Consider the following 57,671-nt stretch of genomic DNA (forward strand, 5'->3'; position numbering starts at 1 on the left):
GACATTACTGTTGCCTGAAACGCTGAAGCTCAGCTCGCCATCCACATTATCCACATCGCTGAAGGCGGTATTTAGATTGATGGTGTATGGTGTAAAGTCTTCTGCCAAGGTTTGGTCTGCGATGTTGCTTTCAACCACAGGCGCGTCGTTTACCGCATTCACAGTGACGTTAACCGTCGCTTGGTCAGTCAGTGCACCATCGGTGACGGTGTAAGTAATTTCAGCGTCACCATGGAAGTTCTCGGCCGGTGTGAACACCAGTTTGCCATCAACAATTTCAACTGTCCCTTGGTCACTCGGCACGGACGCTGATTGAATAGACAACTCATCGCCATCAATATCGGTGTCGTTTGGCAGGACATCAACCGTTACTGAGCTATCTTCCTCTGTAATTGTTGTATCATTAGAGGCAATAGGCGCATCGTTAACTGAGTTTACTGTTACCGAAACTTGAGCTTCATCCTCTAACTCACCATCTGAGATGGTGTAGCTAATCGTTGCATTACCGTTGAAATTTTCAGCCGGAGTGAAAACAAGCTTACCATCGATAATCTCAACGATACCTTGCTCTTCTGGTACAGAAGCAGAGGTAATGATTAAATCATCACCTTCAATATCACTGTCGTTAGCGAGCACATCAATTACAACCAGGGAATCCTCGTCAGTTTGAATCGCATCATTAGTTGCTATTGGCGCGTCATTAACAGGCGTAATATCTAAGTTAGCAGTGCCATTAATAACACCGCCATCGTTATCAATAATGTCATAGGAGAATGACACTTCAGTGTCATCATCAGCCTCTGGAATGTAAGTCCAAGATCCATCGCTGTTATCAATTAAGGTGCCATTCCCACTCTCAATAGTGACGTTTGTAATGACAAGAGTATCGGCATCATCAATATTGACATTAGATAGTAATTCTTCAGTAGTTATCGTGATTGGATCGCTATCTTCCTCAACAGCGCTTAATGTCACTGGAGAATTAGTAAGTGGCTTACTTGAGCCATCCCCACTTGTCTCGATACCTGTTGTGAAGAAGTCATTTAAGGTCAACGCTTGTGTTTCAGATAAGCCGAGGGATTCTAGGCCAATAGTTTCAAAGTTTGTTGAGGCTAGCACTTCAGTACCATCTCGTACAATCGTGGCACTATTTTGCAAACTGGAGCCACTATTTTCACCCGCTGCAGGTGCGAGTTCTTCATCAATAGCAGAAGGGTCTTGACCTTGCTCAATAGCACTAATAATCTGTGCTACATCGTCTGAAATATCTTTTAAACCTTGCTCTTGAGCAAGCTGAATTTTCAGGTCTTGAGGCGCAGCATCTGTCATTGCCACTATCACTTCACCTGGTAGAGGCTGCTGTCCTTCTGCAAGGACTCTCAGCTGCCCATCCAAACCTATTACGACGACTTGATTACCGAGTGGCACTAATGCTGTACGATCCATATAAACCTTAACCCTAAATAACTGTCAAGTTTTTGACTAATAATACTAATTTGCTATATATTGCCCGAATATATAGTGCAATAACAGCAATTTGATGCTCAATGAAGTAATTATGTGTCATACATCAATAAGAATCCAGACGCATAAGTGTTTTATTTTATTAAAATCTGGACACTCGTTTCTAACCATTACCTCCATCTTTAATTTGAGATCTTAATTCAAGTTTTAGGCAGATTTAGTAGGTTGATTTATCAAAATTGAAACAAATGAACAGCGAATCAACAGGTTACTTCATCGCATATTAATGTTATTGTGCGCTAAATTATTGACGCCCTTATAAGTATTCCACTTATAAGCCCTATCACCTCGAGAATTTTTACCATTATCTAGGAGAATCACAGTGAAGTGGACTCGTGCCAACGCCTTTTGTATTGGTATGTTCACCGCTAGTCATGCTTTTGGGCAAACGCTAGAGCAAGCGGTTGAAAACACATTAAAAACCAATCCTGACATCAAAAGTGCGTTCAATGAATTCGTTAGCAAGCAGTATGTGAATGAAGCATCTGGTGGTGCTTACCTCCCATCCGTAGACTTAGATGCCGGTATCGGTTACGAAGGAATCAAACCCGCAGAGTCAGGGCGAGATTCAACCGATCTGACAAGAAAAGAAGCCACCGTGACACTAACCCAGCTAATATGGGATGGCTCAGCGACACTTAATGATATGGATCGAACAGCAGCTGATGCTGAATCGGTCCGTTATCAACTTCTAGCTGATGCCCAAGACACCGCTCTAGAGGTCGCGAAAGTTTATTTAGACTCAGTAAAAGCTTATGAAATTCTTACACTTTCCGAGAATAACTTGAAAGTGCATAAGAAGATCTATGAAGACATTAAAAAGCGAGTTAACTCAGGTATCGGTTCTACAGCAGACCTAACCCAGGTAGAGGCTCGTTTAGCAAAGGCTCATGGTAACTTGGTGGCAGCTCAGAACAACTTATATGACAGCCACACCACCTTTACACGCCTTGTCGGACAGTCACCACAAGGATTGATTTTCCCAAGAGCGGACCAAAACTTTATTCCCTACACCATCGATGAAGCGATTGACTTGGCATTCGAGTCACATCCAGTAATCAAAATTTCGGTAGCTGATGTGGACTCTGCAAAGTTCCAATACAAGCAATCTAAGGGAACTTACTACCCAACGATATCGGTAGAAGCGGCTCAAACATGGCGTGATGATGCAAGCGGTATCGAAGGAAGCAGCGAAGAGACAACAGCAATGTTACGTATGCGTTACAACCTCTTTAACGGTGGTAGTGACGTAGCCAACGCTGAAAGTTTTGCCTACCAACTAAATAAAGCAAAAGACCTAAGAGAACGTGCATACCGCCAAGTAGAAGAAGGTCTTCGTCTATCTTGGAGTGCGTTAGATTTAACACTTCAACAAAAAGAGTTCCTAGCGGATCACGTAGATTCGGCCTCAGAAACTGTCATCGCCTACGAAAAGCAGTATCGCATTGGAAAACGCACTCTGCTGGACTTGTTAAATACTGAAAACGAACTTTTCGAAGCGAGAAAGAACTACTTGGATGCTCGATACTCAGAGCAGTACGCCAAGTACCGCGTTATGAACGCGACTGGCCAATTGTTAAATGCCTTGCGTGTCGATGTACCTACAGAATGGAATGAAAAGGTGGAGTACTGATCATGAAACCAGTGAAGATTCTATTTGCATTGGGTATGCTCGCCATCACTCAACACGTTGTTGCTGAAGACGAATATGAGTATCGTCCTGTACCAAATGCAGAACAAATAGCAGATTTGCAAGATGACGATAACGATGGTGTCATCAATGCTCGAGATATGTGCCCAGGTACACCTGAAGGCTCAGAGGTCGACAACGACGGTTGTGGAGAATACATTAAAGCATCAGATAACATGCAAGTGCGGATACTTTTTGCTAACGACTCTGATGAGATCAATCCAGTCTTCAGAAGACAAGTCCGAGAGCTTTCCGACTTTTTAAAAGAGTACCCTACTACTTCGATAGAGCTGCACGGCTATGCTAGTAAAGTTGGTGGTTCAAAGCATAACCAAGATCTTTCTGAAAGACGAGCACGCAATGTCCGTGAAGCCCTACTAAGCTACGACATCGAACCGAGTAGAGTCCGCATTGTTGGTTTTGGTGACACTCACTTAGCACAGCAAGGGACCGATGAAGTCAGCCATGCTTTAAATCGTCGAGTAACCGCATCAGTCGTTGGTTACAAAGGCGAGATAAAAAGAGAGTGGACAATATTCACAACTCTTCCAGAAAGGTAAAGTACCTGTTTTTGTTTGCTCTGCAAGCACAAAGCAAACAAAAACGAGTGAATACTTAACCTCAGAAAAGGAGCTTCGGCTCCTTTATTTTTACTCATTTCGACAACCGTATTATGCTTTAGGAATCGGCACTTTAGTGTTACTCTAGCCACGTCATAACAACGAGAGTTTTGAAATGAGCAAACTTACATCAGATATCCAAGCGAACCTTGACCTTTTTGTTGCAGAAACGAAAGAAAACCAATTGGTTTGGGGTTTACGCAATGAAGAAGGTTGGCTATCTTGCGATTCAACTGAATTCGAAAACAGCGAAGTCATGCCTTTCTGGTCTTCTAAAGAAGATGCAGAAGCACATAATGTTGAAGAATGGGCAGATTTTACTGTACTAGAAATCCCATTAGATATCTTTGTTGAAGATTGGCTTTTGACTCTTGCTGAAGATGGTGTTCTTGTTGGAACTAACTGGAACGATCAGTTAGAAGGCAAAGAAATGGAGCCTCAAGATCTAGCAAAGCTTTACATTGATTAAAGATTTCTGACCTCAACTTTATGTTGAGGTCTTTCTTTTTTATGCCTCTTCTTTCAATATCTCGACCAAGTGCATAGTTTTACTACTCTTTTTCTTAGTACACCCAACTTAATCACAACGCTGATGCGTTAAAAGCGCTATGATAACTCAACTTTAAAGGCACCTTAAATTAAAGGCTCGTTTAAACATGCGCGTGCTCTATCCCTTGCTTGCGTCACTTTTGCTCACTCCAGTATATGCAAGCGACACTCAAGATATTGAACCAAACCAAAATATCACACAGTGGCACTCTGTCTACCAAACCACACTACGAAGCAACCCTGAGTCGGCATTGAGCATGCTTCAAGATCGCTACCATACAGCGAAATCGGACAGCGAAAAGCTCTACGTAAGTGGATTGATTTATGAATATATGTCAAACATAAATCAGCCTTACTATGGCAGCAGTCAAGTCTTAGACAACCCTTTTTCTCAATTAGAATCAGAATATATTCTTGCGTTAAATGAACGTAAGCATGGTAGTTACGAGGCCTCAGTAGATAGCTTTTCTTCTTTGCGACAGACAATGAAGAAAATATCCGATTCCGAAGGCAAGGCTCTGATGAACTATCAACTTTGTTATACGCTGAATCAACAAGGTCGTTATCACAAAGCAAACTTTTATTGCTCATCCTTAGAGAGCCACTTAAATCATAAGCATCAAGAAAACTTCCCTGTTGATCTTGCTTTGCGCGTGGTAGCAAATAACTACAATTACCGCGGTGACTATGAAAAAGCCTTAAGTTTGTATCGACAGTTGATGGCCAACATGTCGACGCAAAGCGATCCTTCAGGGATTTACAATGACGTCGGCAATTTACTTGCAGAGCTGGGGCAATTTGAACAATCAGAGCAATATCTCATTCAAGCCTTACTGGTTCGCCAAGATGAAGGGACACCTCTTGAAGTTGCGCAAGTCGAACATAGTCTAGGAGCGATGTACAGAAAATCCAAAGAACTCGATAAGTCCATCAGCCACTACAAAAATGCATTAACGATTCTCGAACAACTTCATTACCCATACGGGCAAGGGTTGACCTATTTAGGGTTATCTGCTGCTTTGGCCGATTCTGGGCAATTGGATACCGCGGTAGATTACATTGGAAGAGCATTAAACATTGCCCAAACTTATGAGAATACGCACCTTGAAACAGAGGGTCATTTGGCTGCTGGATTGGCATATTTAAAGAACCATACACCCGAAAAATCGATTGAACACACTACAATAGCGTTAAGATTAGCGGTAAAAAACGCTAGGCCCTTATTGCAAGCGCAAGCCCAATTACTCCTCTCAAAAGCATACCAAGCTCAAAATGATTACAAAAAGGCGCTGGAGCATCACAAGGCCTACTCGACGATTGAACTAACGAACCGAGACGCGAGTAATATCAAGGCGTTAGAGGCACTAGATCTCACTAAAAAAGAGTATGAATATGATCTACAAGTCGCGCAGTTGAACAACGAAACTCTTCTAAGTCAGTACCAGTTTGAAAAACTCACAGACCAACAACGCACTTATAATTTTGTTGTTTTCTGTTTATTGATTCTCCTCGCTCTGGCATTGATGGTTCAGCGACAAACACGCTTAAAAGCCAAAATAGACAGCTTAACGTGTGCATTAAACAGAGCGGCAATTATAGAGACGATTAAAAGCCAAACCTCCAAAGCGGAAGGAGACTTCCGTTACGTTCTAGCATTAATCGATCTAGATGACTTTAAGGCGATTAATGATCAGTATGGTCATCCGACTGGCGACTTAGTACTACAACAGGTGTGCAAAGCGCTTAAAGCTAAACTTAATAAGGGAGAGTACTTGGGTCGTTTAGGTGGAGAAGAGTTTATCTTGCTATTGAAAAACGTCGATGAGATTGACGTTCCCTTTAGAATACAAAGTCTGCATAAAACAATTTCAGAAAAGAGTGTACATTCGCTTAATAACCATCAATTGAATATATCTGCGAGTCTGGCCTATCTATCAACCTCAATGCCACTCACCAACTTTGATGAGCTCTATTCGATATTAGACCAAGCGTTATACAATGCTAAGAAGCAAGGAAAAAACTCCCTTGTGGACGCATACAACGAGCCGATCAGTTTAAGTGCTGAGTATATTCTCTAATAAAACCAAACCACCAGCGTAGTGGTTTGTTATAGGTGGAAGCATCAGTAAGCCATTCAGATGCAACACCATCATCAAGGAGTCTTTGTGCCCAGGGCAAGAAAAAACATTCAGTCTCTAGAGCGAGGTTTTCTAATCCTCGAGTTGCTCTCGATGAGTGAGTCTCCCCTATCATTACAGACGATCAGTAATGCGATCCAGTTAAATAAGACGACTGTTCACGGGTTACTTGCGACTCTACACTCTCTTGGATATGTATCCAAACACAACCATAGCTACAGCCTAGGGTTTAGATGCTATGAACTGTCTAAGCCGATTGAACAAAAAAACGAAGCTATCCGACAACATTTTGTTCCATTGCTGAAAAAAATGGCCCAAGTGACTAACAACACAGCTTACCTCGCTGTACAAAGTGGCGCTAAAGAGTACTTGTATATCGATGCTATAGAGCAGGATAACCCTCTTACTATCCGTAGCCCGAGAGGGAAACGAGAAGGACTCACAACATCTGCGATCGGCAAAGTTTTTCTTAGTTTTGATGATGAGCTTCGTCGAACATTACGCCTTGAAAACCAAATATCCCCCACGTTAGAAACTGAACTTAATCAGGTTGTATTATCAGGTTACGCACTCGATTTAGAAGAGGCAGAGCCAAACCTCAATTGCTTAGCGATCCCCCTTTACTTGGATGGTAAAGTCGTTGCTGTTGCAGGTGTTAGCGGTGCTGCCTCCGAACTGACGGTCACTAGGCTAAATCACTTTGCCAGCATCTTTCTCAAATTTTAAGATTTGACAATGTCGAATCCTAGGCCATTTTTATACTGTTTTGATTACATGCTTATACGTCGCCTCTAATATGGTCGTTGTTCAACTCAACAACGTAGGAGAAGCGATGTCTACTGTATTAATCACCGGCGCTAACCGTGGCTTAGGCTTGCAATTTGTCCGCCACTACCTTGGAAAAGGTTGGCAAGTTATCGCAACTTGTCGTTCACCAGAAAATGCTAAGCAGCTCAATGAACTAGTAACCCAATCTAATCAACTTCAACTGATGGCTCTAGACGTCACTAACCAACAAGATATCGATCAGTTAGCCACTCAATTAGCGGATCGTCCGCTCGATCATTTAATTCTTAATGCAGGTGTATTAGGCGAAGAGTGTGCAAAGCTTGGCGAAATGACCCAGAAAAAATGGCTAGAAGTACTAAACATAAATACCGTCGCACCTGCCCTGCTAATTCAAGCCCTACAAGACAACGTTGCGAAAAGTCAGCACAAAACCATCGTGGGAATCTCAACCCGAGTTGCGAGTTTAAGCGATAACAGTTCAGGTAACATGTACAGTTATCGAGCATCTAAAGCAGCGCTTAATCAGGTTCTAGTATCAGCAGCACGCAATCTCGAATCGCGAGGAGTAAAAACTGTCGCAGTTCATCCCGGCTGGGTAAAAACCGATATGGGCGGTGAGGACGCAACCTTTTCTGCCGAGGAAAGTGTTGCAGGCATTGTTTCGGTCGCAGAACAGCTAACACTTGAGCAATCCGGAAGCTTCCGCGTATTTGATGGCTCTACAATTGACTGGTAACTGATCTCTAAATGACGTCTCCCGGCCAAATTGAAGGCCGGGAGAATACAGTAAACTAATAGGCCAAAAAGATAAAAGCTCGCACTATCGTCAGACAAGCGAGCCGTTATCGTCTATGGTGTTGTACTACTGTCAAACGCTGAGGAAGTCAGCGATTGCAGAGGTGTCATTTAGGCAATGATTTCCCGTGAAACTCACTCAATCATCCCACTCAGGCGCTAGCCCTTCAGGGTTTACTTCGCGGCCATTTCTTTCCAACGCATCTATCTTAGCAATCGCCTCTTCACCCAGATTAAGTTCAAGTGCTTTCAGGTTACTTGCTAAATTCTCTCGTTTAGTTGAAGACGGGATCACCGCGTAACCTTTTGACAAAGCCCAAGCAAGCGCGACTTGAGCTGGCGTGGCCTGATAGTCCTCAGCAATACCAGCAATAGTTGGGTCCCCAAGTACTTTCCCATATGCCAAGGTCATGTAAGACGTTACCTGAATATCGTTTTCCTGCATGAAGCTGACCAACTTACGATTTTGCAAATAAGGGCTAAGCTCGATTTGGTTGGTAACAATATTCTCTTTACCGACCACTTCTATCGCTTGTTGCAACAAGTCAATATTAAAGTTGGAGACGCCAATATTACGGGTTAACCCTTGCGATTTAGCTTCAAGTAATGAAGCCATGTATTCGCTCAAGTTATTGTTATTGCCAGGCCAGTGGATCAAGGTCAAATCCACATAATCTGTATTTAGCTTTTCTAAGCTCTCTTTTAGACTTGGAATGAGTTGTTCCGTGTTCATGTTATCAACCCAGACCTTGGTCGTAATGAATAGCTCATCACGTGCAATACCGGACTGTGTCAATACTTCACCGATTTCTGCCTCATTACCGTAAATCTGTGCAGTATCAATTACGCGGTAACCCACTTCTAACGCATTACGGACTGAATCCTTAACTACTTCACCCTCTAAACGAAACGTGCCGACGCCAAATGATGGTACTTTCATCTAAATCTCCTGAATTATCGATTTTATAGTTGATTCGAAGCAAAACTTTACGCCGCAAGAAACTTTCCGTAAAGTTAACAATACTCAAATCTAATTTGAAATATATTCAACAATGAAAGCTACTCTAGATGAAATGCGCACCTTTATGGCCGTGGTCGATACGGGTTCAATCAGCTCTGCGGCTGAACTGTTATCGATGACCGTCTCGGCGGTGAGTCGATCGGTATCTCGGCTAGAAGCCAAACTCGAAACGACCTTGTTAAATCGCACAACCCGTAAGTTAGATGTTACTAATGAAGGAACGATATACCTCGATAAAGTCAGACATATTGTAGAAGCAGTAGAGAATGCCGAAGCACAACTGAAAAGCCAGAAATATAAGCCTTCTGGCCTCCTACGAATAAACGCAGCTACCCCCTTCTTACTGCACGTACTAACGCCGCACATTGCTAAATATCAGAGCTTGTATCCAGAAGTCGAAATCGATCTCAATTCCAATGAGGAAAATATTAGCCTTTTGGGAACAAAAACCGATGTTGCTTTTCGTATCGGTGAGCTACAAAACTCAACCATGCGCGCGATATTTCTTGGTAAAAGTCGGATTCGAATCGTCGCGAGTCCAGAGTATTTAAGACAACATGGTACTCCAACCTCAATAGATCAGTTACTCAATCACAAGCTACTTGGATTCAACAAGCCGGAGTATCTTAAGGAATGGCCGATCATGGATGATAAGAACAAACTTCTGCGTATTATGAGTAGCCTAAGCTCTGATAATGGCGAGACGCTAAGATGTTTAGCCTTACATGGTGCGGGGATAGCTTGCCTGTCTGACTTTATGACCTACTCTGACCGACAAGCTGGTCGCTTAGTGGGCGTGCTTAGTGAACACACGCATAATGTCGAACAGCCAGTTCATGCGGTGTATTACAAAAATGCCAGTACCTCACGCCGGATCAGCTCTTTTATTGACTTCATCAAGCAAGAAATCAAGGTAGAGAACCACCAGTTCCTCTAAAGACCACCGCTGTTTGTGGCAAAACACTTTTGTCTTTTTGCCGCTTTTTCTCACAACAAAAATCTCATAGTGTCCTGAATATCAGGGAGGCACCTTGCCTCCTAGTACTCACAGTAATAGTCAGGCTTCATAATGCATAAAGATTTAAGTAACAGATTCACCATCGGGGTTGAGCTCCCCCTAGATAATGACTGGACCCAAGAAGGCCAGAAAAAACGGCTGCTCCAACGAAAACCGTTCGGCGTACCAGACATGAGTGCACATAAACAGCGTATTATGTTAGCCGATAAGTTAGGCTTTAACGTAGCGTGGGTGAGAGATGTCCCGTTGTACGACCCTAACTTTGGAGACGCGGCACAAATTTATGAACCGTTCAGTTATCTTGGCTATCTCTCTGCGTGCACCGACAACATTCTACTAGGGACAGCAGCGATAGTATTACCGTTAAGACAACCTTGGCTAGTGAAAAAAGCCGCTGCGACCATCAACGAGTTAAGTGGTGACCGCCTGATACTCGGTGTGGCTAGTGGAGACCGCCCTAGTGAATATCCCGTTTTTAATGCCAACTTTGACAGCCGTGGCTCAGCTTTTCGAGAAAGTGTAGAGATTTTGAAAGATACGCAAAATGATAAGCTGGGTAACGATCTACAGTTATTACCCGAGTTTGCTGATATTCCTATCTATGTCGCAGGGTTAGCGCAGCAAAGTCCACAATGGATAGGAGAAAACCTAGACGGCTGGCTCGCCTACCCAGGCACACCTGATGATCATGAACACCGCGTTGCACTTTGGCGCTCCGTAGCGGGAAACAAACCCTACGCCAGCTTTATTCATCTTGATTTAGTCGATAACCCAAATGCACCAGTCGTTCGGCATCATTTTGGTATCCAGGCCGGAGTCAATGGCTTGATCGATGAGCTAGAAAAAATGCAAGAAGCAGGAGTCAATCACATCGGGTTGCATTTCCGTCGTAATAGCCAACCAATTGAGAAATCAATGGAACAGATCGCTCAGTACGTGTTGCCACGCTTTAACTAAGATCAAATGAAAATATGTGCCACCTTACTAAGGGGTGGCACGCTAGGCTTGGCAGTTGGAAAAACAAAAGCTGCAATAACGACAAAATTCTTTTGTTAAAAAAACAATAATAGTGTTATTTTAAAGTAAGTCTTGGTTGAATAAAGTCGATGAACGCGGAAATACGCTTAGAGACTGAAGAAGATTTGTAGAACACAGCATTGACCTGTTCTCGTCCAGTATTTGTGATTTTTTCCGATTCAAACAATGCCACTAACCGTCCAGAATCAAGATCATCTTTCACCATAAAGCCAGATAAACATGCAATGCCGTTCCCTGCCAGCACTAACTGTCTAACCGTTTCACCACTGCTGGATAGGATATCAGGCTCTATCATCTCAAACCCTCGTAATGGCCACTGATTTAACACTTTAGCGCCAGAAAAACCGATCAAGTTATGACTGCGCAAATCGCCCACCGCTTCAGGGAAACCTCGTTTAGATAAATAACCAGGCGTGGCAACGATAAATAGTGGGCTTGTTCCTAAAGGTTTAGCATGCAGTGTTGAATCCGATAATCGTCCAATACGTATCGCCACATCGGTTCTTTTTTCCAATAGATCCACAAAACCCTCATTAGAGGTAAGATCGAGTTGAATATCAGGATAAGCCTCTTTAAATGGCTGAATTAACGGCACGAGTTGATGTAAAACAAATGGGCTAGCGGCATCAACTCTTAAGCGCCCCTTGGGTAATTCACCTCGTGTGATGATCTCTTCTTCAGCTTGCTGTATTTGTAGTAAACCTAAGCGAACCGCTTCAACAAACTGATGCCCTTCCTCAGTAACTTCCACTCTGCGTGTCGTGCGATTCAGCAAGGTTACCCCCAACTGTGATTCAACTTTACTAACCGCACGAGATACCCTAGCGACTTGAATACCTAGTGCATCAGCAGCGGAAGAAAATCCACCACTATCCACAACTGCCATAAGAATCTCTAATTCATCTGATCGGGTTAACATTTCATCCCCTTTCCTAACTGCGCATTTCATTCATTTATAACAAAAGTATTTTGTAATAAACACCATTTTTCGCAACGAACAACTCTTTAATAATACACGACATGGAGACGGGCTATTCGTTTATCCATTCATATTCAATGATTATAAGAGAGAGTTGTTATGCCTTTAGCTTTACTTGCATTGACGCTTAGCGCCTTTGCTATTGGAACCACGGAGTTTGTAATTGTCGGTCTGATACCGACTATGGCCTCCGACCTCAACGTATCATTACCTTCAGCGGGTCTTTTAGTTAGCCTGTACGCACTTGGTGTCGCGGTTGGTGCTCCCGTTTTAACAGCGCTGACTGGTAACTGGAAAAGAAAGTACGTTCTGCTTTCTGTGATGGCACTGTTTGTTCTTGGCAATCTGTTAGCCTGGCAAGCACCTGGATACAACACTCTAGTTACAGCAAGGATACTGACCGGGCTTGCACACGGTGTGTTCTTTTCGATCGGCTCGACTATCGCCACTGGCCTAGTGTCAAAAGAAAAAGCCGCTAGCGCAATTGCTATTATGTTTACCGGTCTGACCGTAGCTCTAGTGACGGGCGTGCCACTTGGCACCTGGATTGGCCAGACATTTGGTTGGCAGGCAACCTTCCTAATCGTCGCGATCCTTGGAATCATCGCACTGATAGGAAGCGCTCTGCTAGTGCCGAGTAATCTGAAACAACCACCAGCAACCAAGCTGTCATCGCAAGTAAAAGTCTTGACTCAACCTCGTCTACTTTTGGTGTACGCAATCACCGCGCTCGGTTACGGTGGTACGTTCACAGCCTTCACTTACTTGGCTCCTATTTTGGAAGAAGTTTCGGGGTTTGGCTCTAGCGCTATCAGCCTAATTATGTTGGTTTATGGTGTATCAGTCGCATTCGGCAACATCTGGGGCGGAAAGATGGCCGACTCTATGGGGCCAATCAAAGCTCTTACAGCGATTTTCTCGGGCCTAATTGTGGTATTGCTCGTGTTTAGTGTCACAGCATTTAATCCAATTTCTGCAGTAGTGACCATTCTTGTCTGGGGTGCCTTTGCCTTTGGTAACGTTCCAGGACTTCAAGTTTATGTTGTCAAACTAGCAGAGAAATATTCACCTGATGCAGTCGACGTCGCTTCTGGTCTCAACATTGCTGCATTTAACGTAGGTATTGCACTGGGTTCTTGGGGCGGTGGCCTTATCGTGGCCAATGCTGGGCTGATGCACACACCTTGGATTGGCGCGATCGTAGTATTAGGTGCTCTACTACTAACCCGTTTCAGCGGAATGCTAGACAAGCGTGGAGAACAGCACGCAACGGCACACTGATTCACGTTCCGAATCTATAAAAATCACTTAAATTAGCCCGGCATTACGTCGGGCTTTCAATACAGAGTTTAAATACACCATTGACTGAGGTAGAAAGTTTATTCTACCCTTAGGTAAAACAAACGTTCTACCTAGTGTATCAAATAGTGAAAGAAAAAATCGCAGCAAGCCTAGAAAAAGCATTCAGTCAGTATGGCTTCGCCGAGCCTAGCGTACCCCAACTCAAAAACGCCTGCGAAGTCAGCCTGAGAACCCTGTACAAATACTACCCCTCCAAGGAAGCGATGATTGTTGCAGCTCTCGAGCATCGCCATCAAAGGTATTTGAGTTTTTTGCTCGAAGATGCCCCTGCCAATGGAACACCGGCTGTAATACACCTATTCACTCGCCTAGAGGATTGGATGAAGGAGTTTGCACCGAATGGCTGCATGTCCATCAATGCATTAGCAGCCTATCCAGAAAATCTATCGATTAATCAAGCAGTAAAACAACACAAATTGGCGGTTCGTCAGCTTATGCTCCAACTAAGTCAGCGAGAAGACCTAGCAACCACACTCTTCTTGTTACATGAAGGTCTATCCAACGCATGGCCGGTTCTCGGTCACGCTGCCTTTGCATCCGCTGAACACACTCTGCTAGAACTAATGAAGGAGAACAATCAATGACCACAATCCCGAAAGTCATGAAAGGCGTCCAACTTATCGGTCATGGTGGGCCAGATATGCTTCGTTACCGCGATGATCTACCTGTGCCAGTCCCCTCGCCTGATGATGTATTGATCCAAGTTGCCGCCGCCGGGGTCAATAACACCGACATCAATACCCGAACAGCATGGTATTCTAAAAACGACGCCAATAGCATGGATGCAAGTTGGTCAGGAGACGCGCTATCTCTCCCTCGAATCCAAGGTGCCGATGTATGCGGTACCATCGTCGCTGTTGGTGAGAATATCTGCCCATCACGAATCGGTCAGCGTGTGCTCATCGAACCATGTATTACGCGCTTCAACAGTCAAGCACTTAGCTCGCCTTGGTACTTCGGTTCAGAATGTGATGGTGGCTTTGCTCAGTTCACTGTTGTTGACAGTAAACATGCATTTGCTGTGAATAGTAGTTTATCGGATATCGATTTGGCCTCCTTCCCTTGTTCTTATTCAACTGCCGAGAACATGCTTGTCCGCTCTAATGTCACAGCGAGCGATACCGTACTGATTTCAGGGGCATCCGGTGGTGTTGGCTCTGCCGCAATCCAACTGGCGAAGGCGCGTGGAGCATACGTCATTGCTATCGCCAGCCCAGAAAAGAAAGAACAGATCACGGCATTAGGAGCAAACCAAGTTATCCCTCGCGATGCAAATTTAACGGCGACTCTCGGAGAAAACAGCGTTGACGTAGTGATTGATTTGGTCGCAGGAGAGCAGTGGCCACAATTTCTTCAGGTACTAAAGCCAGGATCAAGATACGCTGTTTCCGGCGCCATAGGCGGCCCAATTGTCGAGCTGGATGTAAGAACTCTTTACCTTAAAGACCTAGCGTTATTTGGTTGTACCGTTTTGGCACCAGAAGTATTCGGTAACTTGGTTCGCTATATCGAACAGAACGCAATTCGTCCCTTAGTCGCGGAGTCATTTCCCTTGAACCAGATAGGTCAAGCGCAAGAAGTATTTTCACGCAAGCAACATATTGGGAAACTGGTTTTGGAAATCACATAGCTTTTGTGATTAACAACCGCCTATACAAGTCATTGTAATTTGAGAACCCTTTAAGCATTCTACAAAATGTTCAGTAAATAGGAGAACGCTACGGTTGGCTTAGCTTGTTATCCCTTTTCATCACGCTAAGCCAGCTTGTAAAAATATGTGTGTTTGCTTCTGAGTTATAAATGTTTAATACCAACATTATCTTACTTCTGGCGTTCATGAACAGAACCGAGATCTGAACGACTTCGGTGTTAAACCTACGATCCTATTAAATATTTTCCTGAACGCGCTCACATCTTGGTAACCCACTCTAAATGATATTGCGTCAAATGTTAGGGTTGTCGACTCAAGTAAATCACAAGCTTTTTGTACTCTTAAGCTTTGTATGTATTGGTTAACATTGAAACCTGTCGCCTTTTTAAAGCGTCGCTGCAATGTCCTTTCTGTTAAACAACTCAACTCTGCAAGCTCTTTATTGCTCAGTTTTCCTTGATAATGATCGTTTATATAGTGCTGTATTTGAACAATTACCTCATCACCATGTTGGAAGTTTGGAGTAAACTGTTGATAAAAGCGTTGCTCTCTCGGACCAGTATCAATAACCAACATTTTTCCTAACAGGCGCATTACTGCCGGTGACGCAAATAAGGAAACCAACTCCAAACCTAAATCCACCCATGACATCATACCCCCAGCCGTAATGATCGATCCTTCGTTAATAAGGATGGCTTCTTGTCTTACGTGGATATCGGGAAACTGACTCGCTAATGAAGGAGCCAAGCCCCAGTGTGTCGTACAAGACTTATTGGTCAACAACTGGGTTTGAGCAAGAATAAAAGTACCGGCGCAGGCGGAGGCTAAAATCGCACCTTTACTATATTGGACATTTAACCAGTCGAGTAGCTCTGGCTCTGGTTCTAAGTAATATTGACCAGTGCCGCTAGGCGGAATCATTACCGCTGTTTTCACATCGAAGTGCGTGTTTGACCAGTGATCCAATATCTCTACTTCAAAGTGCACATCAACGCCCAATTTAGCCGCCGCACGGTTTGCCATCTCGAAGAGTTCGCTTAAACCATATACGGAGGCTTGCGAGCTATCTGGGTAATTAACGAGTGCTATTTTCATTTATCTTCAAGTGTCGCTTTTTGACTCTTTTGTGTCATTTTAGACTCTAAAGAAGGTGGCTAAAAGTCTTTATATTATTCGTACCGCAATGATCCTCAATAAAAGGAAAAGAAAATGACTCAAAAAGCCCTACTTGTAATTGATTTGCAAAACGACTATTTCCCAGAAGGAAAGTTTCCTTTATGGAATACAGAATCAACTTTAGACAATGTTAAGAGAGCAATAACTAAAGCCAATGAGCAAAACATTCCTGTGATTCATATTCAGCATATTGCCGATCCTGCCATGGGCATTGCCCCATTCTTCAATGAAGGCAGCGACGGTGCCAATATTCACCCAGAAGTTCTTGCTTTAGCGCCGAATTCCGAAATCGTGGTAAAGCACTTCGCAGATAGCTTTGAAGGAACACGTTTAGAAGAAGTATTGGCAAGCAAAAATGTAACGGAGTTACTTGTATGCGGAATGATGACACAAAACTGCGTCACACATACTGCTATCTCAAAATCTGCGGACAAGTATGATGTTTCGATCTTAATGGATAGCTGTACCACGGTCGATGAAATGATTCACAACATTGCACTTCACGCTGTCTCAACGAGAGTTCCCCTCGTAACTATTGAAGATAAGCTGTAATACACGTAAAACCTTTCGCTCACACAATGCGGGCGAAAGGTCACACATATATGCATTTTCATTGATATTTGCTTACTTTGTGTTAAACATTGGTTTCCAAATAGTTACAAGGAAACATTTATGAAATGGATAATCGCATTGTTTATTAGCTTATTTTCAGTTTTCAGCCATGCGAAAGAGTGGAAACAAATTCGCTTCACTGTTGAAGGGGCTTACCCTCCATTTAGCTGGACGACAAAAGAGGGAAAGCTAGAAGGGTTTGAAGTCGACCTCGCTAACGCGTTATGCAAAGAGTTAGAAGTAAAGTGCGTTATCTCAAAAATGGATTGGGATGGCATCATCCCTTCTCTTCTTAGTCGCAAGAACGATGCGATTATTGCTGCAATGACAATCACAGAAGAACGAGAAAAGAAAGTCGATTTCACCGTCCCTTATGCAAAAGTACCGACTCGTTTTGTAATGAAAAATGATAGAGAAATCAACATGGAGGACGGCAGCCTAAATCGTTTATCTATTGGAGTTCAAAGAGCCACAATTGGTGATAAGTACCTTTCTGCCTTGTATCCAGATATTGATATTCGTCGTTATGGTACGTTCGATGAGGCATTTACCGATCTACTCAATGGACGGTTAGATGCTGTATTTGGCGGCTCAATCGGTTTAAGTGCTGGTTTTCTTGAAACTGCACAAGGTGAAGGCTATCACTTTACTGGACCAGCGTTTACAGAGGAAAAGTGGTTCGGCCGTGGCATTGGCGTAGCAGTGAGAAAACAAGACAAAGAATTAAAAGCATTACTCGATAGCGGAATACAAAAATTGATCCAGAGCGGTAAGCATAAAACCATCGCCAGCAAATATTTCTCCTATAGTATTTACGAGTAACCTCTTTATCTTTTTATAGCCTGCGCGGTATAGGAAACTTCCCTTTCCCTATAAGGCGACAAAAACGGAGCCCTCGAGCAGTCGCCCGAGGGTTATTTTTATAAAAAAGCCCACGTATATAAGTAACCCGCTCCCATGGCCATCGTTAAGATAACGATTAGGAAGGCAGCGATCATTTGGTTCTTAAAAATTGATTTCAACAAAATCACTTCTGTAAGACTTGCGCCAGCACTACCAATAATAAGCGCCATAACAGATCCAAGAGCCATACCTTTTTGTACTAGTGCCGCGCTAAGTGGAATGACCGCCTCTGCACGTATGTACAATGGAATACCAATGATTGCTGCGACCGGAATCGCGTACCACTTCGCTTCACCAGCGAACTCCGCAATGAACTCCGTCGGGATGAAGCCATAGATAAATGAACCAATCGCAATGCCCATCATGAGATAAGGGAACACTTGCTTAAAGTCTTTCCAAGTTGATTGCCAAATACGTACCCAGCGGCTAGGTTCTTTCTCTTCCACGACTGTCGCTGTTGCACTACCGTCTGATGAGCAGCAAGACACTTCCACTTTAGGTTCAGGTTTTGGTGCATCACCACAGCAAGATGTTTTCGCCGCAACTGGCGTAGGTTCATTGCAGGCGCTGGTACCACAGATTGATGCTGGTCTCGCTTCTTCTTTTTTCTTGCTTGAATCGCCACAAGAAGTACCGCACGAAGAAGAACCTACCGCTTGATATGCTTCTGGTTTGACGTAACGTTCAAACCCTAGTTTTTCAAGTACATAGCCTGCTACCACTGATACTGACATCGCGATAGCAAAGTAAAATACCGCAACTTTCCAACCAAAAGTCACCACAAACAAGCCAATAATCACTGGGTTAAGCAACGGGCTTGCAAATAGGAACACCATCATAGGTCCAAAACCTGCTCTTGCACGCAACAAGCCTTTTAAGAAAGGAATGGTCGAACACGAACAGAAAGGCGTAATCGAACCTAGCAACGCAGCAATGAAGTAACCTTTACCCTTTTTCGAGCTGAGAATAGATTGAATTTTTTCTGGCGTTAGAAAATCTTGCAACACACCGACAATGTAGCTAATTGCCAGAAATAAGATGATAAGTTCGGTTGCTAGAAACGCAAACATATCCAGCGCTTCTTTAGCCATAGTTATAATTTCTGTATTCACATTTACTCTCCTAGTCATTTTTCGCTAACGAGCTTACCTGATAGATCAGCCTTTATTTCGATATTTCTGGAATTATAGAATCACAAAACAAAAAATCAACAGAATATTTCCATAAAAATGGAATAATAAAACTAGTCATTACTTATCATAAAGTTACATGTCGTTAGCTATGCAGAGTGGTTGTCGATGATAATTTCAGAGCATCTCGATTCCTTTTTATCAAACATAACCTAAAATTATCAAAATAAGAAAAAACCATAATTATTGCAGCAGCACCCTCTGAGTTAGTATGACTTTCGACCATTCTTAATAATAAGGAAAACCTATGAGAGCGATAACTTACCAACGAGATAACGATACTTTCTCTTTATCCGAATTACCTACACCAAAACTAGAAACCCAATTTGATGTATTGGTTAAAGTTAACGCTGTTGGTTTGAACCCTGTCGATGCAAAAATTCATTATTGGTCAGACATGGTCACTAACATGGATAACAATTTTGTTGGCGGGTTAGACGTATCAGGAGAAATAGTCTCTGTAGGCGATGCGGTCGTTGATTGGAAGGTTGGCGATAAAGTGTTGTATCACGGAAACATGAGACGCCATCACGGTGGATTCGCTGAATTTGCTATCCATGATTCAAGAACGCTTATAAAACACCCTCAGGTTCCGGTTGAAGTAGCAGCATCTACACCTTGCGCAGCCTGGACCGCATATCGCGCTTTGGTAGACAAGCTCGATATTTCAAATCGAAGCAGCATTTTTATCGCCGGAGGTGCTGGCGGCGTTGGAAGCTTTGCTATTCAGTTAGCAAAGACATTTGGTGTTGAACAGATCATTGCTACTAGTTCAGAAGCTAATCACGCATATTTGTCCTCGTTAGGAGCAACCCATACGATTGATTATCATCATGAAGATGTAGTTCAGCGAGTAATGGACATTACCGGAAATCATGGCGTTGAGGTTGCACTCGATTGTGTAGGCGGTGATAACGACCGAATTGCAGCCTCGGTGTTAACCTTTGAGGGCGAAATGGTGGAGCTCGTCAAGACTGTCGACCCTTCTCAATATCCAGATGCCTTCTTAAAAGGCTTGGGCTTCCACCAAATAAGTTTGGGCTCTGGTCATGTCTTTGGCGAGAGAGGGTTTGCAAGTATCGTTAATGCCGGAAAGGAAGTGTCTGAGCTATTAGAAAATGGAGAATTGGAAGTACCGAAACTGAAGATCATCGGCTTAGAGGATGTAGGTAACGCACTCTTGGACATGCGAAATCAGAGAACAGTTGGAAAGATTGTCGTTAATCTGAACCAAAAATAATTAATAAAGATCTCGAGGCAAACTGGCAAAGTAATGAGCAAGTTAAAGCATCTTGTTACTTTGCCAGATATGAAAGACCTTTATTTTGTCTATAACGATGAATGAAAAACAAAACCTCTTGCCATACTTCCCTGCGCTTCACCAAAATTAGGCGTTTTCGAGAGTGTCTCTCCAAGTCGCTAGCAATTTAATATGACGTGGTTCAATCCCACAGCAACCACCAATAATGCTTGCTCCCTGCGCATGCCACTTTTTAGCATACTCAAGATATTCAGTCGGAGAGAAATGACGAACTTCCTGAATGGTCTCGTTGGCTTGGTGCGCTTGCTTTATCGGAGCAAAGCTATTTGCGAAAACACCTATCGTCAATTCTCTACCTGACTCACTCAATACTGCTTGTGTATCTATGATCGCTTGCTCGACAACTTCAGGAATAGAGCAATTGAAAAAGATACCTGAAACATTTGTTTTCAACAGCGTATTAACCGCGACTTTAAGAGATTCCCCTGAGCGAAGGCGAGGCAAAGAGTTAGGCTCATCCATTAAGGTGAAAGCAATATAATTGGGCTTATCTGTTTTGGCTAAAATTATTGATAGAACTTCAACTTCAGCGAGGCTAGACACGGTCTCAGCTAACCAAATATCAACATATTGATCTTGAGCTTCAAATAACTCAGAAGCCACTTCCAGTGCCCTTTTCGGCTCGAATAATTCAGGCCTGTAAGACCCCATTACAGGAGGAAGAGAGCCCGCAACGAGCACTCTATCGTTAGAGCTGGTGACTACATCTCTGGCAATTTTAGCTGCAGATTTTGCTAACTCAGTCCCCCGTTTTGCATAGAGTTCCTCGCCTAAGTGAAATGGGACACATGCATAACTGTTAACAGTGATAATCTCTGCGCCAGCGTCTATGAAATTCTCATGGGCCATTTTTACATGTTGTGGTGATTCAATTAGCGCTTGTGCACTCCAAAGCGGCTGAGAAAAAGGGGCGCCAATACGTTTCAACTCTCGCCCCATGCCACCATCTAAAATTGTTACTTTCTTCATTTAGACATCCATACCGCCAAACATCCATAAGCTCTATTCAAACACAATTTTTATCAATTCAAAATGAAATTGTTATGTTTAAAGTGAACAAAGACTTAATGGCTGATTAAACACTTTAGTATTTACCAGACCTTTCATTCGGACCAAGCTAATGTTATCGCCATTAACTTCGAGTAAAAAGCCCATTATCTATGTCTCTCGGCGAGGCGAACGTTACGAGCCACAATAGTGCATGAAGTGATTGAGGGACTCGCCCTCAATCAAATTTTCTTTTTATTATAAGACTTTAGATAAAAACTTCTGCAATCTAGGGTTGGTGGGGTTATCAAAAAATCGCTCAGGAGAGTCAGAAACCAAAAGCTCACCATCTTCCATAAACAACACCCTATCAGCGACCTCTTTTGCGAAACCCATTTCATGAGTAACCACGACCATCGTCATTCCGTCCTTGGCCAAATCTTTCATCACATCAAGAACTTCTCCAACCATTTCAGGATCTAGTGCTGATGTGGGTTCATCAAACAACATAATGTTGGGCTTCATTGCTAACGCACGAGCGATTGCGACGCGCTGCTGCTGCCCACCTGATAAATGATTAGGATAATTATCCATTCTCTCCGATAGACCGACTTTATAAAGCAAATCTTTTGCTTCTTTCTTCACCGATTCAGGGTCACGTTTAGAAACCTTTAAAGGTGCCAACATGACGTTCTCTATCGCCGTTTTATGTGGAAAAAGGTTGAAGCCTTGAAATACCATGCCCACATCAGCGCGTAGTTTATTGATATCCGTAGATTTGTGGTACATATCGATACCATCTACGATAATAGACCCACTATTTATTGTCTCTAATTGATTGATCGTCCGTAAGAATGTTGACTTACCAGAACCTGACGGTCCTACGATGACAATCACTTCCCCTTTTTCTACATTTACCGATACGTCCTTGAGCGCATGGCAGCCATTAGGGTAAATTTTATTAATTGTTTTTGCTGAAATAATGTATTCCATTAATGACTCCACCATTAATCACTTGCTGCCAATTTCTTTTCTAACGTTTGTATTGCCCAAGATAAGGTACTAGTCAGAAGCAAATAAAGGGCCGCTACGGTAAACCAAACTTCAAATGGGGCAAAACTACCACTTACGACTTCCCTGCCCGCTTTTGTCAGATCAGTAATCGAAATCACGGAGACAAGTGAGGAATCTTTTATCAGGTTGATAAACTGCCCGGCTAAGGGAGGTAATGTCTGCTTAAACGCTTGAGGTAAAATGACATAAATCATCGCTTTGGGATAATTCATTCCTAGTGAACGCGCCGCTTCCATTTGTCCTCTTGGGATTGACTGGATTCCTGACCGCACAATTTCTGCGACATAAGCAGCGGTAAACACGGAGAGCGCTATCACTCCCGCAGTAAAACGCTCAAGGTCAAGCACAGTACCAATAAAGAAGTAAACGATAAAAATCTGTACTAAAAGAGGCGTTCCACGAATAACCTCGACATACACAAGCGCCAGCTTTTTTAATGCCGGATTGCTGGATATACGCATTAGTCCGACAACTAAGCCCAACGCTAGAGCAATGATAAGTGACCAGAGTGAGATTTTAATGGTCGTCACAACACCATCTAAAATTGGGCCAGAGCGCCACTCTTTTATAGTTGCTAAGGTATCTCCTTCAAAAATAAGATCACCTTCATAGACGTCCACAGACTTATATTGGCTTAGTTCAAGAACAATATCACCATGAATACTCTCCAGAGCCAGTTGGTTATTCTCGTCGAGAATGATGTTCCCATCGACAGGCGCGGTAATGGATGAAGCAGCGTTAGTGGCAATATAAGGAAGGACACGCTCCCAATTCCAGCTGTAATCGATTCGCTTACCTGACAGATAGACAAGACCGCAAATTGATAGCAAAACAAGAACAAAAACAGCGTTCCACAATAGGGATTTAAAGTTATTTTGCATGTGATTCCGAGAATGACTTTGATTAAAGTTGGTTGGGTATTTGAATAAAGAAAAGCGTTAGCTTCACAGCGCGAACCGTTTGGTTGGCGATGAACCGAGCCAGAAGCTAGCCGCTCCTCTACAATAACAAAATGATTACTTAACTTGCTTTAACCATTTATCGTCGTTAAACCACTTATCGTAAATGCGATCGTAAGTTCCATCGCCCTTAATTTGACGTAAATAGTTGTTTAAGAAGTTAAGCGTATCTGGATTTCCTTGCGGCACAGCCCAACCCAAAGGCTCGTAAGTAAACGGTTTAGCCAAGTGCATTAACTGCCCTTTGTTTTCCGCCACATAAATAGAGTTGTAAGGAAAGTCATAAACAAACGCATCTACCTTTCCGTTGGCAACCTCAAGTACCGCTTCAGACTGAGTTTCGTATAGATTTATCTTAGCTTTCGGAAGGTATCGTTTTACCGCTTGCTCACCCGTTGTCCCAAGCTTAGTTGCAACAACATATTCTGGACTATTGAGATCTCGGTAACTAGACACTTTACCTTCATGTTTGAGATCTACGAGAATGGATTGACCAATAACCACATAGGGATCAGCGAAATTCACCTGAGTATTTCGCATAGGTGTGATAGTCATCCCGCCCATAATCATGTGACACTTACCAGTCAACAGTGTTGGGATAATGCCATCCCATGAAGTGTTTACCGGAACAAACTTAACATCCATGGCACGCGCCATTTGCTTACCCAAATCGATATCAAACCCGATGTACTGCCCATTTTTTGCTGTCATTTCAAAAGGCATATACCCAGAATCAAAGCAGACTTTTAGCTCCCCTGTACTTTTGATGTCGTCTAAAATTGGGTCTGCATTAACCGTCGTCGAAACAGCTAACCCCAGTGCAGCAAAACACAATAACTTTTTCATGGATATTCCTTTATCATTTGTTGTAAAGTTTTTTTATACACGACAATAGAATAAAAAACCACAAACAATGACTTTTTAATCACTAGAATTTTTAGGATCGTTACTAAGCCGGAAGATCTGAATGAAAATCTATACCAAGCCATTGCAATTGAATTGCATGCATTAAGTGATTAAGTTGTAGGCAGGTCACTATAACGACAAGAAACATACGCTTTGACTGAATAGTCAGCGTTTCCGAGAGTGGTTTAATTATTAACGAAACCATACAGATATTCGCTTTTTCACATTGACCGTAATGTCAAAAGTGCTTGAGTTTTATTGTTGACAATTCTTCCATAGTCAATGGTCACAAATGTGATGTACAGCACATTTCTATAGTGGCACTATCACCTTTGTCGAGAGATATTAACAAGGATTCGTTGGACATCTTGACTTTGTAATACAAATAAAAAGGTGACTATATGAAAAAACTAATGACGCTCTCATCACTATTATTATTCAGTTTATCTGCTACTGCTGGTATTCATGTCGAACACTCTACAAACAAAGTTGTTCTCAATGACTTTACGACAAAAGATGCCGCTTATAGCTCTGCGTTTGATCTTGTCGATGAATACCAAACGCTATCAAAACATGAACTTAGAAATCGTCTAAACATCATTGGAAGCGGTTTCCCTCGTGATATTGCAATCGATGATAGTAAGGTGAGAGTTGAAGAATACGCACTTAACCGTGATGAAGTTAAATATCGTGCAATCATAAACTTCAATTATCACTTCAGAACAAGTGACGGCGGTAAAAACTAAAAATCATCTGCACCTTTACTTTCTTAGAGCCCTTCCTATTTTAAGAAAGTAAAGGTGTCTAATCATATTGAAACGACGGCTTTTCATAAATCGCTCTCTCCTTACATAAGCAGTATCAATCCCTACCTCTATCGTTTACATAAAAATCATTTTTCCAATCTTCATTGAGATACATTTCGTCGTTTGGGGCTTTGTCATTCGCTTGGTTCGCCATATGGATTCCACATCACTTAAATGAAAAAGACCCTTGAAATTGAGTTCACTTTTTTATGAAGATTAACTCAACCTAAGATTGACAATTGTCGTTATATTTTTCTCGTTTATAGCAATATATAAAGAACTCTTTTTGTTTTAATTAACCATAAAGCGTGAAAATAAAAAAAGGCAACAAGACACTTCTTGTTGCCAAAGAAAAAATACATCATTCAAAAAATATTAAAATGAAAACTAGCAGTGGACTAGCTAACAAAACAATTATATTCAAAACACTTAAACAAGTAACGATCAATATAATCCATTATATATGGATGAAAATCAGCACTTATGAAATTACACCGACAAATAAAAAAGCCTGAAAATAGTTTCAGGCTTTTTAGCTTTATTAATTTTTTAGAATGAATATCTCGCAGCTATTGCAAGAATATCGTCTTCATTGTCTACATCTGTAATTCTGTATTCTGCTAGTGCTTTAAAATTAGAAGTCAAATCGTACTCTGCACCTAGTGAGTAGTAATCGACGACATCTTCATCATCACGCTCTAGATTGTTATAGCCAACTAGTGCCCAAAGCTTATCTGTTACTTCATAAGTGGCAACTGCTTCAATACCGGTGTAATCAATATTACTTTCAGAACCATCTTTAGCCCAGTTTTCACCATCACTGTATAAAACAGAGGCATAAAACTTGTCGTATTCAAATGCAATAGCACCCGTTAGCAGCTCTGCATCTTCTGCACCCGATTGCCCTTCACCTTCGTTGTAACCAAGCGCAACTTTGAAGCCATATGGCAACTTGTAGTCAGCCGCCGCACCATAAGAGGCTGCATCTGTTGACACTTCATCGTTTTCAGCCTGATAGCTAACATGAATATTCAAACCTTCATAGCTTGTCGTTAGCTTAAATACTGAATCGGAGCGACCGGTACCATATAGATCCGCACTTACGCCAGCAGCTTCATTACCAAACTCCGGGAAAATATCCGTGTAATCAGATACTAAAGTGACCGCACCGTATTGACGTCCATAACTTACTGTTCCGTAATCTGCACCAACTCCTACATAGCCTTTTCGGATATCAAATTCATCATCTTCAATCCCATCAGCATCTCTGCGATTAGACTTAAATTCCAACTCATATAAGCCGAAGGCATAAAGATCTTCATTTATTTTAGACTCACCTGCAAGTCCTACACGAATGTAGCTATTATCTCCGTCTGCATTTTTATCATCAGAGAAATAATACATCCCTTGCGCTCGGCCATGAATATTTAACACTGATTCTTGATCTTCATAAACTACGGCTGAATTTGCAGCACTTGCAGAAAAAAGTGCTGCGATTGCGATCGACGTTCTTGTCATTTTCATTTAATTACCACTACTTGTGTTGTTTGAATCGAGTGAGATTATGAACAGTGGCAATTATTTTTAAAGTGCAAATTCAACCATATTCTATGGATAAATATAAACAAGCTCTCAATCTAAAACATTATGTCCTAGTACTCATATTAGTCGAGATAATCCATCCAAACAGGAGGCGTTCCTATTATTTTTTGAACAGTATCAATGAACAGTTTGGCTAATGGTTGTTGATTTCGGTGAGTATACATTGCATATATTTCCCCTATTGCGGGAAGATTATAATCAGGAAGCAACTGTACAAGATCTTGTTTACTCAAACTCTCCTGAAGAAAGAACTGCCCAATCAAAGCATACCCTAGATCAGATTTTACGGCATCGAGCATTAACTCAGTTTCATTCACGAAGTACTGCCCATTGATATTATACGTTCTAACGTCGCTTGATGACTGGCTTGGCGCTATACGTAGCTTATCCGCCTTAAAGTTAGCATTCGAGTATATTACTGCTGGCATTTTTATAAGCTCTTCTGGAGAGCTCGGGGTTCCATACTTGTCAATAAAACTCTTCGATGCAACCAGTGCCATATTATTACTTGCCAACTTACGTACTATCATGTTGGACTCTCGGATTGGTCCGATACGAAACACAACATCAAAACCTTCGTGGATAACATCGACTCGATTATCATCGAGCAGCAGCTCTACAGTAATGTTTGGGTACTGTTTTATAAACTCTTTAACTGCCTGATTTAAGTATGCTCTGCCAAAGAAAGTGGAGCTTGATATTTTCAGATTACCTTTCGGTTCATCCTGAAATGTAGCAGCAATACTACGAGTTTCAGTTAGAACCTCTCTTACTTTCTTAGCTTGCGCCACCATCTCAACACCTGCATTGGTCAGGGATAGCGAACGTGTGGAACGGTTTAACAGCCGTAAGCCTAATTCATCCTCTAGCTTTTTGATCTGTTTTGACAAAGCTGAACGATCTATATGATTTCTGTCAGCAGCTTTAGCAAAAGTTCCGTATTCAGAGACATCCAGTAGTAATTCAAGTTGGCTTGCGAGATCCACTGCACAATTCCTTATTTAGTTTTTATTCTTTATGTGATGGGAAATGGATTTTACAAAATTAATTTCAATTTTTTATGGTTCAAATTGCATCAGTGAATTGCAAATAATGCACGAATTAAAAACGCTTTAATTTTCGTCGCTATCTTTAGCTTCTGTTTAGTTATTCCTATCTATTATGGCTTATTACATTTAACAATACTCCACGTCTTTAAAACCCTAAACTGACCTTTTTCAAACCAAAAAATGAGCATTTTGACCAATATTTAATCGTGCATTTTTATCACTACTCTATGTTCGCTGAGGGCCTATTTACCCATAGGTACAATGAATACAATGCCGTTCCTTTTAGTATGAACAGAATCATTTAGGGCGAGACAAATGTTAAAGAAAGTTTTCGGCATTGGCCTTTTATCCGTTTTAGCTGCTTGTGCAGACGAAGAGATAACCAAGCAACCTAATACTCCCTTACCTACGATAGACGTCTCCAAAGTCATCTATGAGCCCGTTCAATCGTGGTTCACCTTTACAACAAGGCTTCAAGCCCCAGAGAAAGTTTCTTTAATGCCACGCGTTTCCGGAGTTATTGAAACGGTAGAGTTCAAAGACGGACAGAGTGTCAACAAAGGCGACTTACTCGTCACTCTTGATGATCGAACCTTCAAAGCTCAGGTCTCACGACTTGAAGCGCAAGTTAAGAGTGCTCGAGCTGCGCTAGAGCAAGCAGCAAACGAACAAAAGAGAGCCGCCCAACTGGTTAAGCGAAAAGCCATCTCAGCGGAACAAGCAGAGGCCCGAGATACCGCAGTAAAGCAACGCTCTGCAGAACTAATGGCCTTGCGTGCTCAGTTAGAATCCGCAAAGTTAGATCTTGAGTTTACGAAGATATATGCCCCTATTAGCGGCACTATTTCAAGAGCATTCATTACTAAAGGAAACAATGTAAACGCAAATCAAAGCGTTATATCAAACATTGTCTCTAACGATCAGGTATATGCATACTTTGATGTCGATGAGCGAACTTGGAACCGTTACTTCTCGACAATCAATGCCGACTCTAACTTACCTACTCGTCTTGAACTATCTGGACAAAATGGGCAGGTGTTTTTTGGACGCGTTGACTTTGTCGACAACTCCATCAACGAAAACACCGGTACTTTGCAGGTTCGAGCGGTATTCGATGCAACAAAATCAAACTTAAAAGTGGGATCGTTTGGCCGAGTTCAGATATCAACAACCAAACCAGTTGAACGAGTTCTCGTTCCAGAGCGTTCTATTGGCACAGATCTAGAAAACCGCTTTGTATTAACACTCAATGAAGAGAATACGTTGCAATACAGCATCGTAACCTTAGGCGAACGTTACGGAACATTTCGTGCTATCGAGAATGGCTTGAACGCCGACTCAATTATTGCGGTAAATGGCCCAGCAAAAGTTGGCCCAAATAGCAAAGTCACACCAAAAAATGTCACGCTAGATATTAGCAATACTTCATTGATTATGGCTTCAAACTCAACATCGTTGCCAAACAAACGTTTAGCTCAAGACTAAGAAGACAACCGAATGAAATTTGCACACTTTTTTATTCAAAGACCCATATTTGCCTCTATGTTATCGCTATTGATATTAATAGTAGGCGCAATTTCACTTTTGCAGTTGCCTGTGAGTGAATATCCAGAGGTTGTCCCTCCTACAGTAGTAGTTACAGCAAACTATCCTGGTGCGAACCCAAAAGTAATCGCAGAAACAGTTGCTACGCCTCTGGAGCAAGAAATTAATGGTACAGAAAACATGTTATATATGTTTTCACAGGCAACCAGTGACGGCAGAATGACATTGACCGTAACCTTTGCTTTAGGTACGGACTTGGACAAAGCTCAGGTTCAAATTCAAAATCGCGTCACTACAGCTTTGCCCCGGTTACCAGAAGCCGTCCAACGGTTAGGAGTTGTTGCCGAAAAAGCCTCTCCTGATCTCACCATGGTTGTGCATATATATTCTCCAGATTCTAGCCGTGAAGTCAGTTATTTAGCTAACTACGCTAATTTAAACTTGAAAGATGAGATAGCTCGGCTCGGAGGCGTTGGTGATGTGCGCCTTTTCGGTGGTGACGAGTACTCAATGCGCTTGTGGTTAAATCCAGATGAGCTCGCTTCTAGAAATCTAACCGTAATGGACGTTGTCTCCGCCGTCCGATCTCAAAACCAACAGGTGGCAGCAGGCTCATTAGGTGCGCAACCAGCCGCTAATGAAAACCAATTCCAAGTTTTGTTGAACGTAAAAGGCCGCTTGGAGAATATTGATGAATTCAACGACATTGTAGTAAAAGTTGACGAAACAGGGGCTTTGACACGTCTTAAAGACGTTGCACGCGTAGAGCTAGGTCAAAACTCTTATGCACTGCGCGCCTTGTTAAATGGTAAACCAGCGGTGGCGATGCCCGTATTCCAGCGCCCTGGTGCTAATGCTATTGAGCTATCTAATCAGGTTCGTTCAACCATGGACCGTTTACAAACAGCCTTTCCAGCTGGAGTTTCATATGAAATAGCCTACGACCCGACCGTCTTTGTTCGTGGTTCGATAGACGCGGTGGTTCATACTCTGCTAGAGGCAATTGTACTTGTTGTTGTCGTAGTCATTTTGTTTTTGCAAACATGGCGCGCGTCTATCATCCCTATCATTGCGGTGCCTGTTTCATTAATCGGTACGTTCGCTGTAATGCAAATGCTCGGAGTATCGATTAACACACTTTCGTTGTTTGGACTTGTTCTCGCCATAGGCATCGTCGTCGATGACGCCATTGTCGTCGTCGAAAACGTGGAACGGAACATCCATAATGGCCTTGCACCACTAGAAGCAACGAAACAAGCAATGACCGAAGTTACCGGGCCAATTATTGCAATTGCTTTAGTGTTATGTGCGGTGTTCATCCCGACGACCTTTATTACAGGGTTATCCGGTCAGTTTTATAAGCAGTTCGCACTAACAATTACGATCTCGACGATTATTTCAGCAATTAACTCGTTGACGTTATCGCCTGCTTTATCAGCACTGCTATTACAAGATAAGAACGCAAAACCCGATCGGCTAACCAAGCTATTGGATGCGGTTTTTGGTAAGTATGTTTTTGCGCCATTCAATAGAATTTTTGAGTACAGCTCGAACCAATATCAAGCTCTGGTCAAGAAGCTGATTCGCTTTAGCCTTGTTGTTGTGGTGGTATACATTGCGTTACTCGGGGGAACGGCTTCTCTATTCAAAGCAGTTCCTGGAGGATTCATTCCTCAACAAGATAAGCAGTATTTAGTTGCGATCGCCCAACTTCCAGATGCAGCAAGTTTAGATCGAACAGAGTCCGTTATTAAAGAAATGGAAAACCTCGCGCTGGCAACACCTGGCGTAGCACAAACCATTTCTTTCCCAGGCTTATCGGTCAATGGTTTTACTAACAGTCCGAATAGTGGCATCGTTTTTGTTACGCTTGAGGACTTCGATAAACGAAATGATCCAACTCTCGGAGCAAATGCGATTGTTGCATCTTTGAATAAGAGCTTTTCAATCATTGATGAAGCCTTCGTTGCGATTTTTCCACCACCACCAATCCAAGGACTTGGCTCTACTGGCGGCTTTAAACTTCAAATCGAAGACCGAGCGAACAAGGGGTTTGATGAGCTCTTCAAGCAATTGAACTTGGTAATAAGTGAGGCATCAACAAGACCCGAGCTGATGGGATTATATTCCACATTTCGTATACAAGTGCCGCAGATGGACATCCAAATAGATCGTGAACAAGCGATGCTGCAAGGTGTTCCTCTAGAGCAGGTTTTTGATGCGCTTCAAGTTTATTTAGGATCATTATACGTCAATGACTTCAATATGTTTGGTAGAACATACAAAGTGAATGCCCAGGCAGACATGAACTATCGTCTCGAACCTGACCAAATACTTAACTACAAAGTAAGAAATGCTGCCGGACAAATGGTTCCTCTCGGCGCTGTACTGGAGATCATACCCACGATTGGGCCTGACCGCGTGATGCACTATAACGGCTACCCTAGTGCAGAACTAAACGGCAGTCCTGCTTTTGGTTACAGTTCTGACCAAGCCCAAACGGCTATTGAGGAAGTACTGGATCAAAACCTAGCAGAGGGAATGGTTTATGAATGGACTGATGTAACCTACCAGCAGATTTTGGCTGGTAACACGATGGTGTATATATTCCCACTTGTTGTTTTGTTAGTTTTCATGGTGCTAGCTTCGCAGTACGAGAGTTTAAAACTACCATTCGCTATCATTTTGATCGTTCCTATGACCATTTTTTCTGCACTAGCAGGTGTTTGGTTCATTGGTGGTGACAACAATATATTCACACAAATTGCTTTGATTGTCCTTGTGGCTCTAGCGTGTAAAAATGCCATCTTGATGGTGGAGTTCGCTAAAGAACTTAAAGACAATGGCCAAGATACCTTATCAGCGATTTTGGAAGCATGTCGTTTACGTCTTCGACCGATTCTAATGACATCAATTGCATTTACCGCTGGTGTTATTCCATTAATGATTGGTACAGGGGCCGGAGCGGAAATGCGACAAGCAATGGGTATTGCCGTATTCTCGGGTATGGTAGGCGTAACGGTATTTGGATTACTACTCACACCTGTTTTTTACATGTTAGTGAGTCGAAACAAAAAACGTCAAACACTATAACCATAATATAAATACTCATTTAAATTCATACTAAAGGGAGCTATTGCTCCCTTTTCTTTTGGTTATTAAGTATATTAATAATTTCTAGACAGAGCAGTAGTTATACATGAAACTAATACGCTAATATCTAACTTGGATAAACATTGTGGATTTAGCAAATAAACTACACCTGCTTTTAGAAGTCTCTAAAGCTGGATCTTTTGCAAAAGCAGCAGATGGGATGAATATCGACCGCTCTGTTTTATCTAAACACATCAAGCAGTTAGAAGAGCACTTAGGCGTTAGGCTATTAAACAGAACAACTCGCTCTCTTTCATTAACACAAGTCGGCCAGCAAATAGTTGAAAAAGCAGACCAAATATCTCAACTCCTTGATGATACTCAACAAATAGCGGAGAACTTTCAGACTGAGCCTTCAGGGAAAGTACGAATTTCAAGCTCAACATTATTTGGAAAACTCTATCTACAACCTTCGATAGAGAAGTTTTTACATAAGTACCCAAAAGCAAGTGTTGAACTAATGTTAGATGATCTTCATGTAGACGTGATTAGAAGTAATTTTGATATTGCTTTTCGAATCGGACCTATGAGGGACTCATCAATGGTAGCAAGAAAATTAGCAAAAAATACGACTGCAATCATTGCTTCTCGAAACTTAATTGAAAAACATGGTAACCCAGAAACGCCTGATGAGTTAGTTAAGCTACCTTTTATTATTTATTCAAATGGTAATTTTATTGTCGACAAACTTAAATTCTACGACAAAGAAAAATCAGATGGTTTAGATACATACCCAATATCAGGGTCATATATGGTAAATGAAGCTGAGCTAATAATTGAAAGCGTAAAGTCAGGTCTGGGCGCAGCACTTATAGGTCAATTTATGCTTCCTAACAACCTAGAGTCTTCTAATTTAGTTCAACTTTTACCAGAATATGAAACTCAAGATTTTGGTGATATTTATGCTATGTACTCACACCGTCAGCAATCACCATTGGTTAGGGCATTCATTGATATCGTTCAAGAAGAAATTGGCATACCACCAATATGGGAAAAGCATTTCAATAAAAGCTAGGTGATTCTATTTAACCAAAATTAACATAAAATAAAAAATCAAATAAAAACAATAAATTAAACCAGTAACGTTTAATATTCATCGAAGTTTAATGTTAGGTGAATTAAGTTCCATTCTAAATGGCGCTTAATTCACTAAATATAAAAAATTCTTGATTTATAATACTAACAAATCCATCACCTATACAAGTTACGATGTATATTGAAGAAAAACACACCTCGGTCACTAGTTTGTTAGTATATAAAATATCTTATCTTATTTTTTTGGTTATTTATACGTTAGCAACGATTTACTTTAGCGTAAAAATGGACAAAAGCACATCGGAGAACTCTCTTATAGAAATGACTCAAATAGCATTTGTGCTTTTTTCATCGTTAATGTGTTTGTATAAATCTAAGGAATATCTTGAACTCAAACACATATTAGTAATAATGTCTTCATTTTTTATGGTTATATTCGTTAGAGAAATGGACTACCACATAGAGCAGTATTTCCCTCACGGTTCATAGAAGTATCCTGCTTGGATTATAATAGTCTCGGTCTGTTATTTTTGTTTTAATAATATAGTTAACATAAAAAATGAGGTAAAACTTTTCATTTCTCATTCTAGCTTCACGACATTAACGATTGGATTTTTTATTGTTTTCTTATTCTCACGATTTGCAGGGTATGGTGATTTTTGGGTCGAGTTCATGGGGAACTCATACAATAGAGACGTGAAAAACTTGGTTGAAGAAAGCTTAGAGTTACTAGGTTACGCGATACTTTTAAACGGTGTTTTACTTATTAAAGTAGAAAATCACTAAGTATAAATAAGAGTTCAGAGCTTGTAGTTCAAGCTTTGAACTTTTTTGGCTAAAAAAAAGCAGCAAATTATATTTGCTGCAAATGATGAAAAAAACAATATGCGTAAGTTAACTTCCTAGCAATGGATGCGTTAACGAGTTAATAATAACGAACCGTAACAATTAAGTCTCGTTGAAAATAATCCATAAAGAATGGCATTTATTACACTGTTAATTATGTAACCTTATCTAATCTAGTTATCACACGCCGTCGTTTTTATATCTTATCTCTTTCCGTCAATAAATAGCTCTTCACATCAGATCCCATTTATCATCCCACAACAGTCGGATTCACAACAAAGCAATAAAAATCAATAAATTAGAAGTAGCCACTTAAAAAGTAAAAAGGAGTAAAAACGAAACTATGTCAGATAGAACATATTAAAGATCACCGGCTCTGAGTAGAAAACCGTTCATACTCGTTACGCATACAATCAATAAAGACTTCCATCGCCGGCGTCACACACTTCCCAGCATGATAAGCACAAAGTGGCTTGATCATCTGTGAAAATTCGGTGAACTCAAGCTCTTGTAAACTGCCCTCTTGCAACTCTTTTTCAACCGTAAAACGAGGTAAATAAGAGATACCAATATTACTCTCAACGCAGTTTTTGATCGTATTAATACTGCTAAGTTCGATCATGTTGTCGATGCTAATATCACGCTCCTGAATAATGCTCTCAAACATCTGTCGAAAAAGGCACTTAGGGCCATTGCTTATAAACCCTAAATCAATATGTTGCTCTCTCTTCTTTAAATCTAGCCCTTTTAAAAGCGGTGAAGCAACCAATACCAGTGGCTCGTGCTCAAACTCGTGGACCTTGAGCGTATCGTCATTACCAACTCGATAAAACACACCTAAATCAGCTTTATCCGCTATCAACTCATCTCGAATCTGATAGCAATTTTGTGATTGCAGAGAGAGTCGAACATTGGGCGCTCTGATCCTGAACTCTTTTAAAACATTAGCCATCTTATAAGCAAGTTGAGTCTCAGCAACCAGCACTTTCAATTCACCGGTCGGCTCCGAGTTTTCTTGCTGTGCTGTTCCCTCAATATTTTCCATCACTCGCGCCAGTTCATAGACGTAAGGCAGTATCTTTTCTCCTGCTTGAGTCAAAACCATCTTACGCCCTATTTTTTCGAACAGCTGCAGAGACAGATCTTGTTCCAACTGCTTGATTTGAAAGGTGACGGTTGATTGCGTGCAATAAAGCTTCTGTGACGCTTTTAGAAACGATCCTTCTTCAACAATAGCTTTAAAAGTAAGAAAGCGTTTTAGATTCATGACTAGACTCCACAACCAACAGTTCAATAAATTAAAAGTCTAAGTTTTAATTTATTCAATTTTTTAATCAATTGTAGCGAAGTATAGTGCAGTAAAAACAGGAGAGATAGAGATGACCGCCATCTACACCGCATTTTTTACTTACGTAATCATTACTTCAATTACACCAGGGCCAAACAACATTTTATCGCTCAGCATCGCGACGCAATATGGACTAAAACGCTCAACAAAAGTGATTTCGGGGATGTTTTGTGGCTATGTTGTTTTGATGCTACTTTGTGGCGCTTTCACGTATAACATGATCAGCCTCTTGCCGGTGATTACACCTTGGCTAACATGGATTGGAGCAGCTTATATTGTTTGGTTGGCTTGGGGGCTTGCTACGAGTGAGATCAAAACTTCATCGGATAATTCTAAAGGTATCAGTTTCTTAACAGGTTTCGGTTTGCAGTTCGTTAATGTGAAAATCATTCTTTATGGAATTACCTCTATTTCTACGTTCGTACTGCCCCACACTCAGAATATCTACTGGATCTTAGCGACTAGCCTCATTCTTGCTTTGATCGCACTCCTTAGCAACGTAGTTTGGGCCGTTGCAGGAAAGCTACTTCAATCGCAATTCCAGAGATATGGCAAAGTCATAAATATGAGCTTAGCAGCAGCTCTGATCTATTGTGCGACACAGTTATTTACTTAAGTATATAGTTGATCATCAAGAACAATATTGCTCTTCAACTTAGACGACTACGTTTATGTGAAGAGCAAATTCTGCTCTACAAATCGCTGCGGTTTCTCGTGCCCTTACTCGCTCCTCCCACTCCTTCATACGGCAGTTTTTGAAGAAGTAGATTCAACGTCACTTAATCAACCTAAAGATACGAAATCTTTTTTAGTTTTACAGACACGGCCTTGGCGACCTCGGCAATAACTAAGCATTACTTAGTATACACAAATCAGAAAAACTAAGATAATCTTAGTCATCCAAGTCCTTCGTATGAACTTTAAGTGTTGTTTAATAACCCACTCCCAGCCCGCCTTAAGCATGCGCGTAAACAAGCGAATCTGTCCCAAAAAGCACTGGGCATCCGTATCGGCATGGATGATAGTTCTGCAAGTGCAAGGATGAATCAATACGAAAGGGAGCGCCATACTCCCGACGTAAAAACGCTCAAACTTATCGCAGATGAGCTAAACGTGCCTCTAAACTATTTTTTTTGTGAAGATGAAATCACCGCTGAACTTGCTGTGAATCTCCACAAGCTGTCAAATGATGACAAGCAAAGAGTGCTTGAGAGCACAGCCCAGCTGATTGCAGACGCAATCGCCACGAAGTCGAGTACGTAATTGGGATTAAACGCCTAAGAATACGTATCAATACCAAAGAATCAAAGAGCATAACTAAGGGTTCAACATGGCTACAACAAAAGCACTTGTGGTTTTTTCCGGTGGGCAGGACTCTACGACCTGCTTAATCGATGCATTAAATACATATGATGAAGTTCATGCTATAACGTTTGATTATGGCCAGCGTCATTCAGATGAAATAGATATCGCTATCGAACTAGGTAAGCAACTTAACATCAAAAGCCACAAAGTCCTGGATGTAAAATCAATTAATGAGTTAGCGATAAGCTCTCTGACAAGAGACAACATTCCGGTATCTAATGACTTAAGCGACGCTAACGTACCCAATACATTCGTTCCAGGGAGAAACATTCTCTTTCTTACTTACGCATGTATCCATGCTTACCAGCTTGGCATTCAAGACATCATTACGGGAGTTTGCGAAACAGACTTTAGTGGTTACCCTGACTGCCGAGACAACTTTATTCGCTCTCTAAATCTCTCTTGCAATTTAGGTATGGATAAAGCCTTCAATATTAAGACTCCTTTAATGTGGCTTACTAAAGCCGAGACCTGGGCTCTAGCTGATAAGCATAATATGTTGGAGTTTGTCCAAAACAATACTTTAACATGTTACAACGGAATCGTTGGTAAAGGCTGTGGTGAATGCCCAGCGTGCCTACTGCGACAAAGCGGCTTAGAAGAATACTTAGCGAGCAAATAGTCTTTGTTAGCGGTAATAGCGGTGGATAAAACCTTTTGCGTTAGCTTCTAAACGTTTTATCTCAGCGTGAAACTCCAGCCAACAGAGCTTCATTTTGATGCCGCCAGATTGGTGGCATCAATTAAATGCGAAACGATTGTCGAACCAAAGATAGCACCACACCACAACAGCCAACACTGCTTAGCTTTTACAACGCTATAAATTGTTTAGATATATCGACAATGTTTCGATAGCAAAGCTACCAACGGCATTACTCGCGAAACCGGGATTAGATAGAAAAGCTACCTCGAATGATGACGAGTCTCTCGTCTAAGCAATACTCAAATATTTATGAGTTTGAACAGACAAACGCCAATTGCGGGCAATACACGTATCAATACACAATTGCGTAGCACGAGGCTTCTGGCTAATTGGTTGTAGTGCAATGATAGTCTCAGCCGCCACGTTCGCATTTGCTAAAAGATCATCAAGGTGGTCGATGTCTTTCTGGGTACCGACTGGATGCTTAATCTCATTTGCCCGCTCTAACGCGCTATTAAGCACTGGTAATTTACCTTTCATTGCTACTTTTGGTGACACTGTCACCCACGTATTTTCTGAAGTAATCACTTCTGATGTGCCACTGGTTTCAATTTGGCATTGGCACCCCATATCTTCAAACGCCTTTGTTAAAGGGCGCAGATCATAAATACAAGGCTCTCCACCAGTAATCACGATATGCTTAGCATTAAAGCCTTGCTGTTGATATTGCTCTACGATGTTCTCGGCAGATGCAACACACCACGTCGGAGAATCTTCCGTTTTCACCAGAATATCGCCTATTTGACGTTGATCATTCTCATCTGCATACCACGTTTGTTTGGTATCGCACCATGAGCAACCAACCGGACACTCTTGAAGCCGAACAAAAACAGCAGGGACTCCAGTGAAAACCCCTTCCCCTTGGATGGTTTCAAACATCTCATTTAGCTTATACAACGCAGAACTCACTCAACTCATAACATTTCGAGGCGAAGACCATAATGGACACGCGTGTCTAGGTCAATTTAAACCAAAAATTAATTGTTAAAATAGACCATTTTGTAGTTTCATAGCGTAATGAATATAGGTTTCTGGTTAACGTTAAACCAAGCCTTATTCACTGACAGCTCCCAAAAAACTTTAAGGTAAGAAATGATGTATAAACTGATCGCACTAGATATGGATGGCACGCTACTCAATAGTGATAAAGCCATTTCTGAAGAAAACAAACAAGCGATCGCAAAAGCTCGAGAAGCAGGCGTTACTGTCGTTCTCGCTTCTGGTCGCCCATTAGAAGGAATGCAAGACAAGCTCGACGAACTGAATATCCATTCCGATCGAGATTTTGTTCTTTACTACAACGGTTCGATGGTCAAGAACGTAGGCACAAACGACATCATCCACCAGCAAATCATAGATGGTAAAGCTGCAAAATTGGTGGCGCGAAAAGCCGAAGAGCTAGGTGCGTACGTCCATGCTTTTAGTCAAGTTCATGGTTTAATCACCAACGAACACAACCCTTACACCGATATTGAAGCAAAGATAAATGGCTTAAATGTCACCGAGATGAACTTCGAATCACTAGAAGACGATCATCCAATCATCAAAGCTATGATGGTTGCAGAGCCAAGCAAACTAACAGAAGTTATAGCAGCACTGCCAGCTGAAATGCGCGAAGCGTTTACGGTTGTTCAAAGCGCTCCGTTTTTCCTTGAGTTTCTTAACCCTGCGAGCAACAAAGGTATTGGTGTTGCCGCAATTGCCGAGTATCTGGGAATTAAACCGGAAGAAGTTATCTGTATGGGTGACGCAGAAAATGACCACCACATGCTGAAATACGCTGGCCTTGGTATCGCGATGGCAAATGCAATGGAAGAAACCAAGCAAATCGCTGACTACATTACGGCAAGTAATGATGAGCAAGGTGTCGCTAAAGCTATAGAAAAGTTCGTGCTCAATGCATAGCCCTTTCCGCCATGTCTGTTGCGTTAAGCTTCTTACGTTTAACATCCCTAGCCGTCCAAGATAGGCAAGCGGCGTTGTTCGTGGACTAAACGTGTAAAAGCCTTGCTGTAATGCAAGGCTTTGTTTTTACTCAAATACTAATAGATAACAAATACAGCCATCAATCTAGCAACGTTTTGCTCGGTTGGTTTTCACAAGTCAGCTTCCTTGCAAGCAGCATAAATAACAACATTAATAATGGATAATGTAACGTCGACAAGACTAATGACCACAAACCGCTAAACGATACGATATTAGCCGAGTACAAATAGAGTTGATCAACAAGCAACAATGCCAGCGTCACAAAGATCATCTGCCGAGTATCTAAATGTGCTTTCGACTCTTTAAATGTCATGACCAACGCTGATGCAGTGATTAAAATTGCTAGCCAGCGACCAAACACAGGTAATGGCCAGATGACGGAGATGACCGATGTTGCCGCAGTCATAATGAACCAGACGCCTTTTGAGCTTAGAACTTGATCAACGTTCACATCTTGATTTGTCTCCAGTCGAAGAACATGCCAAGCCACCAAGCTGCCTAACAGCGCGCCAAATAACATATCTAAAATAAAGGCACTGCCGAGGAAAAACTTACCTAACACCACTGTAAGAGTGATGAACACGAAGACTGCCGTTGTTCCATTCAAACCAAAATACTGGGTTCTATGAAACAAGAACGTCAGAACACAAAACCACACAGCGATAGGCAAGCTAGGAAAACTAAAGCCAAAGCTGTGCGTTAACTCCATCATTGGTATATAGACATGTGGGCGCGGTAACGAAAAGCCTTGTTGAGCGACAAGCACCATAAGCGAAGTTGCACTAATTGCGAAAAAGAGTCGGTACACAAACTGGCTACCAAAGCGCATCATGGCAAAAGGAAATAGAAAGAGTAGTACCGTCGGTTCTGTCAGATCTATAACGAGTTTCGAGATCTGACTAGCTACCTCGTAACTCGTTTCTGACAACGCCCCTACCCAACTCTGTAAATCTATCAGCCACGCCAATTCAACCTGACGAAATGAAGGCGCGGATTCGATCAACTGAGTCACATAAGATACTGATTGCTTGGTAGCTTGATCAAAAAACTGAGTGGCTTGTGGCCATTGCTCAGGATAACGATATAAAGATGATGGTAATTCAGATGGGCTAAGCAACATCGCTGACGCAACTTCTACTCCATAATGAGGGGCAAACCAAATAGGCAGTTCATTTCCACCTAAAGAATTATTCATAGAAAAAGCGATAATGTCAGAGTCTGATATACAGTCGTAAAAAACCGCAGTGTCCGTTCTGCCAAGCTCCTCTCCAACCGTAACCACTATACCGGTTTCTTCCCACGTTTCTCGTTGAGCAGCAACTTGTGGAGACTCACCATCAATAATGGTTCCGCCAGGTAGAGAAATCTTATCCGTTAATACTTCATGAACTAGCACTAACTTGTCATCAGCGCGAACAATACAGAGCGCTCCTTTAACTTCGCTCGCAGTGGCTTTAGCCGTAGAAATCGGTGAAACAGGTAACAAAATAAAACAAAGGATGAGTAATAACAGCTGTCTCAACACAAAATATGACCTTAAATAAACATAATGATAACCAATGAATCATGGCAGTTAATCTTATCTTTTTCGACAAAAATTAAGTAACGAGTTATGCCAAACTGAGTTGATCGCGTAAAACCTGATCTCAACGCTCACTGGAGAATAATTTAATGCAAACCTGACAAAAATCAGACAAAACATAAAATGTTGATCGCAATTCTGCCAGTTATATAAAGATAACGTCAGGACAAAGTCATACACATTTTGTGGGTTCTCATAGTTGACACAATAAAAAAGGGCTTATTATTCGCAAACAATAAACCCCAGTTATAATAACTATGTACTGATCGTTGAAACCAAGAATGAATCTTATCTCATGGTCAACGAATCAAATTCACTGGCCCGATCGTTAGTTAGACTTGCAATTCGCATCGCCTACTTTTTGCCAAACACCCCAAGGCCCTGAGTCTGCTGGATTATCACCTTGAGTCCACCACTGCGCTTGCCAAACTTTACCATTCCAAGTAACCGTATCTCCTTTGAGATACACTAAGCTGGCTTGCCATACAGTTGTACAGCTATCTGTGGGAGGCGTTGTCACCGTTTTCGCTTGAGCGGATACTAACGCTTGGTATTGTGTGCTGGTCTTATCAACGTTGAAGTTCAAAGCCACTCTTGCTTCTCCACTCTGAGTAGCACCAAATTCAACATCAACACGACAACTTGCATTCATTGCTAACGTCGCCTGAGAGCACTGATCATTGGCAATAACAGCTGCATCAGTAACACCCGAAGCAAACGCGCGAACATTTTCCACAGTGAACGTGGTGCTCCCTGAATTCTGGATAACAAAGCTATGTTGCTGTAACTCCCCAACATTAAATGATGCCAGTGTCTGTTCGGTGGTGTATCCAACAGAAACATTCTCTTTTGGTAGTGTTGCTGTTCCGATAACACCATCGACAAAATTGCGCATAGCAGCGATATCGCTATAAACCCCATACATACCAGGACGAGCACAACCTATTCCCCAACTGACCACACCAAGTTGAGTAATTACACCACTGCGATTAATGACGATTGGACCACCACTATCTCCCTGACAAGAATCTATCCCACCTTGAGGAATACCCGCACAGAATGACACTTCTCCAACCGTTGCGTAGTTGCCACCGGCTTGACGGCAAGTCATATCCGACACAAGTGGGACGTCAACCTCTTGCAATCGAGACGGAGAGCTTCCTCCTTCAGAAGTTCGCCCTAAGCCAGCAACACTAAGCCAATCTCCGATGCTCGCGTATTGCGTTAGACTGCCATTCGCAATCTCAACTGAAGAAACACCTTGAGGCACAGAGTCGAGCTTCAATACCGCGAGGTCATGAGAAAGCGTCGCGCGGCGATATGCCGGGTGCATATGGATCTCACTGACGTTTGCACGAACACCGTCACTACCGTTATAAACAACGCCACCGATTTTAACCGCAATCTGACTCGGAGAATCACCCTCAACACAATGTGCAGCAGTCAGGACGTAACCATTCCCGATATAACTGGCCCCACAATACGATCGGTTACCATAACGACTAACAATTTGGGTGTAGAATTTCCAGTCACGTGGGTCGGCAGTTACTCCGCCTACGATCTGGGGTTGGATAGTGTGATTTTGCGTCTGAGACAAATCATCAGCACTTGCGAACATTGGCAAAACGGCTAAAGCAAGTAACGATTTTGTTAGTTTCAAAATATTGTCCTCTTGTTTTTGTAAGCACGATCCTCGTGCTACTAATAAACAAGCAGACAAAAACGCCGATACCAATGTGGGTGCATATCAATTTGTTAACATTGCGAGCAACTTATAGAGAAAAGTCTATTGACGAACTGAATGATTTCAATTCGATAGAACCTAAATCACAATATTAAAGTTAAATACGATTATTCGTTCAGCGGTTTTCTTAAATAGTGGATATGATGTGCAAATCCTTGTTTTTCATACAAAGATATTGCGCCCTGGTTAAAATGCCATACTTCAACAAACATCTGTTTTGCACCGTAATCAGAGAACGTTGACTCAATTTTATTAATCAATGCCTGCGCCGTACCTTGTTTTCGATATTCAGGCAGCACATAGAGCTCATCCACACTTCCCATCATAACTGGCTGGCTGACGGTAGAAATAAGTTCACAGAAGTGACCAGAGATAAAGCCAATAATTTCATCTCCTTGTTTTGCTACGTAAACAAGGCACTCAGGGTCGTCAATATATCGAGCAATGCTTTTTTCTTGTTCTATCTCCTCTGCCGTTTTGAAAAGCTCAGGAGATTGAAGATGATGCTCATCATGAAGCTCGAACATAAGATCGTTGAGCAACTCTAGGTCGCTAAAACACGCAGGTTTAATCGCAAACGTGGTCATACAAAGGGTCACTAAAAATGGAATGGCTGTAGTTTGTGAGGAAAACGTCGTATTGGCAAGTCACAAATGCTTTCACGATACGTTTGTACTGTTTGAACAACAAAAAGGCCCCTGCACTTAATAAACGTACAGAGGCAGAACCAACCAACAGAGTTCGAGGATCAGGGGTTAGTTAGAATTGAGTTTTTCTCAGCGTCGTAGCACTCGCTCAATTTCGTTCAAGCTACTTGGGTCATCAATCGTTGACGGAACGGTGTATTTTTCACCATCAGCTATTTGACGTATAGTTCGACGCAAAATTTTACCTGAACGTGTTTTCGGTAAACGGTCTACAACCAACGCATGCTTGAAGCAAGCAACTGCACCTATCTCACTACGCACTTTGCCCACAAGCTCACCTTCAAGGTCTAGCTCATCCACTTTGACGCCGTCTTTTAGTACCACAAAGCCAAGTGGAAGCTGACCTTTTAGATCATCGTGGATACCAACCACCGCACATTCTGCAATCGCTGGGTGGCCTCCTACTATTTCTTCCATTTCACCTGTCGACAATCGATGTCCCGCGACATTAATCACGTCATCAATACGTCCCATAATAAACAGGTAACCGTCTTCATCCAGATAGCCACCATCACCTGACACGTAGTAGCCTGGGAACTGGCTAAGATAACCAGTTTCAAAACGGTCATGATTACGCCAAACCGTTGGCAGACAACTTGGTGGTAGCGGACGTTTTAATGCGACAAAGCCTTGTTGGTTAGGCCCGACAGCCTCTCCAAGTTCATTCAGAATTTCGACCTGATAACCCGGGATGGGCTTCGTCGAAGAACCAGCTTTAACTGGCATCATTTCGACACCTGTCGGGTTGCCCGCGATGGCCCAGCCCGTCTCGGTTTGCCACCAGTGGTCAATAACGGGCTTGTCCGCTTTGCTCTGAACCCACTCCAGTGTCGGAGGGTCGAGGCGTTCTCCCGCCATAAAGATGGTTTTCAGATTCGACAAGTCGTACTGTTTTAAGTGCTCACCTTCCGGGTCCTCTTTCTTAATCGCACGAAACGCCGTTGGTGCAGAGAACAACGCATCTACTTTATATTCATCACACACTCGCCAAAATGCGCCAGGATCCGGTGTTCGAACAGGCTTGCCTTCGAATAGGATAGTAGTGCAACCGTGAATCAGTGGAGCGTAAACAATGTAAGAGTGCCCTACTACCCAGCCCACATCAGATGCCGCCCAAAAGACGCCATCTTGAGGAATGTTATAGATTGCGCTCATGGAGTACTTCATCGCGACAGCATGACCACCGTTATCACGCACAACGCCTTTCGGCTTACCTGTCGTACCCGATGTATAAAGTATGTAGAGCGGCTCGGTTGCTAACACCGGAACACAACCATGTGGCAGCGCTTGGTTGTACTCTCGCTGCCAATCTAAGTCTCTATCTTGGTTTAGCTCAGCGTCGCACTCTGGACGTTGGAAAACAAACACTTTCTCAGGCTTCCAACGGCTGTCCATAATGGCTTTGTCTACCATTGGTTTGTATGGAATGACTTTGTTGATCTCAATCCCGCACGACGCCGTCATGATCACTTTCGGCTCTGCATCTTCAATTCGTACAGCAAGCTCATTAGGTGCAAAACCACCGAATACTACGGAATGAATCGCCCCCAAACGCGCGCAGGCAAGCATCGCCATTGCGGCTTCTGGGATCATCGGCATATAAATAACGACTCGGTCGCCTTTTTCAACACCTTGAGCAGACAGCATGCCAGCAATTTTTGCTACTTGGTCACGTAGATCGCTATAGGTGTACGTGGCTTTACGACCTGTCACTGGCGAGTCATAAATGAGTGCAGTATTATCACCGCGTCCTTGCTCGCAATGGTAATCTAATGCTAACCAGCACGTATTCATTACACCATCTGGAAACCAACGTTCTATGCCGTTTTCATCAGATTTCAAGATAGTTTTAGGAGATTCGAACCAATCGATATTCTCCGCTTGAGCGCGCCAAAAACTCTCCGGTTCATTCTTCGCCCATAAGTATTCTTTTTCGTATGAAGACATATTGCTTCCTCCAGTATGTCCTGACATTGCTCTCGTTCTACTCAAAGATCGCTCTTTTAATCCAAAGATCGTCTCTTTTAATCGAAGACATAGAAGGGTACACGCACAAATCCCTCCATCAGTATTCTCGCACTTCGGCTCATAATGGCTTTTTGCACCACCCAGCCCTGCTCAGTTTGCTTCGCTTGTGCCCCAACTTTTAACGTTCCTGACGGGTGACCAAAAGTCACGGACTCTTTTTCACCGCCACCAGCGGCTAAATTCACTAACGTTCCGGGCACACACGCAGCAGAAGCGATAGCAACGGCTGCTGTTCCCATCATTGCATGATGTAGCTTGCCCATCGACAGCGCGCGAACGAGCACATCAATATCCGACTCATTAACGGCTTTACCACTTGAAGACAGGTAACTTTTCGGTTTAGAAACAAACGCTATTTTCGGCGTATGTTGGCGTGTTTGAGCTTCTTCTAAATCAGAAATCAGGCCCATTTTTAACGCGCCATATGCGCGGATGGATTCGAACATCGCTAATGCTGTGTCATCGTTGTTGATATCGTCTTGCAGCTCGGTGCCCTGATATCCTATCGATTCAGCATCAATAAAAATGGTTGGTATGCCCGCGTTAATAAAGGTCGCGTTGAACGTACCCACATCCGGCACCACCAAATCATCAACTAAGTTACCCGTTGGGAACATACTTCCTTCGCCATCGGAAGGATCAACAAAATCCACTTGAATTTCTGCCGCTGGAAACGTGACACCATCGAGTTCAAACTCTCCGGTTTCTTGGACGAAACCATTGACGATTGGCACGTGAATCAAAATCGTTTTGCTTATGTTCACTTGCCAAACACGCACCGTCACAATTCCATTTTCTGGAATGCGGTCTTGTGGAATCAGCCCAGCATGAATGGCGAAGGGACCAACTGCCGCAGACAAGTTGCCGCAGTTACCACTCCAATCGACGAATGGTTTGTCGATCGACACTTGACCAAATAAGTAGTCAACATCGTGATCGGCTCTGCTGCTGCGCGAAACAATCACTGTTTTACTGGTGCTTGACGTCGCGCCCCCCATGCCATCAATTTGCTTCGCGTAAGGATCAGGGCTGCCAATAACGCGTAGCAACAGTTTGTCACGTGCGGCTCCAGCCACTTGCGCTTCTTGAGGTAAATCCTCTAGGTTGAAAAAGACACCTTTACTCGTGCCGCCACGCATGTACGTCGCGGGCAATTTTATTTGGCTTGTTTGATTCGGAGTATTATTTGACATACGCACTCCTTATTGTGCCAAGAAATCTTGCGCGAAACGCTGCAGAACACCGCCCGCGTTATACACATGCACTTCGTCAGCGGTATCTAAGCGACAGGTGACCGGAACATCGACTTTATCGCCGTTGCTGCGTGTGATAACCAGCGCTAAATCAGCGCCCGGCTTGATTTCTCCAACCACGTCGTAAAGTTCCGTACCATCCAGCTCTAGCGTATTGCGGTTAACGCCCGACTTAAATTGCAGTGGTAGTACGCCCATGCCAACCAAGTTAGTACGGTGAATACGCTCAAAGCCTTCAGCAACAATGGCTTCTACGCCCGCCAGTCGAACGCCTTTTGCTGCCCAGTCACGGGATGACCCCTGACCGTAATCCGCGCCAGCCACCACGATCAATGGTTGTTTACGATTCATGTAGGTTTCAATCGCTTCCCACATACGAACCACCTGTCCTTCTGGCTCTACACGCGCCAGAGAACCCTGAACCACTTCACCGTTCTCTTTCACCATTTCGTTAAATAGTTTCGGGTTAGCAAAGGTCGCTCGTTGCGCCGTTAAGTGATCGCCACGGTGAGTCGCGTAAGAGTTGAAATCTTCTTCTGGCACACCCATTTTCGCTAAGTATTCACCTGCTGCGCTGCTTGCGAGAATCGCGTTGGATGGTGATAAGTGATCAGTGGTGATGTTGTCGCCCAGAATCGTCAATGGACGCATACCAGACAATGTTCTTTCTCCCGCTAGCGCACCTTCCCAGTACGGTGGTCGGCGGATGTAGGTACTCATCGGACGCCAGTCGTACAGCGGGTTGGGATTTTGCTCTTGATCATTCAGCTTAAACATCTGAATGTAAACTTGCTTAAACTGCTCAGGTTTAACATGAGTACCGACAACTGCATCGATCTCTTCATCGCTTGGCCACAAATCATTGAGATAAATTGGTTTGCCGTTTTGGTCCGTGCCAAGCGCATCGCGCTCGATATCAAAACGAATCGTACCCGCTAGCGCATAAGCGACAACCAATGGTGGTGAAGCCAAGAAAGCTTGTTTGGCGTACGGATGGATTCGACCATCAAAGTTACGGTTACCAGAAAGCACCGCTGTCGCATATAAATCACGGTCGATGATCTCTTGTTGGATTTTTGGATCCAGCGCACCACTCATACCGTTACAAGTTGTACATGCGTAACCAACAATGCCAAAGCCAAGCTTCTCTAGCTCTGGTAATAAGCCCGCTTCTTCCAGATACAAGCGTGCAACTTTAGAACCCGGAGCAAAAGACGATTTCACCCAAGGCTTACGTACAAGACCAAGTTCGTTGGCTTTCTTCGCGACAAGGCCAGCAGCAACCACGTTTCTTGGGTTACTAGTATTCGTACATGAGGTAATAGCAGCGATGATCACTGCACCATCTGGCAACTCGCCTTCTTTCTCTTCCCACGCTCCAGAAATGCCGCGCTGTGCCAACTCAGAAGTTGGTAAACGACGATGAGGGTTTGACGGACCAGCCAAGTTACGGCTAACTGATGATAAATCGAACTCAAGTACGCGCTCGTAAACTGCGCTATCAAGATCGTCTGCCCAAAGACCGGTTTGTTTTGCGTAATTTTCTACTAAAGCAACTTGTTCTTCATCTCGACCAGTTAGTTTCAAGTAATTGATGGTCTGCTCATCAATATAAAACATGCCAGCTGTTGCGCCGTATTCTGGTGTCATGTTTGAAATCGTTGCGCGGTCTCCGATCGTTAGATCACGTGCGCCTTCTCCAAAGAATTCAAGATACGAAGATACCACACGCTCATTACGCAGAAACTCAGTAATCGCGAGGACAATATCCGTTGCGGTAATGCCCGGTTGACGTTTACCCGTCAGTTTGACACCGACAATATCTGGTAGACGCATCATTGATGGTCGGCCAAGCATGACGGTTTCTGCTTCCAGACCACCGACACCTATCGCAATAACACCAAGAGCGTCTACGTGAGGCGTGTGACTGTCCGTACCCACACAGGTGTCAGGGTAGGCAATGCCCTGCTTTGCTTGTACCACAGGAGACATTTTTTCCAAGTTGATTTGGTGCATGATGCCATTCCCAGCTGGAATCACGCTGACGTTTTCAAACGCTGTTTTACACCACTCAATAAAGTGGAATCGGTCTTCATTACGGCGCTCTTCAATCGCGCGGTTTTTGTCGAAGGCATCAGGGTCAAAGCCCGCATGTTCAACCGCTAAAGAGTGGTCAACGATCAATTGTGTCTCAACCACTGGGTTCACTTTTGCAGGGTCGCCGCCCTGATCTGAAATGGCATCGCGTAGACCCGCTAAATCGACTAGAGCGGTCTGACCAAGAATGTCATGACAAACAACGCGTGCTGGATACCAAGGAAAATCAAGATCGCGTTTGCGTTCAATTAACTGTTTCAGGCTATCTGTCAATGTGTTCGGGTCACAGCGACGGACCAGTTGCTCAGCTAGCACGCGAGAGGTATAAGGGAGTGTTTCATAGGCTCCAGGAGAAATGGCATTGACGGCTTCGCGTGCATCAAAATAATCCAGTTGAGTTCCCGGAAGCGGCTTACGATATTGGGTATTAATATTTGTGTTCATGGTTTGCTTCCATTCAGTCTTTACATCTTGCCTTCATCAAGGTTTTCCATTGCTCCAGAAACACAGTGATGAGAGGTTCTCCTTCCTCTGTTAGAGAGAATGACAAAGGAAGGAGGTGGTCAACCAAAGCATATAATGCCCTCGTTGACCTTCGCGCTAGCGATTCTCGATAGGCACCCATTCTTGATGATCTGGGCCCGTATAATCGGCACTTGGGCGAATAATACGGTTATTGGCACGCTGTTCATAAACGTGTGCAGCCCAGCCCGTTAAACGACTCATCACAAAGATTGGGGTAAATAGTTTGGTTGGAATGTCCATGAAGTGGTAAGCCGATGCATGGAAGAAGTCCGCATTACAGAACAGACCTTTCTCTCGCTTCATCACTGATTCAACACGCTCAGAAACCGCATATAGATGAGTATCACCAACTTGTTTCGATAGCTCTTTGGACCATCGTTTTATTAAGGCGTTGCGAGGGTCACTTTCACGATAAATCGCGTGACCGAAGCCCATGATCTTGTCTTTATTGGCTAGCATTTTCATGATGTTCGCTTCCGCCTCATCGGGCGTTTGCCAATCTTCAATCATTTCCATCGCCGCTTCGTTTGCGCCGCCGTGAAGTGGTCCACGAAGCGTACCGATTGCTGCCGTGATACAAGAATGGATGTCTGACAACGTTGATGCACAAACGCGTGCTGCGAATGTAGAAGCATTAAACTCATGTTCAGCATAAAGAATGAGCGAGCAATGCATCACTTGTTTGTGCAGCGCAGATGGCGCTTTGTCTGTAAGTAATCGCAAGAAGTAACCACCGATGCAATCTTCAGTCTGATCCTCTGTGTTGATACGCACGCCATCATGACTAAAGCGGTACCAGTAACAGATGATGGCAGGGAACAAGGCAAGCATACGTTCGGTTGCTTTCAGTTGCTCCTCGAAGCTCATTTCCTGCTCTAGGTTACCCAATACAGAACAACCCGTGCGCATTACGTCCATTGGGTGTGCGCTTGCAGGAATCAACTCTAAAGCTTGTTTTAGCTCGGCTGGCAAACCTCTAAGGCTGAGTAGGTGTGTCTTGTACGCATCAAGTTCTTGTTGATTCGGCAAGTGACCGCGTAACAGAAGGTGAGCCACTTCTTCAAACTGTGCGTTGTTCGCAAGATCAGTAATATCGTATCCACGATAAGTTAAACCAGTTCCCGTTTTTCCGACAGTACATAAAGCTGTGCTTCCTGCGCTTTGACCACGAAGGCCTGCGCCACCTAATTCTGCTTTCTTTTCTGCAGTTTGAGACATTGTTTGAACTCCTTTTCTATCTGACTTTTCCCTCTCTGGGGTGTTTTTAGCCAAACGAATTTCACGTTATTAGATGAGATAAATTCCGATTATCTTTTTCTTGGGCTTCCGTTTATTTTTGCTTTTCCCCCGCTATTTCCCTTCAGAGAATAACTGGTCAAGTTTGTCTTCGTAGTCGTGGTAATTCAGGTGCTGATACAACTCTTTACGTGTTTGCATCGAATCAACCAGTGCTTCCTGATTACCCACTTCTAGCAAATGTTTGTAGACCGTTTCAGCAGCTTTGTTCATGGCACGGAACGCACTTAATGGATAAAGCACCATGTCCACTTTTGCTTTCGCTAGCTCATCGCAGCCATACAGCGGTGTCGCGCCAAATTCTGTAATATTCGCCAGAATAGGAACGTGCTTTCCGGTCGCTTGCTCAAGCGCATTTGAGAACTGAAGGTACTGGTCCAGCTTGTTCATCGCTTCTGGGAAGATCATGTCTGCGCCAGCTTCCACACACGCAATCGCGCGCTCGATTGCGCTGTCCATGCCTTCAACAGCTAACGCGTCAGTACGAGCCATAATCACGAAACTTTCATCATTGCGTGCATCAACCGCGGCTTTTACACGATCAACCATCTCTTGCTGGCTGACTATTGCTTTGTTCGGACGATGACCACAACGTTTCTGTGCGACTTGGTCTTCCATGTGCACCGCTGCCGCGCCCGCTTTTTCCATCGCTTTGATCGTGCGAGCAATGTTAAATGCACCGCCAAAGCCCGTGTCGATATCAACCAAAAGAGGCAAATCACATGCGTTAGTAATACGGTCAACATCAACCAAAACGTCGTTTAATGTTGTGATACCGAGATCCGGCAATCCGTATGAAGCATTTGCGATACCGCCACCAGACAAGTAAATCGCTTGGTGACCCAAGTTTTTTGCCATCATGGCGCAATACGGGTTTATAGTGCCGACAATTTGTAGTGGATTATTTTGTTCAATGGCGAGTCTGAATTTCGCTCCCGGTGTTAAGCTCATGACGAATTCCTTCTAGTCTTTGTCTAAACTTTCTGTATGTATAATTTGAGATTGGATGAGCTTTCGACTTCCTGATATGTGTCTTCTCATCAACATTTCTGCAAGCTCTTCATCGCGATTGCGAATGGCTTCCAAAATGAATTTGTGTTCGGTGAGCGCCTCATTCGGGCGAGATTGCGCACGTGGCGACTGGTAACGATACATCCGTAATAAGTGATAGAGTTCATCACACAGCAGAGATATTAACTTACTGTTTCTGCTCGCTTGGATGATGCGATAGTGAAAATCAAAGTCACCATGTTGATGGAAGTAAGACGCGCCTTCCATTTGGTCTATATGCTTGGAATGTGTCGACAATAGCATTTCCAAGCTCAAGAGCTCTTCTTGCGTAATGTGTCGCGCAGCTAACCTTGCCGCCATGCCTTCCAATGCTTCTCGAACGGCATAAAGTTCTATCAGCTTTTCCGGAGAAAAAGTGGTCACTCTAGCCCCAACATGAGGAATTCGCTCGATGAGCCCTAGCCCCTCTAAGCGCATCAATGCTTCACGCAAAGGCCCACGACTGACTTGATATTTCTTTGCTAGCTCAGGCTCTGATATCTTATGGCCAGGCTTCACGTCGCCATTAACAATGACTTCAATGAGTGTTTCGGTCAGCGTTTCGGATTTGGTGTGTTCTTTCTCAGAACCCAGCACTTTATAACGAGCTTTCAACTCAGAGTTCATATTCAGATACTCTTGTTACCGACATCGAAATGTCTACAATTTCTTAACCTGAATATAAAGTAGTCGATCAAAGTGTCGACAATCAAGTAAATTGTCGACAATTTAGACTAAGGTCGTAATTTAAATTGGCCTAAAATGCCCATTAAGTGCCGTTTTTAGCAGAAATAAAGAATGGGGAACTCATATTGTCGACAACTTGTAAACCTTTAAGCTTATGATCTAAAAACTAAAAGCTCAGCTGTCGAACAATAATCGGATAAAAAACTATTCTTTAGGTACAAATTGATCAAAGACTTGTTGCGAAGTCATCTTTTGTGAAGCGGAATTGAGGTCATAATAAGCTGGCTTTTCATCGGTAAAAATCTCTAAAGTGAGTTTGAAATCTGGGTTATCGAACAAACCAGCGGAAAGAATGTACTCACCTGTCGGCAACAAATGATAGAAAAGGTTTGTGCCACACTCACCGCAAAACCCCCTCACTCCCCAGTCTGACGACTGATAACGTTTAGGTTCGCCACCTTTAAACGTCACGTTAGGCCCACAATGCACCGCATGAAGTGCGCCACTCGACCATTTTCGACACATAGAGCAATGGCACAGGCTAACCTCATTTTTAACCTCAGCGATGACTTCAATTGCGCCGCACAAACACGTCCCTTTCATTCTCTTTTCCTCGTTCATTTTCCGTCATTTTATTATGGCCTACCAAAGCGTAAAGCCGCGTGACCTAACACCAACTTCTCGCCGTGAACTTTATGAACAAAATAACCGAAATGCTCAATATTCTCTTTATATCTCTTTTACAGACAGATATTTAACACTTAATTAACCTTTACACCAAGTTCAGCTTTAACGCTTACAAGGCATGACAACTGAGCAAAAACAATAAGGCTCAACTAAATAGAGTCGCTAACATAAGGAACGTGAACATGTTAAAGGTACTCAAACCAACGCTCGCCGCTTCAATCATCGCAGCTTCATTTTCATTCAACGCTCTTGCTGCAGATATTGAAAAAATGCACTTTCTTATCCCTGGAGGTGCCGGTGGCGGTTGGGACATGACCGCCCGAGGTACTGGTGATGTATTAATAAAGTCGGACATCGTCGAAACCGTATCATTTCAAAACCTATCTGGTGGTGGCGGTGGCAAAGCAATCGCACATTTGATTGAAACGGCTGATCGTCAAGAAGATACACTCATGGTGAACTCAACACCGATCGTCGTTCGCTCGCTCAGTGGGATCTTCCCACAATCTTTCCGCGACTTGACTCCTGTTGCCGCAACGGTTGCCGATTATGGCGCCATTGTTACATCAGCCGATTCTCCTTACAGCTCTTGGGAAGATGTCGTTAAAGCTTTTAAAGAAAACCCACGTAAGGTGAAGGTTGCTGGTGGCTCTGCTCGCGGTTCTATGGATCATTTGGTTATAGCAGCAGCTTTCAAAGGTGAAGGTTTTGATGCGCGTAAAGTTCGTTACATTGCCTATGATGCAGGTGGAAAAGCCATGGCAGCCCTACTTTCAGGCGAAACACAACTGCTCTCTACAGGGCTAGGTGAAGTACTCGAAATGTCTAAGTCTGGGCAAGTGAAAGTGTTAGCGATTACAGCACCAAAACGTTTAGAAGCTGCGCCTAACATTCCAACTCTCACCGAATATGGTAATGAAACTGTCTTTGCTAACTGGCGTGGATTCTTTGCAGCACCAGGCACAAGCCAAGAAAAGCTAGATGAATGGAATGCCGCATTTACTAAAATGTATAACACCGACGAATGGCAAGTCGTTCGAGACCGCAATGGTTGGATCGACAACTATAAAGCGGATAAAGCATTCTTCGCGTTTCTTGAAGATCAAGAGCAACAGATGGGTGACTTAATGCGCGAGTTAGGCTTCCTGAAGTAACAGTCGAATTGGGGTCCCTCAGATACCAACCTCAATGAATAACGTAGGTTGGTATTTCCCCATTGTATTTGCACTCTAAGTTTCACCGCATATGGACATTGTCGACAATCGGCATGCACACTCCTTTGTTTATATACCCAAAGCGGCTCGACTAGCAGCGAAATGCTTAATTGTTAATGGTTTAGTTTATTCATTGACGTCCATATGCGGTCTTTTTTACTTTTGTTAGGAGTTGAATATGCCTCGTTCAACCAACTTTTTCACCAAAGAGTATTTGCTCTGTCGTGACCGCGTCGGCGCAATGATCTTTCTACTCTTCTGTCTTTGCTACGGTTATCAAACCTCACAAATTCCATTGTTTCCAGGTGATGAGTATGAACCATTCACCGCACGTACTCTGCCAACCATCCTGACTTACGTTGGTGTCGGCCTTTCTTTGCTATTGCTGGTGACAGGACAACCAGACAAACAAAGTGGCGCAGTGCTGACCTTCAATTGGAAGTTACTGATTGCCTTTTTAATTTTAATGGCGCTCTACGGAGTGGGCCTGACTTATCTAGGTTTTGTGATAGCTACTGGCTTCTTTTTATTGGCTGGCTTTTATCTGCTCGGGGAAAGACGTAAACCCGTTCTGTTTGGCGCGTCGTTTCCATTCGTGATCGCGTTCTACTTATTACTCACCCAAGGTTTGGACATCTATCTCGAACCGGGTTTGATTTTCACCATCTGGTAGTCAAAGAAAGGACTGAATTATGTTAGATGGAATTCTACAAGGTTTATCCACCGCAGTTATGCCAATGAACATTATGATGGTGATCGTTGGTTGCTTCGTCGGTACATTTATCGGCATGTTACCTGGACTTGGGCCGATCTCAGCCATTGCTTTGATGATCCCAATTACTTATGGCCTAGAGCCCTCCTCTGGCCTTATTTTAATGGCGGGTGTTTATTACGGTGCGGTATTTGGTGGTTCTACATCGTCGATTTTAATTAACGCGCCGGGTTGTTCTTCAACCGTGGTCACAGCATTCGACGGCTACCCAATGGCTCAAAAAGGCCAGGCAGGTAAAGCATTAGCTTTGGCAGCTTATTCGTCTTTCACTGGCGGTACGCTATCTGCCATTATGTTGCTTGTTGCCGCACCAGCATTGGCTAGCGTCTCCCTTAGCTTCCAATCGTCGGACTATTTTGCGTTGATGCTACTTGGGTTATCAGCAGTCGCGGCTTTTGCGGGGAAAGGTCAGGTAATCAAAGCGTGGATGATGACCATTCTTGGTTTGATGCTATCTACAGTTGGAATCGATAAAGGCGTAGGCGTTGAACGCTTTACCTTCGGTTTAACGGATTTAATGGATGGCTTTAGCTTCTTGTTGCTTGCAATGGCGACATTCGCACTGGGTGAGACACTGATGGGCATCCTTAAACCATCAAAAGACACCAGCGATGAAGAACAAGAAAAGCTGAGCAACATTGGCTCAATGAAAGTGACCAAGGAAGAAATCAAAGATGTTGCGCCTGTTTCAATTCGCTCTTCAATATTAGGTTTCTTCACTGGCGTTCTTCCTGGCGCAGGGGCAACCATTGCTGCTTTTTTAAGCTATGGTATGGAGCGCAACCTCGCACCTAAAGAGAAAAAGGATGAGTTCGGTAAAGGCAGTATCCGTGGTTTGGTTGCGCCAGAGTCTGCGAACAATGCAGCATCTAGTGGTTCATTTGTACCGCTATTAACGCTTGGTATTCCGGGCTCTGGTACAACAGCAATAATGCTCGGTGCGCTGATCGCTTATGGTATTCAACCTGGCCCTCGCCTATTTGTTGAACACCCAGATGTGTTCTGGTCAGTGATCATTTCCATGTACTTCGGCAACATCGTACTTGTGATCCTGAACTTACCATTAATTCCGTACATTTCAAAGCTTTTGGCGGTTCCGAGAACGGTGCTTCTACCGATGATTTTATTCTTCTCAATCACCGGGGTTTATTTGGTCTCTTTTAACACTATGGATGTGTTCGTGATGCTGATTGTGGCTATGGCTGCCATTGCACTTCGGCTCGCTAACTTCCCGCTCGCACCTTTATTGCTGGGCTTCATCCTTGGAGGATTAATGGAAGAGAACTTACGCCGCGCATTAATGATTTCAGATGGAGAACTGAGTTTCCTATGGGAGCGTCCTATTACCCTTACCTTTACTGTTTTAGCTGTATTGGTATTGGCAAGTCCACTAATCGTAAAGCTGATTCAAAAGTTTAAAGCACAGCCAGTCAGCGTTGAGCAGTAATCGCTGTCTCTTTCAACCTAGATAAAGCCATCCATCGTGATGGCTTTATCTTCCGCCCTCCAAATCGTTCGCTTATTGTGCAGATGGTATTGACAAATCACTGTCGTTATATGAAGGTGATTGTATGAACACACACTTAGCGCAACTTAACCAACGAATTATCATCATTCCATAGGAATGGTGGGATTTTTTGATGCGCTCAGTATTTATCGAACCCACCCATAGCGGTGGGTTTTCTGTCTCTACCGTATGGGAAAAGCTCTCTTGGAGGCGGTCACAATGCAAAAAATAGCAGTTTTTGGTAAACCCGGCAGTGGAAAATCGACGGTAAGTAAAGCAATCGCGTCTGCTACCGGTCTTCCTCTTCATCAATTAGATTCAATAGTCTATAAACCAAACGGTGATCCCGTCGAGCGTAACGTTTTTGATGAAGCCCATAGCAATATACTAAGCTCAGATCGTTGGATTATAGATGGCCTTGGACCGATCAGCTCTTTCAACGCTCGTTTAGATGCAGCCGATACTCTCATTTATATTGATCTACCATACTCCGTAAGCTATTGGTTTGTGACGAAACGTCTCCTTAAAGGACTATTCATAAAACCTGAAGGTTGGCCTGATGGTAGTTCGGTACTGAAAGGAACGTTACAAAGCTACAAAGTTCTTCAGCAATGCCCCGCATTCTGGAATGATGACTTTATGTATCGCCTCGAAGGGTACTCTCAAAGTAAAGCCGTTCATGTCATCAAAAACGTTACAGAACTGAACAATTTTGTTTTAGAGCGGGTAAAGTAAACCTCATATCAGAACATTAGAGCATGTAGGTTAGATCATCTGAAGCT

Annotated in this window: 49 protein-coding genes; 26 read left to right on the top strand and 23 right to left on the bottom strand. The window is 43.0% G+C overall.

Going from position 1 to position 57,671, the window contains the following annotated elements:
• The coding region (locus R7P64_RS19325) for a cadherin-like domain-containing protein (protein WP_318123846.1) at positions 1–1,446 on the bottom strand (1,446 nt) is incomplete at its 3' end.
• Positions 1,447–1,846: 400 nt separating this feature from the next.
• Between R7P64_RS19325 and R7P64_RS19330 the strand changes: the two genes are divergently transcribed.
• The 6 genes from R7P64_RS19330 to R7P64_RS19355 all read left to right on the top strand — a co-directional run bounded on the left by R7P64_RS19330 (position 1,847) and on the right by R7P64_RS19355 (position 8,046).
• On the top strand, positions 1,847–3,157 hold the full coding sequence (locus tag R7P64_RS19330; RefSeq protein ID WP_017635971.1) for a TolC family outer membrane protein: 1,311 nt from the start codon (positions 1,847–1,849) through the stop codon (positions 3,155–3,157).
• A gap of 2 nt (positions 3,158–3,159) precedes the next feature.
• Positions 3,160–3,774: an OmpA family protein gene (locus tag R7P64_RS19335; protein WP_005377354.1), complete on the top strand. Its 615-nt coding sequence runs from the start codon at positions 3,160–3,162 to the stop codon at positions 3,772–3,774.
• Positions 3,775–3,949: 175 nt separating this feature from the next.
• Complete coding sequence (locus R7P64_RS19340; protein ID WP_005377352.1) at positions 3,950–4,303, top strand: DUF2750 domain-containing protein; 354 nt, start codon at positions 3,950–3,952, stop codon at positions 4,301–4,303.
• A gap of 187 nt (positions 4,304–4,490) precedes the next feature.
• A complete protein-coding gene (locus tag R7P64_RS19345; RefSeq protein WP_318119283.1) occupies positions 4,491–6,461 on the top strand; it encodes a tetratricopeptide repeat-containing diguanylate cyclase in 1,971 nt (656 codons plus the stop codon).
• Between the two features lie 87 nt (positions 6,462–6,548).
• Complete coding sequence (locus R7P64_RS19350) at positions 6,549–7,247, top strand: IclR family transcriptional regulator (protein ID WP_318119282.1); 699 nt, start codon at positions 6,549–6,551, stop codon at positions 7,245–7,247.
• A 106-nt stretch (positions 7,248–7,353) separates the two neighbouring features.
• Positions 7,354–8,046, top strand: a complete 693-nt coding sequence (locus tag R7P64_RS19355; RefSeq protein ID WP_054575005.1) for an SDR family oxidoreductase — start codon at positions 7,354–7,356, stop codon at positions 8,044–8,046.
• Positions 8,047–8,244: 198 nt separating this feature from the next.
• Here the strand turns inward: R7P64_RS19355 and dkgB are convergent, their stop codons facing one another.
• The gene (gene dkgB, locus R7P64_RS19360) at positions 8,245–9,045 is read right to left on the bottom strand and encodes a 2,5-didehydrogluconate reductase DkgB (protein WP_318119281.1); all 801 of its coding nucleotides are present in this window, start codon (positions 9,043–9,045) and stop codon (positions 8,245–8,247) included.
• Positions 9,046–9,157: 112 nt separating this feature from the next.
• Between dkgB and R7P64_RS19365 the strand changes: the two genes are divergently transcribed.
• Positions 9,158–10,063, top strand: coding sequence for a LysR family transcriptional regulator (locus R7P64_RS19365; protein ID WP_318119280.1), 906 nt, complete (start codon positions 9,158–9,160; stop codon positions 10,061–10,063).
• A 132-nt stretch (positions 10,064–10,195) separates the two neighbouring features.
• A complete protein-coding gene (locus tag R7P64_RS19370) occupies positions 10,196–11,101 on the top strand; it encodes a TIGR03571 family LLM class oxidoreductase (RefSeq protein ID WP_318119279.1) in 906 nt (301 codons plus the stop codon).
• Positions 11,102–11,216: 115 nt separating this feature from the next.
• Here the strand turns inward: R7P64_RS19370 and R7P64_RS19375 are convergent, their stop codons facing one another.
• On the bottom strand, positions 11,217–12,101 hold the full coding sequence (locus R7P64_RS19375) for a LysR family transcriptional regulator (protein ID WP_042523726.1): 885 nt from the start codon (positions 12,099–12,101) through the stop codon (positions 11,217–11,219).
• A gap of 159 nt (positions 12,102–12,260) precedes the next feature.
• Here R7P64_RS19375 and R7P64_RS19380 point away from each other — a divergent pair, with 159 nt between their 5' ends.
• From R7P64_RS19380 to R7P64_RS19390, 3 genes are all read left to right on the top strand, one after another.
• Complete coding sequence (locus R7P64_RS19380) at positions 12,261–13,442, top strand: MFS transporter (RefSeq protein WP_017635963.1); 1,182 nt, start codon at positions 12,261–12,263, stop codon at positions 13,440–13,442.
• Positions 13,443–13,585: 143 nt separating this feature from the next.
• The gene (locus R7P64_RS19385) at positions 13,586–14,107 is read left to right on the top strand and encodes a TetR/AcrR family transcriptional regulator (protein WP_154205194.1); all 522 of its coding nucleotides are present in this window, start codon (positions 13,586–13,588) and stop codon (positions 14,105–14,107) included.
• Positions 14,104–15,153 carry an alcohol dehydrogenase family protein gene (locus tag R7P64_RS19390; protein WP_005388897.1) on the top strand — a complete coding sequence of 350 codons (1,050 nt, stop codon included), beginning with the start codon at positions 14,104–14,106 and terminating at the stop codon, positions 15,151–15,153. The genes R7P64_RS19385 and R7P64_RS19390 overlap by 4 nt, the downstream gene beginning before the upstream one ends.
• A gap of 204 nt (positions 15,154–15,357) precedes the next feature.
• On the opposite strand, the gene R7P64_RS19395 is transcribed toward R7P64_RS19390, so the two are convergent.
• Positions 15,358–16,269 (bottom strand): GlxA family transcriptional regulator, encoded by a 912-nt coding sequence (locus tag R7P64_RS19395; protein WP_262638871.1) that lies wholly within the window; start codon positions 16,267–16,269, stop codon positions 15,358–15,360.
• Positions 16,270–16,383: 114 nt separating this feature from the next.
• Between R7P64_RS19395 and R7P64_RS19400 the strand changes: the two genes are divergently transcribed.
• Both R7P64_RS19400 and R7P64_RS19405 read left to right on the top strand, forming a co-directional pair.
• Complete coding sequence (locus R7P64_RS19400) at positions 16,384–16,902, top strand: cysteine hydrolase family protein (RefSeq protein WP_005377333.1); 519 nt, start codon at positions 16,384–16,386, stop codon at positions 16,900–16,902.
• A 120-nt stretch (positions 16,903–17,022) separates the two neighbouring features.
• Positions 17,023–17,784, top strand: coding sequence for a transporter substrate-binding domain-containing protein (locus tag R7P64_RS19405; protein ID WP_318123849.1), 762 nt, complete (start codon positions 17,023–17,025; stop codon positions 17,782–17,784).
• Between the two features lie 98 nt (positions 17,785–17,882).
• Here R7P64_RS19405 and R7P64_RS19410 read toward each other — a convergent pair whose 3' ends face one another.
• Complete coding sequence (locus R7P64_RS19410; RefSeq protein WP_005377329.1) at positions 17,883–18,956, bottom strand: permease; 1,074 nt, start codon at positions 18,954–18,956, stop codon at positions 17,883–17,885.
• A gap of 346 nt (positions 18,957–19,302) precedes the next feature.
• On the opposite strand from R7P64_RS19410, the gene R7P64_RS19415 reads away from it, so the two are divergent.
• Positions 19,303–20,295, top strand: coding sequence for a zinc-binding dehydrogenase (locus R7P64_RS19415; protein ID WP_005377328.1), 993 nt, complete (start codon positions 19,303–19,305; stop codon positions 20,293–20,295).
• Between the two features lie 147 nt (positions 20,296–20,442).
• Here the strand turns inward: R7P64_RS19415 and R7P64_RS19420 are convergent, their stop codons facing one another.
• The 4 genes from R7P64_RS19420 to R7P64_RS19435 all read right to left on the bottom strand — a co-directional run bounded on the left by R7P64_RS19420 (position 20,443) and on the right by R7P64_RS19435 (position 24,242).
• Positions 20,443–21,345 carry a homocysteine S-methyltransferase family protein gene (locus R7P64_RS19420; protein WP_053304412.1) on the bottom strand — a complete coding sequence of 301 codons (903 nt, stop codon included), beginning with the start codon at positions 21,343–21,345 and terminating at the stop codon, positions 20,443–20,445.
• A gap of 276 nt (positions 21,346–21,621) precedes the next feature.
• Positions 21,622–22,356 (bottom strand): amino acid ABC transporter ATP-binding protein, encoded by a 735-nt coding sequence (locus tag R7P64_RS19425; protein ID WP_170893395.1) that lies wholly within the window; start codon positions 22,354–22,356, stop codon positions 21,622–21,624.
• Positions 22,357–22,370: 14 nt separating this feature from the next.
• Complete coding sequence (locus R7P64_RS19430) at positions 22,371–23,318, bottom strand: amino acid ABC transporter permease (RefSeq protein ID WP_005377325.1); 948 nt, start codon at positions 23,316–23,318, stop codon at positions 22,371–22,373.
• Positions 23,319–23,453: 135 nt separating this feature from the next.
• Complete coding sequence (locus R7P64_RS19435; protein WP_005377324.1) at positions 23,454–24,242, bottom strand: transporter substrate-binding domain-containing protein; 789 nt, start codon at positions 24,240–24,242, stop codon at positions 23,454–23,456.
• Positions 24,243–24,703: 461 nt separating this feature from the next.
• Here R7P64_RS19435 and R7P64_RS19440 point away from each other — a divergent pair, with 461 nt between their 5' ends.
• A complete protein-coding gene (locus R7P64_RS19440) occupies positions 24,704–25,048 on the top strand; it encodes a DUF3316 domain-containing protein (protein ID WP_104979228.1) in 345 nt (114 codons plus the stop codon).
• Between the two features lie 609 nt (positions 25,049–25,657).
• On the opposite strand, the gene R7P64_RS19445 is transcribed toward R7P64_RS19440, so the two are convergent.
• The gene (locus R7P64_RS19445; protein ID WP_033906143.1) at positions 25,658–26,632 is read right to left on the bottom strand and encodes a porin; all 975 of its coding nucleotides are present in this window, start codon (positions 26,630–26,632) and stop codon (positions 25,658–25,660) included.
• Positions 26,633–26,772: 140 nt separating this feature from the next.
• Positions 26,773–27,696 (bottom strand): LysR family transcriptional regulator, encoded by a 924-nt coding sequence (locus R7P64_RS19450; protein WP_017821684.1) that lies wholly within the window; start codon positions 27,694–27,696, stop codon positions 26,773–26,775.
• A 378-nt stretch (positions 27,697–28,074) separates the two neighbouring features.
• Between R7P64_RS19450 and R7P64_RS19455 the strand changes: the two genes are divergently transcribed.
• From R7P64_RS19455 to R7P64_RS19465, 3 genes are all read left to right on the top strand, one after another.
• A complete protein-coding gene (locus R7P64_RS19455; RefSeq protein WP_025768141.1) occupies positions 28,075–29,244 on the top strand; it encodes an efflux RND transporter periplasmic adaptor subunit in 1,170 nt (389 codons plus the stop codon).
• Between the two features lie 12 nt (positions 29,245–29,256).
• Positions 29,257–32,397 carry an efflux RND transporter permease subunit gene (locus tag R7P64_RS19460; protein ID WP_025768140.1) on the top strand — a complete coding sequence of 1,047 codons (3,141 nt, stop codon included), beginning with the start codon at positions 29,257–29,259 and terminating at the stop codon, positions 32,395–32,397.
• 145 nt (positions 32,398–32,542) lie between these two features.
• Entirely contained in the window at positions 32,543–33,472 is a 930-nt protein-coding gene (locus tag R7P64_RS19465) for a LysR family transcriptional regulator (protein ID WP_137282041.1), read from the top strand.
• A 1,233-nt stretch (positions 33,473–34,705) separates the two neighbouring features.
• On the opposite strand, the gene R7P64_RS19470 is transcribed toward R7P64_RS19465, so the two are convergent.
• On the bottom strand, positions 34,706–35,605 hold the full coding sequence (locus tag R7P64_RS19470; RefSeq protein ID WP_137282042.1) for a LysR family transcriptional regulator: 900 nt from the start codon (positions 35,603–35,605) through the stop codon (positions 34,706–34,708).
• Positions 35,606–35,717: 112 nt separating this feature from the next.
• On the opposite strand from R7P64_RS19470, the gene eamB reads away from it, so the two are divergent.
• The 3 genes from eamB (at position 35,718) to queC (ending at position 37,673) form a co-directional block, all read left to right on the top strand.
• A complete protein-coding gene (gene eamB, locus R7P64_RS19475) occupies positions 35,718–36,302 on the top strand; it encodes a cysteine/O-acetylserine transporter (RefSeq protein ID WP_005388201.1) in 585 nt (194 codons plus the stop codon).
• A 308-nt stretch (positions 36,303–36,610) separates the two neighbouring features.
• Positions 36,611–36,949, top strand: a complete 339-nt coding sequence (locus tag R7P64_RS19480; RefSeq protein ID WP_005388200.1) for a helix-turn-helix domain-containing protein — start codon at positions 36,611–36,613, stop codon at positions 36,947–36,949.
• Between the two features lie 67 nt (positions 36,950–37,016).
• Positions 37,017–37,673, top strand: a complete 657-nt coding sequence (queC, locus tag R7P64_RS19485) for a 7-cyano-7-deazaguanine synthase QueC (protein WP_005377298.1) — start codon at positions 37,017–37,019, stop codon at positions 37,671–37,673.
• A 309-nt stretch (positions 37,674–37,982) separates the two neighbouring features.
• On the opposite strand, the gene queE is transcribed toward queC, so the two are convergent.
• Positions 37,983–38,633 carry a 7-carboxy-7-deazaguanine synthase QueE gene (gene queE / locus R7P64_RS19490; RefSeq protein WP_005377296.1) on the bottom strand — a complete coding sequence of 217 codons (651 nt, stop codon included), beginning with the start codon at positions 38,631–38,633 and terminating at the stop codon, positions 37,983–37,985.
• A 216-nt stretch (positions 38,634–38,849) separates the two neighbouring features.
• Here queE and R7P64_RS19495 point away from each other — a divergent pair, with 216 nt between their 5' ends.
• A complete protein-coding gene (locus tag R7P64_RS19495; protein WP_318123898.1) occupies positions 38,850–39,659 on the top strand; it encodes a Cof-type HAD-IIB family hydrolase in 810 nt (269 codons plus the stop codon).
• A gap of 160 nt (positions 39,660–39,819) precedes the next feature.
• Here R7P64_RS19495 and R7P64_RS19500 read toward each other — a convergent pair whose 3' ends face one another.
• The 10 genes from R7P64_RS19500 to R7P64_RS19545 form a co-directional block, all read right to left on the bottom strand.
• Positions 39,820–41,265: a bifunctional NUDIX hydrolase/phosphatase PAP2 family protein gene (locus tag R7P64_RS19500; RefSeq protein WP_256903295.1), complete on the bottom strand. Its 1,446-nt coding sequence runs from the start codon at positions 41,263–41,265 to the stop codon at positions 39,820–39,822.
• Between the two features lie 385 nt (positions 41,266–41,650).
• Positions 41,651–42,982: a trypsin-like serine protease gene (locus R7P64_RS19505; protein ID WP_318123854.1), complete on the bottom strand. Its 1,332-nt coding sequence runs from the start codon at positions 42,980–42,982 to the stop codon at positions 41,651–41,653.
• Positions 42,983–43,173: 191 nt separating this feature from the next.
• Positions 43,174–43,653 carry a GNAT family N-acetyltransferase gene (locus tag R7P64_RS19510; protein WP_005377290.1) on the bottom strand — a complete coding sequence of 160 codons (480 nt, stop codon included), beginning with the start codon at positions 43,651–43,653 and terminating at the stop codon, positions 43,174–43,176.
• Between the two features lie 189 nt (positions 43,654–43,842).
• A complete protein-coding gene (locus tag R7P64_RS19515; RefSeq protein ID WP_213874499.1) occupies positions 43,843–45,720 on the bottom strand; it encodes a propionyl-CoA synthetase in 1,878 nt (625 codons plus the stop codon).
• Positions 45,721–45,797: 77 nt separating this feature from the next.
• The gene (gene prpF / locus R7P64_RS19520) at positions 45,798–46,994 is read right to left on the bottom strand and encodes a 2-methylaconitate cis-trans isomerase PrpF (protein ID WP_318123856.1); all 1,197 of its coding nucleotides are present in this window, start codon (positions 46,992–46,994) and stop codon (positions 45,798–45,800) included.
• A 9-nt stretch (positions 46,995–47,003) separates the two neighbouring features.
• Positions 47,004–49,595, bottom strand: a complete 2,592-nt coding sequence (gene acnD, locus R7P64_RS19525; protein WP_318123858.1) for a Fe/S-dependent 2-methylisocitrate dehydratase AcnD — start codon at positions 49,593–49,595, stop codon at positions 47,004–47,006.
• 156 nt (positions 49,596–49,751) lie between these two features.
• Positions 49,752–50,894, bottom strand: coding sequence for a 2-methylcitrate synthase (gene prpC / locus R7P64_RS19530; protein ID WP_005377283.1), 1,143 nt, complete (start codon positions 50,892–50,894; stop codon positions 49,752–49,754).
• Positions 50,895–51,026: 132 nt separating this feature from the next.
• Positions 51,027–51,923: a methylisocitrate lyase gene (gene prpB, locus R7P64_RS19535; protein WP_005388185.1), complete on the bottom strand. Its 897-nt coding sequence runs from the start codon at positions 51,921–51,923 to the stop codon at positions 51,027–51,029.
• Positions 51,924–51,935: 12 nt separating this feature from the next.
• A complete protein-coding gene (locus R7P64_RS19540) occupies positions 51,936–52,649 on the bottom strand; it encodes a GntR family transcriptional regulator (RefSeq protein ID WP_005377279.1) in 714 nt (237 codons plus the stop codon).
• 264 nt (positions 52,650–52,913) lie between these two features.
• Complete coding sequence (locus tag R7P64_RS19545; protein WP_017633774.1) at positions 52,914–53,312, bottom strand: GFA family protein; 399 nt, start codon at positions 53,310–53,312, stop codon at positions 52,914–52,916.
• A gap of 266 nt (positions 53,313–53,578) precedes the next feature.
• Between R7P64_RS19545 and R7P64_RS19550 the strand changes: the two genes are divergently transcribed.
• The 4 genes from R7P64_RS19550 (at position 53,579) to R7P64_RS19565 (ending at position 57,624) form a co-directional block, all read left to right on the top strand.
• Positions 53,579–54,550 (top strand): tripartite tricarboxylate transporter substrate binding protein, encoded by a 972-nt coding sequence (locus R7P64_RS19550; RefSeq protein WP_005388181.1) that lies wholly within the window; start codon positions 53,579–53,581, stop codon positions 54,548–54,550.
• A 238-nt stretch (positions 54,551–54,788) separates the two neighbouring features.
• On the top strand, positions 54,789–55,283 hold the full coding sequence (locus R7P64_RS19555; RefSeq protein WP_005388179.1) for a tripartite tricarboxylate transporter TctB family protein: 495 nt from the start codon (positions 54,789–54,791) through the stop codon (positions 55,281–55,283).
• 19 nt (positions 55,284–55,302) lie between these two features.
• Positions 55,303–56,829 carry a tripartite tricarboxylate transporter permease gene (locus R7P64_RS19560; RefSeq protein WP_005388177.1) on the top strand — a complete coding sequence of 509 codons (1,527 nt, stop codon included), beginning with the start codon at positions 55,303–55,305 and terminating at the stop codon, positions 56,827–56,829.
• A gap of 279 nt (positions 56,830–57,108) precedes the next feature.
• Positions 57,109–57,624 carry an adenylate kinase gene (locus tag R7P64_RS19565; protein ID WP_054728525.1) on the top strand — a complete coding sequence of 172 codons (516 nt, stop codon included), beginning with the start codon at positions 57,109–57,111 and terminating at the stop codon, positions 57,622–57,624.
• Positions 57,625–57,671: the final 47 nt, after the last annotated feature.

Source organism: Vibrio sp. 2304 (genome assembly GCF_033339475.1).
GTDB classification, from domain to species: domain Bacteria; phylum Pseudomonadota; class Gammaproteobacteria; order Enterobacterales; family Vibrionaceae; genus Vibrio; species Vibrio alginolyticus.

Bases quoted from the DNA above. Each gene is read 5' to 3' on its own strand.
- R7P64_RS19335 (WP_005377354.1), top strand. From the start codon at position 3,160: ATGAAACCAGTGAAGATTCTATTTGCATTGGGTATGCTCGCCATCACT.
- R7P64_RS19340 (WP_005377352.1), top strand. From the start codon at position 3,950: ATGAGCAAACTTACATCAGATATCCAAGCGAACCTTGACCTTTTTGTT.
- R7P64_RS19345 (WP_318119283.1), top strand. From the start codon at position 4,491: ATGCGCGTGCTCTATCCCTTGCTTGCGTCACTTTTGCTCACTCCAGTA.
- R7P64_RS19355 (WP_054575005.1), top strand. From the start codon at position 7,354: ATGTCTACTGTATTAATCACCGGCGCTAACCGTGGCTTAGGCTTGCAA.
- dkgB (WP_318119281.1), bottom strand. From the start codon at position 9,045: ATGAAAGTACCATCATTTGGCGTCGGCACGTTTCGTTTAGAGGGTGAA.
- R7P64_RS19365 (WP_318119280.1), top strand. From the start codon at position 9,158: ATGAAAGCTACTCTAGATGAAATGCGCACCTTTATGGCCGTGGTCGAT.
- R7P64_RS19370 (WP_318119279.1), top strand. From the start codon at position 10,196: ATGCATAAAGATTTAAGTAACAGATTCACCATCGGGGTTGAGCTCCCC.
- R7P64_RS19375 (WP_042523726.1), bottom strand. From the start codon at position 12,101: ATGTTAACCCGATCAGATGAATTAGAGATTCTTATGGCAGTTGTGGAT.
- R7P64_RS19380 (WP_017635963.1), top strand. From the start codon at position 12,261: ATGCCTTTAGCTTTACTTGCATTGACGCTTAGCGCCTTTGCTATTGGA.
- R7P64_RS19390 (WP_005388897.1), top strand. From the start codon at position 14,104: ATGACCACAATCCCGAAAGTCATGAAAGGCGTCCAACTTATCGGTCAT.
- R7P64_RS19395 (WP_262638871.1), bottom strand. From the start codon at position 16,269: ATGAAAATAGCACTCGTTAATTACCCAGATAGCTCGCAAGCCTCCGTA.
- R7P64_RS19400 (WP_005377333.1), top strand. From the start codon at position 16,384: ATGACTCAAAAAGCCCTACTTGTAATTGATTTGCAAAACGACTATTTC.
- R7P64_RS19405 (WP_318123849.1), top strand. From the start codon at position 17,023: ATGAAATGGATAATCGCATTGTTTATTAGCTTATTTTCAGTTTTCAGC.
- R7P64_RS19410 (WP_005377329.1), bottom strand. From the start codon at position 18,956: ATGGCTAAAGAAGCGCTGGATATGTTTGCGTTTCTAGCAACCGAACTT.
- R7P64_RS19415 (WP_005377328.1), top strand. From the start codon at position 19,303: ATGAGAGCGATAACTTACCAACGAGATAACGATACTTTCTCTTTATCC.
- R7P64_RS19420 (WP_053304412.1), bottom strand. From the start codon at position 21,345: ATGAAGAAAGTAACAATTTTAGATGGTGGCATGGGGCGAGAGTTGAAA.
- R7P64_RS19425 (WP_170893395.1), bottom strand. From the start codon at position 22,356: ATGGAATACATTATTTCAGCAAAAACAATTAATAAAATTTACCCTAAT.
- R7P64_RS19430 (WP_005377325.1), bottom strand. From the start codon at position 23,318: ATGCAAAATAACTTTAAATCCCTATTGTGGAACGCTGTTTTTGTTCTT.
- R7P64_RS19435 (WP_005377324.1), bottom strand. From the start codon at position 24,242: ATGAAAAAGTTATTGTGTTTTGCTGCACTGGGGTTAGCTGTTTCGACG.
- R7P64_RS19440 (WP_104979228.1), top strand. From the start codon at position 24,704: ATGAAAAAACTAATGACGCTCTCATCACTATTATTATTCAGTTTATCT.
- R7P64_RS19445 (WP_033906143.1), bottom strand. From the start codon at position 26,632: ATGAAAATGACAAGAACGTCGATCGCAATCGCAGCACTTTTTTCTGCA.
- R7P64_RS19455 (WP_025768141.1), top strand. From the start codon at position 28,075: ATGTTAAAGAAAGTTTTCGGCATTGGCCTTTTATCCGTTTTAGCTGCT.
- R7P64_RS19460 (WP_025768140.1), top strand. From the start codon at position 29,257: ATGAAATTTGCACACTTTTTTATTCAAAGACCCATATTTGCCTCTATG.
- R7P64_RS19470 (WP_137282042.1), bottom strand. From the start codon at position 35,605: ATGAATCTAAAACGCTTTCTTACTTTTAAAGCTATTGTTGAAGAAGGA.
- eamB (WP_005388201.1), top strand. From the start codon at position 35,718: ATGACCGCCATCTACACCGCATTTTTTACTTACGTAATCATTACTTCA.
- queC (WP_005377298.1), top strand. From the start codon at position 37,017: ATGGCTACAACAAAAGCACTTGTGGTTTTTTCCGGTGGGCAGGACTCT.
- queE (WP_005377296.1), bottom strand. From the start codon at position 38,633: ATGTTTGAAACCATCCAAGGGGAAGGGGTTTTCACTGGAGTCCCTGCT.
- R7P64_RS19495 (WP_318123898.1), top strand. From the start codon at position 38,850: ATGTATAAACTGATCGCACTAGATATGGATGGCACGCTACTCAATAGT.
- R7P64_RS19510 (WP_005377290.1), bottom strand. From the start codon at position 43,653: ATGACCACGTTTGCGATTAAACCTGCGTGTTTTAGCGACCTAGAGTTG.
- R7P64_RS19515 (WP_213874499.1), bottom strand. From the start codon at position 45,720: ATGTCTTCATACGAAAAAGAATACTTATGGGCGAAGAATGAACCGGAG.
- prpF (WP_318123856.1), bottom strand. From the start codon at position 46,994: ATGTCAAATAATACTCCGAATCAAACAAGCCAAATAAAATTGCCCGCG.
- acnD (WP_318123858.1), bottom strand. From the start codon at position 49,595: ATGAACACAAATATTAATACCCAATATCGTAAGCCGCTTCCGGGAACT.
- prpC (WP_005377283.1), bottom strand. From the start codon at position 50,894: ATGTCTCAAACTGCAGAAAAGAAAGCAGAATTAGGTGGCGCAGGCCTT.
- prpB (WP_005388185.1), bottom strand. From the start codon at position 51,923: ATGAGCTTAACACCGGGAGCGAAATTCAGACTCGCCATTGAACAAAAT.
- R7P64_RS19540 (WP_005377279.1), bottom strand. From the start codon at position 52,649: ATGAACTCTGAGTTGAAAGCTCGTTATAAAGTGCTGGGTTCTGAGAAA.
- R7P64_RS19545 (WP_017633774.1), bottom strand. From the start codon at position 53,312: ATGAAAGGGACGTGTTTGTGCGGCGCAATTGAAGTCATCGCTGAGGTT.
- R7P64_RS19550 (WP_005388181.1), top strand. From the start codon at position 53,579: ATGTTAAAGGTACTCAAACCAACGCTCGCCGCTTCAATCATCGCAGCT.
- R7P64_RS19555 (WP_005388179.1), top strand. From the start codon at position 54,789: ATGCCTCGTTCAACCAACTTTTTCACCAAAGAGTATTTGCTCTGTCGT.
- R7P64_RS19560 (WP_005388177.1), top strand. From the start codon at position 55,303: ATGTTAGATGGAATTCTACAAGGTTTATCCACCGCAGTTATGCCAATG.
- R7P64_RS19565 (WP_054728525.1), top strand. From the start codon at position 57,109: ATGCAAAAAATAGCAGTTTTTGGTAAACCCGGCAGTGGAAAATCGACG.